This is a genomic window from Methanoculleus frigidifontis (assembly GCF_030464345.1).
In the GTDB taxonomy this organism is placed as follows: domain Archaea; phylum Halobacteriota; class Methanomicrobia; order Methanomicrobiales; family Methanoculleaceae; genus Methanoculleus_A; species Methanoculleus_A frigidifontis.
The window spans coordinates 111,677-165,887 of sequence record NZ_VCYH01000006.1 but is presented as its reverse complement, the minus strand read 5'-3'; the positions used below and the strand labels follow the sequence as shown (position 1 = coordinate 165,887).

General features: G+C 61.0%; 66 protein-coding genes (2 of these 66 cut by a window edge). 25 read left to right on the top strand and 41 right to left on the bottom strand.

Annotated features, from left to right (window positions below):
* From FGU65_RS10560 to mtrH, 18 genes are all read left to right on the top strand, one after another.
* A protein-coding gene (locus tag FGU65_RS10560) for a hydrogenase iron-sulfur subunit (protein WP_301664428.1) crosses the window boundary here: on the top strand, positions 1-132 show its end. It extends 294 nt beyond the left edge of the window; the window shows 132 of its 426 coding nt (coding positions 295-426); its start codon lies off the left edge, out of view; it ends in the stop codon at positions 130-132.
* Positions 133-170: 38 nt separating this feature from the next.
* Positions 171-581: a molybdopterin dinucleotide binding domain-containing protein gene (locus FGU65_RS10555; RefSeq protein WP_301664427.1), complete on the top strand. Its 411-nt coding sequence runs from the start codon at positions 171-173 to the stop codon at positions 579-581.
* A complete protein-coding gene (locus FGU65_RS10550; RefSeq protein ID WP_301664426.1) occupies positions 578-1,891 on the top strand; it encodes a formylmethanofuran dehydrogenase subunit B in 1,314 nt (437 codons plus the stop codon). The genes FGU65_RS10555 and FGU65_RS10550 overlap by 4 nt, the downstream gene beginning before the upstream one ends.
* Positions 1,892-1,894: 3 nt before the next feature.
* Positions 1,895-3,604 carry a formylmethanofuran dehydrogenase subunit A gene (locus FGU65_RS10545; protein WP_301664425.1) on the top strand — a complete coding sequence of 570 codons (1,710 nt, stop codon included), beginning with the start codon at positions 1,895-1,897 and terminating at the stop codon, positions 3,602-3,604.
* A 12-nt stretch (positions 3,605-3,616) separates the two neighbouring features.
* A complete protein-coding gene (locus FGU65_RS10540; RefSeq protein ID WP_301664424.1) occupies positions 3,617-4,417 on the top strand; it encodes a formylmethanofuran dehydrogenase subunit C in 801 nt (266 codons plus the stop codon).
* A gap of 342 nt (positions 4,418-4,759) precedes the next feature.
* Positions 4,760-6,064: a coenzyme-B sulfoethylthiotransferase subunit beta gene (gene mcrB / locus FGU65_RS10535; protein WP_301664423.1), complete on the top strand. Its 1,305-nt coding sequence runs from the start codon at positions 4,760-4,762 to the stop codon at positions 6,062-6,064.
* 18 nt (positions 6,065-6,082) lie between these two features.
* Positions 6,083-6,556 (top strand): methyl-coenzyme M reductase operon protein D, encoded by a 474-nt coding sequence (mcrD, locus tag FGU65_RS10530; protein ID WP_301664421.1) that lies wholly within the window; start codon positions 6,083-6,085, stop codon positions 6,554-6,556.
* Positions 6,556-7,179 carry a methyl-coenzyme M reductase I operon protein C gene (gene mcrC, locus FGU65_RS10525; RefSeq protein ID WP_301664420.1) on the top strand — a complete coding sequence of 208 codons (624 nt, stop codon included), beginning with the start codon at positions 6,556-6,558 and terminating at the stop codon, positions 7,177-7,179. The genes mcrD and mcrC overlap by 1 nt, the downstream gene beginning before the upstream one ends.
* Positions 7,180-7,192: 13 nt before the next feature.
* Positions 7,193-7,957, top strand: a complete 765-nt coding sequence (gene mcrG / locus FGU65_RS10520) for a coenzyme-B sulfoethylthiotransferase subunit gamma (RefSeq protein ID WP_301664419.1) — start codon at positions 7,193-7,195, stop codon at positions 7,955-7,957.
* Positions 7,958-7,962: 5 nt separating this feature from the next.
* A complete protein-coding gene (mcrA, locus tag FGU65_RS10515) occupies positions 7,963-9,669 on the top strand; it encodes a coenzyme-B sulfoethylthiotransferase subunit alpha (protein ID WP_301664418.1) in 1,707 nt (568 codons plus the stop codon).
* A 194-nt stretch (positions 9,670-9,863) separates the two neighbouring features.
* Entirely contained in the window at positions 9,864-10,763 is a 900-nt protein-coding gene (gene mtrE, locus FGU65_RS10510) for a tetrahydromethanopterin S-methyltransferase subunit E (protein WP_301664417.1), read from the top strand.
* Positions 10,760-11,602 carry a tetrahydromethanopterin S-methyltransferase subunit D gene (gene mtrD / locus FGU65_RS10505; protein WP_301664416.1) on the top strand — a complete coding sequence of 281 codons (843 nt, stop codon included), beginning with the start codon at positions 10,760-10,762 and terminating at the stop codon, positions 11,600-11,602. The genes mtrE and mtrD overlap by 4 nt, the downstream gene beginning before the upstream one ends.
* Positions 11,603-12,454, top strand: a complete 852-nt coding sequence (mtrC, locus tag FGU65_RS10500) for a tetrahydromethanopterin S-methyltransferase subunit MtrC (protein WP_301664415.1) — start codon at positions 11,603-11,605, stop codon at positions 12,452-12,454. It begins immediately after the preceding gene.
* The gene (gene mtrB, locus FGU65_RS10495; protein WP_301664414.1) at positions 12,455-12,739 is read left to right on the top strand and encodes a tetrahydromethanopterin S-methyltransferase subunit MtrB; all 285 of its coding nucleotides are present in this window, start codon (positions 12,455-12,457) and stop codon (positions 12,737-12,739) included.
* An 11-nt stretch (positions 12,740-12,750) separates the two neighbouring features.
* Positions 12,751-13,473, top strand: a complete 723-nt coding sequence (mtrA, locus tag FGU65_RS10490) for a tetrahydromethanopterin S-methyltransferase subunit A (RefSeq protein ID WP_301664413.1) — start codon at positions 12,751-12,753, stop codon at positions 13,471-13,473.
* Positions 13,474-13,478: 5 nt separating this feature from the next.
* Positions 13,479-13,691: a tetrahydromethanopterin S-methyltransferase subunit F gene (locus FGU65_RS10485; RefSeq protein ID WP_301664412.1), complete on the top strand. Its 213-nt coding sequence runs from the start codon at positions 13,479-13,481 to the stop codon at positions 13,689-13,691.
* 1 nt (position 13,692) lies between these two features.
* A complete protein-coding gene (gene mtrA, locus FGU65_RS10480; protein WP_301664411.1) occupies positions 13,693-14,433 on the top strand; it encodes a tetrahydromethanopterin S-methyltransferase subunit A in 741 nt (246 codons plus the stop codon).
* A gap of 14 nt (positions 14,434-14,447) precedes the next feature.
* Complete coding sequence (gene mtrH, locus FGU65_RS10475) at positions 14,448-15,470, top strand: tetrahydromethanopterin S-methyltransferase subunit H (RefSeq protein ID WP_301664410.1); 1,023 nt, start codon at positions 14,448-14,450, stop codon at positions 15,468-15,470.
* 215 nt (positions 15,471-15,685) lie between these two features.
* Here the strand turns inward: mtrH and FGU65_RS10470 are convergent, their stop codons facing one another.
* From FGU65_RS10470 to FGU65_RS10425, 9 genes are all read right to left on the bottom strand, one after another.
* Positions 15,686-16,657, bottom strand: a complete 972-nt coding sequence (locus FGU65_RS10470; RefSeq protein WP_301664409.1) for an EF-Tu/IF-2/RF-3 family GTPase — start codon at positions 16,655-16,657, stop codon at positions 15,686-15,688.
* Positions 16,658-16,708: 51 nt separating this feature from the next.
* Positions 16,709-17,134 (bottom strand): hypothetical protein, encoded by a 426-nt coding sequence (locus tag FGU65_RS10465; RefSeq protein ID WP_301664408.1) that lies wholly within the window; start codon positions 17,132-17,134, stop codon positions 16,709-16,711.
* A gap of 6 nt (positions 17,135-17,140) precedes the next feature.
* Positions 17,141-17,923 carry an energy-coupling factor transporter transmembrane component T family protein gene (locus tag FGU65_RS10460; RefSeq protein WP_301664407.1) on the bottom strand — a complete coding sequence of 261 codons (783 nt, stop codon included), beginning with the start codon at positions 17,921-17,923 and terminating at the stop codon, positions 17,141-17,143.
* Positions 17,872-19,974 carry an ABC transporter ATP-binding protein gene (locus FGU65_RS10455; RefSeq protein WP_367652381.1) on the bottom strand — a complete coding sequence of 701 codons (2,103 nt, stop codon included), beginning with the start codon at positions 19,972-19,974 and terminating at the stop codon, positions 17,872-17,874. Before FGU65_RS10455 ends, FGU65_RS10460 begins: the two co-directional genes overlap by 52 nt.
* Before the next feature lie 228 nt (positions 19,975-20,202).
* Positions 20,203-20,829: a hypothetical protein gene (locus FGU65_RS10445; RefSeq protein WP_301664406.1), complete on the bottom strand. Its 627-nt coding sequence runs from the start codon at positions 20,827-20,829 to the stop codon at positions 20,203-20,205.
* 39 nt (positions 20,830-20,868) lie between these two features.
* Positions 20,869-22,077 (bottom strand): threonine ammonia-lyase, encoded by a 1,209-nt coding sequence (gene ilvA / locus FGU65_RS10440; protein WP_301664405.1) that lies wholly within the window; start codon positions 22,075-22,077, stop codon positions 20,869-20,871.
* Positions 22,078-22,122: 45 nt separating this feature from the next.
* Complete coding sequence (locus FGU65_RS10435; protein ID WP_301664404.1) at positions 22,123-23,124, bottom strand: histone deacetylase family protein; 1,002 nt, start codon at positions 23,122-23,124, stop codon at positions 22,123-22,125.
* A gap of 148 nt (positions 23,125-23,272) precedes the next feature.
* The gene (locus FGU65_RS10430) at positions 23,273-23,806 is read right to left on the bottom strand and encodes a hypothetical protein (protein WP_301664403.1); all 534 of its coding nucleotides are present in this window, start codon (positions 23,804-23,806) and stop codon (positions 23,273-23,275) included.
* Between the two features lie 84 nt (positions 23,807-23,890).
* Complete coding sequence (locus tag FGU65_RS10425; protein ID WP_301664402.1) at positions 23,891-24,595, bottom strand: hypothetical protein; 705 nt, start codon at positions 24,593-24,595, stop codon at positions 23,891-23,893.
* Positions 24,596-24,702: 107 nt separating this feature from the next.
* Here FGU65_RS10425 and FGU65_RS10420 point away from each other — a divergent pair, with 107 nt between their 5' ends.
* Complete coding sequence (locus tag FGU65_RS10420; RefSeq protein WP_301664401.1) at positions 24,703-25,191, top strand: Holliday junction resolvase-like protein; 489 nt, start codon at positions 24,703-24,705, stop codon at positions 25,189-25,191.
* A gap of 10 nt (positions 25,192-25,201) precedes the next feature.
* On the opposite strand, the gene FGU65_RS10415 is transcribed toward FGU65_RS10420, so the two are convergent.
* The 6 genes from FGU65_RS10415 to FGU65_RS10390 all read right to left on the bottom strand — a co-directional run bounded on the left by FGU65_RS10415 (position 25,202) and on the right by FGU65_RS10390 (position 33,029).
* Positions 25,202-25,942 carry a hypothetical protein gene (locus tag FGU65_RS10415; protein ID WP_301664400.1) on the bottom strand — a complete coding sequence of 247 codons (741 nt, stop codon included), beginning with the start codon at positions 25,940-25,942 and terminating at the stop codon, positions 25,202-25,204.
* Between the two features lie 196 nt (positions 25,943-26,138).
* Positions 26,139-26,507 carry a hypothetical protein gene (locus FGU65_RS10410; protein ID WP_301664399.1) on the bottom strand — a complete coding sequence of 123 codons (369 nt, stop codon included), beginning with the start codon at positions 26,505-26,507 and terminating at the stop codon, positions 26,139-26,141.
* Positions 26,508-26,748: 241 nt separating this feature from the next.
* Positions 26,749-27,663 carry a S16 family serine protease gene (locus FGU65_RS10405; RefSeq protein WP_301664398.1) on the bottom strand — a complete coding sequence of 305 codons (915 nt, stop codon included), beginning with the start codon at positions 27,661-27,663 and terminating at the stop codon, positions 26,749-26,751.
* An 84-nt stretch (positions 27,664-27,747) separates the two neighbouring features.
* Positions 27,748-28,287 carry a flavodoxin family protein gene (locus FGU65_RS10400; RefSeq protein WP_301664397.1) on the bottom strand — a complete coding sequence of 180 codons (540 nt, stop codon included), beginning with the start codon at positions 28,285-28,287 and terminating at the stop codon, positions 27,748-27,750.
* Between the two features lie 92 nt (positions 28,288-28,379).
* Positions 28,380-29,567, bottom strand: a complete 1,188-nt coding sequence (gene egtD, locus FGU65_RS10395; protein WP_301664396.1) for an L-histidine N(alpha)-methyltransferase — start codon at positions 29,565-29,567, stop codon at positions 28,380-28,382.
* 57 nt (positions 29,568-29,624) lie between these two features.
* Positions 29,625-33,029, bottom strand: coding sequence for an IscS subfamily cysteine desulfurase (locus FGU65_RS10390; RefSeq protein WP_301664395.1), 3,405 nt, complete (start codon positions 33,027-33,029; stop codon positions 29,625-29,627).
* A 348-nt stretch (positions 33,030-33,377) separates the two neighbouring features.
* On the opposite strand from FGU65_RS10390, the gene FGU65_RS10385 reads away from it, so the two are divergent.
* Complete coding sequence (locus tag FGU65_RS10385) at positions 33,378-33,983, top strand: hypothetical protein (protein ID WP_301664394.1); 606 nt, start codon at positions 33,378-33,380, stop codon at positions 33,981-33,983.
* Here the strand turns inward: FGU65_RS10385 and FGU65_RS10380 are convergent.
* The 22 genes from FGU65_RS10380 to FGU65_RS10275 all read right to left on the bottom strand — a co-directional run bounded on the left by FGU65_RS10380 (position 33,967) and on the right by FGU65_RS10275 (position 47,473).
* Positions 33,967-34,536, bottom strand: a complete 570-nt coding sequence (locus tag FGU65_RS10380) for a HemK2/MTQ2 family protein methyltransferase (RefSeq protein WP_301664393.1) — start codon at positions 34,534-34,536, stop codon at positions 33,967-33,969. The genes FGU65_RS10385 and FGU65_RS10380 overlap by 17 nt on opposite strands.
* Before the next feature lie 15 nt (positions 34,537-34,551).
* On the bottom strand, positions 34,552-35,316 hold the full coding sequence (gene rsmA, locus FGU65_RS10375; RefSeq protein ID WP_301664392.1) for a 16S rRNA (adenine(1518)-N(6)/adenine(1519)-N(6))-dimethyltransferase RsmA: 765 nt from the start codon (positions 35,314-35,316) through the stop codon (positions 34,552-34,554).
* The gene (locus FGU65_RS10370) at positions 35,313-35,876 is read right to left on the bottom strand and encodes a DUF655 domain-containing protein (RefSeq protein ID WP_301664391.1); all 564 of its coding nucleotides are present in this window, start codon (positions 35,874-35,876) and stop codon (positions 35,313-35,315) included. Before FGU65_RS10370 ends, rsmA begins: the two co-directional genes overlap by 4 nt.
* An 11-nt stretch (positions 35,877-35,887) precedes the next feature.
* Positions 35,888-36,238, bottom strand: a complete 351-nt coding sequence (locus FGU65_RS10365; protein ID WP_301664390.1) for an RNA polymerase Rpb4 family protein — start codon at positions 36,236-36,238, stop codon at positions 35,888-35,890.
* A 19-nt stretch (positions 36,239-36,257) separates the two neighbouring features.
* Positions 36,258-36,551 carry a 50S ribosomal protein L21e gene (locus FGU65_RS10360; protein ID WP_301664389.1) on the bottom strand — a complete coding sequence of 98 codons (294 nt, stop codon included), beginning with the start codon at positions 36,549-36,551 and terminating at the stop codon, positions 36,258-36,260.
* Between the two features lie 2 nt (positions 36,552-36,553).
* A complete protein-coding gene (locus FGU65_RS10355; RefSeq protein WP_301664388.1) occupies positions 36,554-37,789 on the bottom strand; it encodes a tRNA pseudouridine(54/55) synthase Pus10 in 1,236 nt (411 codons plus the stop codon).
* Positions 37,780-38,358 (bottom strand): tRNA (pseudouridine(54)-N(1))-methyltransferase TrmY, encoded by a 579-nt coding sequence (gene trmY / locus FGU65_RS10350; protein ID WP_301664387.1) that lies wholly within the window; start codon positions 38,356-38,358, stop codon positions 37,780-37,782. Before trmY ends, FGU65_RS10355 begins: the two co-directional genes overlap by 10 nt.
* Before the next feature lies 1 nt (position 38,359).
* Positions 38,360-39,685, bottom strand: coding sequence for a signal recognition particle protein Srp54 (locus FGU65_RS10345; protein ID WP_301664386.1), 1,326 nt, complete (start codon positions 39,683-39,685; stop codon positions 38,360-38,362).
* A complete protein-coding gene (ftsY, locus tag FGU65_RS10340) occupies positions 39,685-40,797 on the bottom strand; it encodes a signal recognition particle-docking protein FtsY (protein ID WP_301664385.1) in 1,113 nt (370 codons plus the stop codon). Before ftsY ends, FGU65_RS10345 begins: the two co-directional genes overlap by 1 nt.
* A gap of 3 nt (positions 40,798-40,800) precedes the next feature.
* Entirely contained in the window at positions 40,801-41,262 is a 462-nt protein-coding gene (gene pfdA / locus FGU65_RS10335; protein WP_301664384.1) for a prefoldin subunit alpha, read from the bottom strand.
* On the bottom strand, positions 41,252-41,437 hold the full coding sequence (gene rpl18a, locus FGU65_RS10330; protein WP_367652380.1) for a 50S ribosomal protein L18Ae: 186 nt from the start codon (positions 41,435-41,437) through the stop codon (positions 41,252-41,254). Before rpl18a ends, pfdA begins: the two co-directional genes overlap by 11 nt.
* 11 nt (positions 41,438-41,448) lie before the next feature.
* Positions 41,449-42,111: a translation initiation factor IF-6 gene (locus FGU65_RS10325; RefSeq protein ID WP_301664382.1), complete on the bottom strand. Its 663-nt coding sequence runs from the start codon at positions 42,109-42,111 to the stop codon at positions 41,449-41,451.
* A gap of 1 nt (position 42,112) precedes the next feature.
* Positions 42,113-42,376 (bottom strand): 50S ribosomal protein L31e, encoded by a 264-nt coding sequence (locus tag FGU65_RS10320; RefSeq protein WP_301664381.1) that lies wholly within the window; start codon positions 42,374-42,376, stop codon positions 42,113-42,115.
* A 4-nt stretch (positions 42,377-42,380) separates the two neighbouring features.
* Positions 42,381-42,533: a 50S ribosomal protein L39e gene (locus FGU65_RS10315; protein ID WP_301664380.1), complete on the bottom strand. Its 153-nt coding sequence runs from the start codon at positions 42,531-42,533 to the stop codon at positions 42,381-42,383.
* Between the two features lie 6 nt (positions 42,534-42,539).
* The gene (locus FGU65_RS10310) at positions 42,540-43,142 is read right to left on the bottom strand and encodes a DUF7411 family protein (protein WP_301664379.1); all 603 of its coding nucleotides are present in this window, start codon (positions 43,140-43,142) and stop codon (positions 42,540-42,542) included.
* Positions 43,142-43,480, bottom strand: coding sequence for a DNA-binding protein (locus tag FGU65_RS10305; protein ID WP_301664378.1), 339 nt, complete (start codon positions 43,478-43,480; stop codon positions 43,142-43,144). Before FGU65_RS10305 ends, FGU65_RS10310 begins: the two co-directional genes overlap by 1 nt.
* A 14-nt stretch (positions 43,481-43,494) precedes the next feature.
* Positions 43,495-43,944: a 30S ribosomal protein S19e gene (locus tag FGU65_RS10300; RefSeq protein ID WP_301664377.1), complete on the bottom strand. Its 450-nt coding sequence runs from the start codon at positions 43,942-43,944 to the stop codon at positions 43,495-43,497.
* A gap of 51 nt (positions 43,945-43,995) precedes the next feature.
* Complete coding sequence (locus FGU65_RS10295; protein WP_301664376.1) at positions 43,996-44,256, bottom strand: YhbY family RNA-binding protein; 261 nt, start codon at positions 44,254-44,256, stop codon at positions 43,996-43,998.
* Positions 44,249-44,569 (bottom strand): ribonuclease P protein component 4, encoded by a 321-nt coding sequence (locus FGU65_RS10290; RefSeq protein ID WP_301664375.1) that lies wholly within the window; start codon positions 44,567-44,569, stop codon positions 44,249-44,251. The genes FGU65_RS10295 and FGU65_RS10290 overlap by 8 nt, the downstream gene beginning before the upstream one ends.
* Positions 44,570-44,647: 78 nt before the next feature.
* A complete protein-coding gene (gene purN, locus FGU65_RS10285) occupies positions 44,648-45,250 on the bottom strand; it encodes a phosphoribosylglycinamide formyltransferase (RefSeq protein WP_301664374.1) in 603 nt (200 codons plus the stop codon).
* Positions 45,251-45,303: 53 nt separating this feature from the next.
* On the bottom strand, positions 45,304-46,581 hold the full coding sequence (locus FGU65_RS10280; protein WP_301664373.1) for a hemolysin family protein: 1,278 nt from the start codon (positions 46,579-46,581) through the stop codon (positions 45,304-45,306).
* A gap of 94 nt (positions 46,582-46,675) precedes the next feature.
* Entirely contained in the window at positions 46,676-47,473 is a 798-nt protein-coding gene (locus FGU65_RS10275; protein ID WP_301664372.1) for a sugar phosphate isomerase/epimerase family protein, read from the bottom strand.
* A 63-nt stretch (positions 47,474-47,536) separates the two neighbouring features.
* On the opposite strand from FGU65_RS10275, the gene xseA reads away from it, so the two are divergent.
* Positions 47,537-48,778 carry an exodeoxyribonuclease VII large subunit gene (gene xseA / locus FGU65_RS10270; protein ID WP_301664371.1) on the top strand — a complete coding sequence of 414 codons (1,242 nt, stop codon included), beginning with the start codon at positions 47,537-47,539 and terminating at the stop codon, positions 48,776-48,778.
* Entirely contained in the window at positions 48,768-48,950 is a 183-nt protein-coding gene (gene xseB, locus FGU65_RS10265) for an exodeoxyribonuclease VII small subunit (protein ID WP_301664370.1), read from the top strand. Before xseA ends, xseB begins: the two co-directional genes overlap by 11 nt.
* 29 nt (positions 48,951-48,979) lie before the next feature.
* Here the strand turns inward: xseB and FGU65_RS10260 are convergent, their stop codons facing one another.
* Both FGU65_RS10260 and FGU65_RS10255 read right to left on the bottom strand, forming a co-directional pair.
* Positions 48,980-50,599 carry a PAS domain-containing sensor histidine kinase gene (locus tag FGU65_RS10260; RefSeq protein ID WP_301664368.1) on the bottom strand — a complete coding sequence of 540 codons (1,620 nt, stop codon included), beginning with the start codon at positions 50,597-50,599 and terminating at the stop codon, positions 48,980-48,982.
* A 155-nt stretch (positions 50,600-50,754) separates the two neighbouring features.
* Positions 50,755-51,201, bottom strand: coding sequence for a DUF371 domain-containing protein (locus FGU65_RS10255; protein WP_301664367.1), 447 nt, complete (start codon positions 51,199-51,201; stop codon positions 50,755-50,757).
* A gap of 33 nt (positions 51,202-51,234) precedes the next feature.
* On the opposite strand from FGU65_RS10255, the gene FGU65_RS10250 reads away from it, so the two are divergent.
* Positions 51,235-51,807, top strand: coding sequence for an HVO_0476 family zinc finger protein (locus FGU65_RS10250; RefSeq protein ID WP_301664366.1), 573 nt, complete (start codon positions 51,235-51,237; stop codon positions 51,805-51,807).
* Between the two features lie 32 nt (positions 51,808-51,839).
* Here FGU65_RS10250 and FGU65_RS10245 read toward each other — a convergent pair whose 3' ends face one another.
* Together FGU65_RS10245 and FGU65_RS10240 are read right to left on the bottom strand one after the other, a co-directional pair.
* Positions 51,840-52,106 carry a thioredoxin family protein gene (locus tag FGU65_RS10245; RefSeq protein WP_301664365.1) on the bottom strand — a complete coding sequence of 89 codons (267 nt, stop codon included), beginning with the start codon at positions 52,104-52,106 and terminating at the stop codon, positions 51,840-51,842.
* 55 nt (positions 52,107-52,161) lie between these two features.
* Positions 52,162-52,857 (bottom strand): hypothetical protein, encoded by a 696-nt coding sequence (locus FGU65_RS10240; protein ID WP_301664364.1) that lies wholly within the window; start codon positions 52,855-52,857, stop codon positions 52,162-52,164.
* Positions 52,858-53,006: 149 nt separating this feature from the next.
* Here FGU65_RS10240 and FGU65_RS10235 point away from each other — a divergent pair, with 149 nt between their 5' ends.
* Together FGU65_RS10235 and FGU65_RS10230 are read left to right on the top strand one after the other, a co-directional pair.
* Complete coding sequence (locus FGU65_RS10235) at positions 53,007-53,480, top strand: Hsp20/alpha crystallin family protein (protein WP_301664363.1); 474 nt, start codon at positions 53,007-53,009, stop codon at positions 53,478-53,480.
* Between the two features lie 418 nt (positions 53,481-53,898).
* A protein-coding gene (locus FGU65_RS10230; protein ID WP_301664362.1) for a CBS domain-containing ParB/RepB/Spo0J family partition protein crosses the window boundary here: on the top strand, positions 53,899-54,211 show its 5' portion. It continues 473 nt past the right edge of the window; only the first 313 of its 786 coding nucleotides appear in the window; its start codon is at positions 53,899-53,901; the stop codon falls past the right edge of the window.

Below are 54,211 nucleotides of genomic sequence, written 5' to 3'. Positions count from 1 at the left end.
ATTGACGACAAGCGTCTCCGCATGACCTTCGTCTCCGCATCCGAGGGTGCAAAGTGGGGAACGGTCATGACGGACGTCATCAAGACGGTTAAAGACCTCGGCCCGAGCCCGATCAAAGAGTTTGCCAAGTAAATATATCAATATAATCTCACCAATATATTAAACAGGGGATGAAAAAATTGGCAATCAAAGTAAATCTGATCACGGGTCGTTCGATTCAGCAGGGCGTCTCGATGGAAGGCGGGAAAGAAAAACCCGCCTATACCGCTGCCTGCGGTATCATCGAACTTGACCCTGCCGAATTCAAGCGGCTGGGTACGTACCGGAACACCAACGTCCGCGTCACCAGCGAGTACGGCAGTGTTATCGTCAAGGCAGTCGAGGCAACCCAGGGGCCGCACCCGGGGGTTGCCTATATCCCCATGGGCCCGTGGGCCAACATGGTGATCAACCCGAACACCTATTCAACCGGTATGCCGACCTTCAAGGGCACGCCCGTCGAGGTCGAGATTGCAAAGAACGGACAGGTTCTGGACTCGCTCGATCTCGTGCGGAAAGCATGCAGGGGTGAAGTAGTATGACAAAGACTGTTACCGATGTCGTCTGCCCCTTCTGCGGAACGCTCTGCGACGACCTTGAGGTTGTCGTCAGCGACGACGGCAAGCAGCTTCTCGAAGTTTACAACGCCTGCGCCATCGGCGCCGAGAAGTTCCTCCACTCCCAGGCAGAGGACCGGCTGACCCGGCCGCGCCTGCAGCAGGAAGACGGCTCCTGGAAGGACGTCACCTACGACGAGGCAATCGAGTACACCGCACAGATGCTCGCTTCGTCGACAAAACCACTCATGTACGGGTGGAGTTCCACGAACTGCGAAGCACAGGGCGTCGGTTCCGAGATCGGCGAGATCACCGGTGCTGTCATGGACAACACCGCAACCGTCTGCCACGGCACCAGCCTGATCGCCGTGCAGGATATCGGTATCCCGCACTGCACGCTCGGTGAGGTCAAGAACCGTGCCGACCGCGTTGTCTTCTGGGGCTGCAACCCGGCCCACGCCCACCCGCGGCACATGTCCCGCTACTCGATCTTCCCCCGCGGATTCTTCACCGGGAAGGGCCACAAGGGTCGGAAGGTAATCGTCATCGACCCGCGGAAGACCGACACGGCGAACGTCGCCGATGTCCACCTGCAGATCGAGCAGGGGCGCGATTACGAGCTCCTCGACGCGCTCCGTGTCGCCTTCAAAGGCCTTCCGCTGCCCGATGTCGTGGCAGGTATCCCGAAGGAGCAGATCTACGAGGCCGCCGAAGTTCTCAAGAGCGGCCGCTTTGTGATCATCTTCTTCGGTATGGGTGTCACCCAGTCACTCGGGAAGAACCACAACATCGATGAAGCAATCGCGGTCACCCGTGACTTAAACGAGTACACGAAAGCTGCCATCATGCCGATGCGCGGCCACTACAACGTGACCGGCTCCGGCGCGGTCTGGGGCTGGCAGTTCGGCTTCCCCTTCGCGGTCGATCTCTCCCGCGGGTTTGCACGCTACAACCCCGGCGAGACGACATCGAACGACCTCTTGCGCAGGGGCGAGGTAGACTCCGTCTTCGTCCTCGGCAGCGACCCGGGTGCACACTTCCCGTTCAGCTCGGTGAAGAAGATCTCGGAGCTGCCGTCGGTCTGCATCGACCCGCACCAGACGCCCACCACGGCAGTCTGCAAGTTGCACGTCCCGGTCGCCTTCGTCGGCGTCGAGATCGGCGGCTGTGCGTATCGTATGGATAACGTTCCGATCGAGACCCGCAAGGTCGTCGAGGCCCCCGAAGGCATGATGACCGATGAGGAGTTCCTCGAGAAGGTTCTCGTACGGATCAAAGAGATCAAGGGGGAGTGAACGATGGCAGAGTATATCATCAAGAATGGTTTCGTCTTCGATCCGGTTCTCGGCATCAACGGGGACAAGACGGACGTCGCCATCAAAGACGGCAAGTTCGTCGAGACGACACAGCTCGCAAACCCGAAGACGATCGACGCTACCGGCATGACCGTCATGGCCGGAGCCGTCGACATCCACGCCCACGTGGCCGGCCCGAAGGTCAACACCGGCAGAAACTTCCGGCCCGAAGACAAGCTCTTCAACTGCACCCCGCGCAGGGGTGTCGAGCGGATGCAGGGCGGATTCTCGGTTCCGACCACCTTCAAGACCGGCTACGACTACGCTCGGATGGGCTACACGACTGTCATGGAAGCGGCCATGCCGCCGCTCTATGCACGCCACACCCACGAGGAGATCCGGGACACCCCGATCATCGATCAGGCAGCCTTCCCGGTCTTCGGGAACAACTGGTTCGTGCTCGAGTACCTGAAGAACAACGAGATCGAGAACACGGCATCCTACATCGCCTGGCTGCTCCGGGCAACCAAGGGATACGCCGTCAAGGTCGTCAACCCCGGCGGCACCGAGGCATGGGGCTGGGGTCTGAACTGCGAGAACATTCACGACCCGGTGCCCTTCTTCGACATCACCCCTGCACAGATCGTGAAGGGCCTGATCGAGGCGAATGAGTACCTCGGCCTGCCGCACTCGATGCACGTTCACGCAAACAACCTCGGAAATCCGGGCAACTACACGACCACCCTGGACACCTTCAAGCTCTCCGAGGGGATCAAGCCCCGCGGCGGGTGGGGCCGCGACCAGGTGATGCACCACACGCACGTCCAGTTCCACTCCTACGGCGGCGACAACTGGGGCAACTTCGAGTCCAAGTCGCCCGAGATCATGGACTACGTGAACAGCCACGACAACATCACCATCGACATCGGCCAGGTCACCCTGGACGAGACGACGACGATGACCGCGGACGGGCCGTTCGAGCACCACCTGACCGAGCTCAACCATCTCAAGTGGGCGAACACCGATGTGGAGCTCGAGACCGGATCCGGTGTCGTTCCGTACGTCTACAGCCCCACGATCAAGGTCTGCGCCATCCAGTGGGCTATCGGTCTCGAGCTCGGACTCCTCGCAAAGGACCCGATGCGCGTCTTCATCACGACCGATCATCCGAACGCCGGACCGTTCATCCGCTACCCGCGTGTCATAAAGTGGCTGATGAGCCAGCAGTCGCGTGAGGAGATGCTGAACGGCTTCAAGCACAGTGAGAAGGTCATCGACGCCACGCACCTCATGGGCATCGACCGCGAACTCTCGCTCTACGAGATCGCCCAGATGACCCGTGCAGGAACCGCCAAGGCGCTCGGTCTCGGACACATGTACGGCAGCCTGAAGCCCGGGCTCGAGGCGGACGTCGCAGTCTACGACTTCAACCCCGAGCAGGAGCACGCGCCCGACGATATCGAGAAGGCCTTCGGCAATGCACGCCATCTCTTCAAGACGGGCATGCAGATCATCAACGAGGGCGAGATCGTCAGCAACGGCAACAAGCGCACCCTCTGGGTGAACGCCAGAGTCAACGAAAACCCCCAGGTCATGCGCGATGTGAAAGAGAAGTTCCTCCGCTACTACACCGTCACGCAGAACAACTACGAGGTTGCAGGCCACCACTACGTGCCGAACCCGTACGTCATCGAGGTAGATGCAACACAGTGAGGTGCAAAGACAATGGAGACTGTTACACTCACCATAAAAAACCAGCCCTCACTCTACCTCGAGGCTGACAACATCAGCCCCGATGCCTTTGCAGGCAAGAGCGCCGAAAATATCGCTGCTCTGCACGCATACGAGGGCAACACGCAGACGACGCTCGGCGACCACTTCGAGATCTCCGGCAAGGGCGGTGCCACCGCGACCGAGACCAGGATCATCGTCAACGGCGACGTCTCGAAGGTTAAGTACATCGGCATGAAGATGACCGGCGGCGAGATCGTCGTCAACGGAAACCCCGACATGTATGTCGGCGCCTGGATGCAGGGCGGAAAGATCACCGTCAAGGGCAATGTCGATGCCTTTGCCGGCACCGGTATGAAGGGCGGCGAGATCGTCATCGACGGCGACGCAGGCAACTACCTCGGCGCCGCCTACCGCGGCGACTGGCGTGGCATGCAGGGCGGAAAGATCACCGTCAAGGGCAACGCCGGCAGCGATATCGGCACCTTCATGAACGGCGGCGAGATCGTCATCGGCGGCGACGTCGACGTCCACGTGGCCACCCATGCCGAGGGCGGCAAGATCGTCGTCAAGGGCAATGCAAAGAGCAGGGTCGGCGGCCAGATGGTCGAGGGCGAGATCATCGTCTTCGGTGATATCGAGGTCATGATGCCCGGGTTCATCTACCGCAAGGACGTCGACCTCGAGGTCGACGGCATCTCGGCCAGGTTCGCCCTCTACGAGGGTGATATCGGCGAGCGGCACCGCAAACGAAAGGGCGAGGTCATTTACGGCAAGCTCTACCAGAAATATTAATCACTCATTTTTTTTCCACCCGCCGGGGTTTATAATGCACATGCACCAGAAATATAAAATAGTGCTACTTTTTCATACCGTTCATCACACTCCAGAGAAAGTATAAAAAAAATAATATATTGGGCGTTTACGCCGAAAAACGGGACGATTTATTATTTTCAGAATTTTATATATTCCCCGGCACATATAAATAGCAATGCTTATATGCGCGGAGAGAGTTATTACCTTTTGTCCCCATGAGGACGTGCAGTAGTGACTTCCATCCATCATCAGAATGACTTTTAGCGTTCAGTATTCAGTTACAGACCGTATGTATTAAAAGAGGGTAAATGGAGGAAAAATATGGCAAAATACTCAGAAACAATTGACCTGTACGACGATGCAGGCAAGCTGCTGAAGAGTGGTGTATCACTCGAAAAGATCAGCCCGCTGGTCAACCCGGCAACCAGGAAGCTCATCGACCTCACGAAGAGGACGATTGCGGTCAACCTCGGCGGCATCGAGGCCGGACTCAAGACCGGCAAGATCGCCAAGGGCAACATCCTCGGCCGTGAGCTCGACCTTGACATCGCCGGCAACAAGGACGCAATCGTTGCCAAGATCAAGGAGATGGTGCAGGTTGAAGACGGCGACGACACCAACATCCGTGAGTTCGGCGGCGGCAAACTGCTCCTCGTCGAAGTCCCCAAGGTTCGTCTCGACGCTGCATCCACCTACGACGCTGCCGTGACCTCGGTTGCATCCGCGACCACCTACGCCATCGTCGAGCAGTTCGGCATCGACATGTTCAACGCATCGACGGTCAAGGCGGCAGTCTGGGGCAGCTACCCGCACACCATGGACATGGTCGGCGCAAACGTCACGTCCGTTCTGTCCAACCCCCAGAACAACGAGGGTCTCGGGTATGCTCTCCGGAACATTCCGGTCAACCACGTGGTCATGATGACCAAGCGGAACGCAATGCAGGGTGCGGCACTTTCGTCCACGCTCGAGCAGGCGGGAATGTTCGAGATGGGCAACGCAATCGGCCCGTTCGAGCGCGCCCAGCTGTTGACCTACGCCTACCAGGGCTTAAACGCCAACAACATGGTCTACGACCTCGTCAAGGAGAACGGCCAGACCGGAACCATCGGTACCGTCGTCCAGAGCGTCGTCGAGAAGGCCATCGAGGACAAGGTCATCGTCCCCGGCAAGAAGGGCGGCTACTTCCAGTTCTACGACACCAAGGACCCCATGCTCTGGAACGCCTACGCTGCAGCCGGAACCATGGCAGCAACCATGGTCAACTGTGGTGCCGGACGGTTCGCCCAGGCAGTCTCCTCGACGCTGCTGTACTTCAACGACCTGCTTGAGCACGAGACCGGCCTGCCCGGCTGTGACTACGGCCGTGTGATGGGTACTGCCGTCGGGTTCTCGTTCTTCAGCCACTCGATCTACGGTGGCGGCGGTCCCGGTGTCTTCAACGGAAACCACGTCGTGACCCGGCACGCCGCCGGTGTCGCCATCCCGTGTGTGGTCGCTGCAGCTGCGCTCGACGCAGGAACCCAGATGTTCTCGCCCGAGAGCACATCCAAGGTCTACGGCGACACCTTCGGCCAGGTCGACGTGTTCAACGCACCGATCCAGCAGATCGCCAACGGTGTGTAAATATCATAGAGATTGAGAATGACTGACGCCACATACCCTCAGTATCGAATCATTTCCGCGCGGTTCCTCAAACCCGATACAGCGGAGCGCCTCCTGAACCGGATCGTCGAGATCGGCGGGATCCGACGGATGTCCATCAACGGACCGTCCATTCCCGCCACCGTCCCCTACGGCCCTGCCCGGGGGAAACCCAATCCCCATCCGGACAGGAAGGTCATCCATATCGGCGATCAGGAACTGCAGCTCAGAGTACAGGTCGGCACCATCCTCCTGGAACTTGAGGATGAAAGTCCCGCTTCCGCCATGAAAGAGGCATGCGACGAGGTCTTCGGAGACCTGGGATTTTCCTATACGTTCCAGCAGGGGCGCTACATGAAGACGCAGCCGACAATGTCTGACTACGCCAAATACGGTCCCGACGCCGACACTATGGTGCTCGGGCTCGTCGATCCGAAGCGGAAAGACAGATTCACCGTTGTTCAGGGAAGATAATGCCAATCGGAAGAGTAACCCAGGTCGTTGACTGCCGCGAGAGCATGGGGATGGGAAAAGGAGGCGGGCTTGCCCAGCGGGGCACCATCTCCGAGTCCAGAAACCCCGATGTCATCGTCATCGGCATGTCTCCCGGCCGCCGTCACGTAACCAAACCGGTCTGCGATATCACCTCCGGCCTCCGCCGTGAGGGAGCAGAGTTTTCGGTCACCACCCTGGTGCTGAACGCAGGGAGCGGCGTCCCCGCCGACTCACCGGTTGCGGGCCACGTGCTCGGCGCGTATTTCGGGCTTACTCCGAAAGAGATCGCGCAGATCGAGCAGCATAAAGTAGCGATCCTCCATCACGGGAACGTACGCTCTCACGTGGTGCAGAAGGTTCGCTTCATCCTCGAACATGCAAATATCAAGGCAATCGTCGTCTCACAGGCACCCATCGACTACGAGGACCTGGCACGAGAAGGCATCAGGACCGCATACGTCATGCCGCCGCCCGACAAGGTCACCACCCAGGGTATGGTGATGGAGATCGTCAGCGGGGTGACGCGCGGACAGACCCCTTCGCGTGAGAAACTGGCAGAGGTCATTCGTGCCGTTATGAAGGTTATTAAAAACTCAACATGAGGTGAAAAGCAATATGGCATACAAACCCCAGTATGGACCGGGAACCACGCAGGTCGCCGAGAACCGGCGCAAGCAGATGAACCCGGAGTACAAACTTGAGAAGATGCGGGACATCACCGATGAGGACGTCGTGCTGATCCTCGGCCACCGCGCCCCGGGATCCGCCTACCCGACCGCCCACCCGCCGCTCGCCGAGCAGCAGGAACCCGACTGCCCCATCCGCAAGATCGTCGCCGCGACCGAGGGCGCCAAGGCCGGCGACCGCGTCCGCTACATCCAGTTCGCGGACTCGATGTTCAACGCCCCGTCCCAGCCCTACCAGCGGACCTACACCGAGTGCTACCGGTTCCGTGGTATCGACCCCGGTACGCTCTCCGGCCGTCAGATCGTCGAGTGCCGCGAGCGTGACCTCGAGAAGTACTCCAAGGAACTCATCGAGACCGAGATGTTCGACCCTGCCCGCATCGGCATCCGTGGTGCGACCGTGCACGGCCACTCGCTCCGTCTCGCAGAGGACGGCATGATGTTCGATATGCTCCAGCGCTGTGTCCTCGGCGAGGACGGCGTCGTCCGCTACGTCAAGGACCAGATCGGTGAGCCCCTCGACCGTGCCGTCGAAGTCGGCAAGCCCCTCGACGAGAACTGGCTCAAGGCGCACAGCACCATCTACCACTCGCTCGTCGGCACCGCCTACCGTGACGATGCTGAATATGTCGAATACGTTCAGCGGATCCACTCGCTGCGTACGAAATACGGCTTCATGCCCAAGGAGGAGTGATTCACATGGCAAAGATTGAGAGATCCCAGAAACTGTTCCTGAAAGCCCTCAAGGAGAAGTTCCAGGGACAGGACGTCGAGTCCGAGACGACCGAGTTCTACAAGTTCGGCGGTCTGAAACAGTCTCCCCGCAAGATGGAGTTCATGAAGGCGAGCCGCGCCATCGAGATGGACCGTGGCATCTCCATGTATGAACCCGAGCGCTGCCACCTCGGCGGTATCCCGCTCGGCCAGCGCCAGCTGATGACCTACGAGGTCTCCGGCACCGGCGTCTTTGTGGAGGGTGACGACCTGCACTTCGTCAACAACGCTGCCATGCAGCAGTTCTGGGACGACATCCGCAGGACGGTCATCGTCGGCATGGACCTTGCCCACCAGACCCTGCAGAAGCGTCTCGGCAAGGAAGTTACCCCCGAGACGATCAACGAGTACCTCCATGTCCTGAACCACGCAATGCCCGGCGCGGCAGTCGTTCAGGAGCACATGGTCGAGACCCACCCCGGCCTCGTCGACGACTGTTACGTCAAGGTCTTCACCGGCGACGACGAGATGGCCGACGACATCGAGCCCCAGTTCCTGCTCAACATCGAGAAGCTCTTCCCGGCAAAGCAGGCGGAAGCCCTGAAGGCGGCCGTCGGCAAGTCGATGTACCAGGCAATCCACATCCCGACCTCGGTCTCCCGCACCTGCGACGGTGGAACGACCTCCCGGTGGTCCGCCATGCAGATCGGTATGTCCTTCATCGGTGCGTACCGCATGTGCGCCGGTGAGGCAGCCGTCGCCGACCTGTCGTACGCCGCAAAGCACGCAGGCGTCATCCAGATGGCATCCCACCTGCCCGCCCGCCGTGCCCGCGGCCCGAACGAGCCCGGTGGTATCATGTTCGGTCTCTTCTCCGACATCATCCAGACTGACCGCACGCACCCGCACGACCCCGCCAAGGCGTCCCTTGAGGTTGTCGGTGCCGGCACCATGCTCTTTGACCAGATCTGGCTCGGCTCCTACATGTCCGGCGGTGTCGGGTTCACCCAGTACGCGACCGCGGCATACACCGACAACATCCTGGATGAGTACACCTACTACGGTATGGACTACATCAAGGACAAGTACAACGTCGACTGGAAGAACCCGAACCCGGACGACAAGGTCAAGCCCACCCAGGAAGTCGTCAACGACATCGCAACCGAGGTCAACCTCAACGCCATGGAGCAGTACGAGCAGTTCCCGACCCTGATGGAGGACCACTTCGGCGGTTCCCAGCGTGCCGGTGTCATGGCTGCCGCCTGCGGTCTCTCCACCGCAATCGCTACCGGCAACTCCAACGCCGGTCTGAACGGATGGTACCTCTCCATGCTCCTGCACAAGGACGGCTGGTCGCGTCTCGGCTTCTTCGGCTACGACCTGCAGGACCAGTGCGGTTCCTCGAACTCGCTCTCCATGCGGCCCGACGAGGGTGCGATGGGAGAAGTGCGCGGACCGAACTACCCGAACTACGCAATGAACGTCGGACACCAGGGCGAGTACGCCGCCATCGTCGGCAGTGCCCACTACAGCCGCGGCGACGCCTGGTCGTTCAACCCGCTCGTGAAGATCTGCTTCGCGGACCCGTCCCTGAAGTTCAACTTCGCCGAGCCCCGCCGCGAGTTCGCGAAGGGAGCAATCCGCGAGTTCATGCCCGCCGGCGAGCGTTCGCTCATCATTCCGGCACGGTAAACCCAACACAACTTTTTTTTCTTTAGCGTAAACGCACATGCGAAAACGAGTGGTTTGAGCGACTTTTTGCATTTCGCAAATTTAAACGCCAAAACTTTTCGAAACCTTTAATTAAGTCATAAACAACTGTTAGATGAACCACAAAGGTTTTGTACTGAACTCTGGTGCGTAGAAGCACGCAGGGAGGATGCTAAATGGAACAGATATTGTTTGGCATCGGAATTACCGCAATGGCAGGTGCTCTTGCAACCGTTGCCGGCGCTGCGGAGGACACTGAGTCTGACATCGGATCACAGGGTGATCCGAACTCACAGGTTCAGCTTGCTCCGCAGATGGGCTATATTCACCGTATTTTCAACAAGGCTGTTGCCGGTGAACCGCCCGCCTACGGTCTCTGGGTTGCGCTGGGCGCTGGCATTGCCTGGGCATTCATGGCGATGCAGATAAACGCGATTCTTGCAATCGTAATCGGGAGCGCCCTTGCAGTCTTCGTACAGGGTGTGTACGCAACGACTGCGTATCTTGGGCGTACCGCAAGTCTCGCAAAATTCGGACAGCCGGTGTACATCGACATCATCAAGTCGGTAACCACCGTGACCATGGCGCATGCGTTCGTCGCGATCTTCACGACGGTAGCGATGTGCCACCTGATGAACGCCGCACTCGGGCACCCCTTCCCGCTGCCGCTGCTCGGCCTCGTATGGGGTATTGCGCTCGGTGCAGCCGGCTCTGCAACCGGTAACCCGTTCTACGGAAAGGAGCGGCAGTACCAGGAACAGAAGTTCGGCGCCGGTGTTCCGATCTCCGCGTCCGGCAACATCGTCCGCTACGCGGAAGCCGGTCAGAGGAGCTCCATCGACAACGGCTGGTTCACGACCAAACTCGGAGGCCCGGCATCGGGTGTCTGTTTCGGTTTGATCGTGTTCTTCGAACTCTGGCGTACCGTTGTCTTTGAAGAACTCAACGTCTGGGCACCGATCATCGTTGGTGTCGTCATTATCCTCGTCTTCATGGTCATCGACCGTTACATCGAGGTCTGGGCACGCAAGAACTTCGGACCCTACACGACTGAAACCGAGGAGGCTGCAGCATGAGCGCACTCGGCGGACCCGCACAGACCGGCGGCGTTCAGCAGCCAACCGCAATCGGTATCGTCGGCGGACTTGTTCTCATCATCATCGCCCTCGCCATCGCGTTCTTCGTCGTTCAGATGGCAGGCCTCATCGCGCTCATCGGCATCATCATCGGCGGCGTTCTGGTCGCCTTCGGTGTCCACTTCGTCCCTGTCGGCGGTGCTCCCGCTGCAATGGGTCAGGCCCCCGGTATCGCTACCGGTGTGGCGATGCTCGCAGCCGGTGCCGGCCTTGCCGGACTCTTCGGCGGCGCATGGGCAGCTGAGTTCGGCCTCGCCGTCGCACTTGCCGGCGGCGCAGTCGGTGGCGGCCTGATGATGGCGATCACCTGTCTCATGGTCAACGTCACCTACATCTTCGGCATGGGTATCCCTGCCGCATCCGGTAAGGTCGACAAAGACCCGATCACGGGCGACACATTCCCGGCATACAAGAGCCAGGGAACCGAGGGACACGGACTTCCGTTCATCTCCTATGTTGGCGGTGTTATCGGCGGTACGCTCGGCGGCCTTGGCGGAACGCTGATCTACCTCATGCTCCTCGGGGTCTATGAGGAAGTTCTCCCCGTTACCCTGAACGCATCCGTCGAGGAGATCGCACCCGTGGCAGTCTCGCTTGCCGGTATCTTCGCAGTCGGTATGTTCCTTGTAAACGCCGTTCTGGCAGCATACAACATCACCGGTACCATCGAAGGCCCGCACGACCCCAAGTTCAAGCGGTTCCCGCGTGCAGTGATTGCAGCAGCAGTCGCTTCCGCCGTAACCGGGATCGTTGCAATCATGCTGGTGGGGGTGCTCTAAATGACAGTGAAAGTAGAAGTCGGTGCAGGCGGAATCCCGCACAACCAGATTCTGATCTACGGCCTCGTGGGATCCCTGGTGCTCATCTACCTGACCTACCTGAACGTGATCTTTGACACGACGGTCTTCTCGTTCCTCGGCGGCCTTGGTGCCGTCGCAGCGCTCGTATGGGGAACCGACACGATCAAGCACCTCTGCAGCTACGGTCTCGGTACGGGTGTGCCCTCCGCAGGTATGATCGCACTCGGTTCCGGTGTCGTGGCCATGCTGCTTGCAACCACGACCGGCATCCTCGCTCCGATCGTCGCCCTGATCGTCTCGGCGATCGTCGGCGCCATCGCCGGGTTCCTGGCGAACAAGGTCGTCCGTATGGACATCCCGGTCATGATCATGTCGCTGACCGAGCTTGCAATCGTCGGTGCGCTGACGCTTCTCGGGTTCGCGGTCATGGTCGGCGGAACGTTCGACTTCCTCGGCCTCGCCGTCGGCACCACGACGTTCCTCGGGTTCACCGTTGAGTCGTACGCCGCATCGGTCATCGGCGGCAGCATCGTTGCCGTTCTCTTCATGCTCGGTGCAATCGCCATTCAGCACTCGTTCAACGCCTGTCTCGGCCCCGGCGAGCAGCAGGACCGCACACTCATGCTCGCTGCAGAGTGCGGCTTCCTCTCGATGATCGTCATCTCGGTCATGTCGTTCGCGTTCATCGGGTTCATCCCGGCGGTCATCTCGCTCGTGGTCTCCGTCGCAGGCTGGTACTACACCTATGCGAAGTACATCGAGCTCTCCAAGCGCGATGCCTACGCATGGCTCGATGCAAAGCCGATCCTTGAGCCGAAGGGAGGTGCATAAATGGGATACGTTCTTGTACTGCCCGAATTCGGTCTCGTCGCAGACCCGATCATCGGCCTTGTTACCACCGCCGGTGAATCGTATGCACCGGTGATCGACCAGGTGGCCGAGCTCGAGACGATCGCCGACGACCTCGTGGGCATGCTCTCCGGTGAAGGGAACTTCCTCGCGTCGTTCCCGAACAGAGAGGGCGTCCTCACGATCGCCGGCAGCGTGACCGCATTCTGGTACGGAATGGCAGTCGGCCTGCTGATTGCAGGTGTCATTGTATTCGGACTTGTGTGAGGTGAAAGAACATGGCAGAAAAGAAATCTCCAGCCAGCGGATGGCCGATTGTTCAGGGTGACTTCCACACGGGAGACCCACAGAGCTGCGTCGCCGTCGTCACCATGGGATCTCACCTCGACGAGCAGGGCATCTGCGATGCAGGAGCCGCAATCGCCGGCTCCTGTAAGACCGAGAACCTGGGTCTTGAGAAGATCATCGCAAACATCATCTCAAACCCCAACATCAGGTTCGTCCTGAACTGTGGAACCGAGGTCAAAGGCCACCTCTCCGGACAGAGCTTCATCGCTCTGCACGCGGGCGGTGTCTCCGGAGGAAAGATCGTCGGCGCCCAGGGCGCAATCCCCTTCATCGAGAACCTCGATGACGCAGCCATCGGCCGGTTCCAGGAACAGGTCGAGATGGTCGACATCATGGAATCCGAGGACATGGGTGCGATCTCCGCGAAGATCAAGGAACTCACGGCAAAAGACCCCGGCGCGTTCGGCGCCGAACCCATGGTTATCGAGGTCAAGGAAGCAGGTGCAGGCGAAGAGGAGGTCGGCGGTGAAGTCAGACCGCTCTCCGGTGAACTTGCTCTCATCCATGCCCGCATGAAGATCATCGAGCAGATGGTCACCGACATCGGATACCGCGACAGGTTTGCAGCCGGCGTGTATGCAGGAAAGATCGAAGGGCTCATGATCGGTCTGATCGTGTCGTTCGCCATTCTGGGGTTCATATTGCTCGGGTGATATAAGTGGCAGAAGAAGGTACTAAATCAGCAGGCCCTATCAGGATGGCCGCCATCGACAGAACGATGGGCAACATCCGCTATAAGGCTCAGATTATGGCCCGCACGAACAAGCTTGAGTCAGGCATCCAGAGCGGCGGTCTCGTCGGCTTTGCAGTCGGCATCATCGCCGCCATGTTGTTCATCCTGGTGCCGGCAGTCCTCCTGGGGGCGATCTAACATGGCAGAGAAGAAATCTCCAGCCAGCGGATGGCCGATTGTTCAGGGTGACTTCCACACGGGAGACCCACAGAGCTGCGTCGCCGTCGTCACCATGGGATCTCACCTCGACGAGCAGGGCATCTGCGATGCAGGAGCCGCAATCGCCGGCTCCTGTAAGACCGAGAACCTGGGTCTTGAGAAGATCATCGCAAACATCATCTCAAACCCCAACATCAGGTTCGTCCTGAACTGTGGAACCGAGGTCAAAGGCCACCTCTCCGGACAGAGCTTCATCGCTCTGCACGCGGGCGGTGTCTCCGGAGGAAAGATCGTCGGCGCCCAGGGCGCAATCCCCTTCATCGAGAACCTTGATGACGCAGCCATCGGCCGGTTCCAGGAACAGGTCGAGATGGTCGACATCATGGAATCCGAGGACATGGGTGCGATCTCCGCGAAGATCAAGGAACTCACGGCAAAAGACCCCGGCGCGTTCGGTGCCGAACCCATGGTCATCGAGGTCAAGGAAGCAGGCGGCGCAGAGATGGGCGGCGCGGTTGCAGGTGCAAACCCGCAGTTCCTTGAGATCGAGTCCAGGCTCGATGCAATCGAAGAGCAGATCGAATTCGTCGATGCAGAGATCGCCCAGCGGGTCGGCAGAAAAGTCGGCCGCGATATCGGCATCCTGTACGGACTGGTCGCAGGCCTGATTGTATTCATGATGTTGTTGGTATTGCTGCCGAAACTGGGTGGCATTGCGTAAGGAGGATTGAAAATATGTTCAAGTTTGAGAAAGAGCAGACGGTACTTGATTTCAACGGTACCAAGATCGGTGGGCAGCCTGGCGAATACCCGCGGGTTCTCGGTGCATCGATCTTCTATAACAAGCACGAGACAGTGCTCGACGACCACACTGGCAAGATTGACAAGGCACGCGCAGAGGCGCTCTGGAACCGCTGTCAGGAACTCTCCGACATCACCGGAATTCCCCACTTCATCCAGATCATCGCCGAGTACGGTGAGGCTTTCGAGAGCTACTTCAGCTGGTTCGACAGCATCGACAACACGACCGCGTTCCTGATGGACTCGTCGGCGCCGGCGGCACTCGCCCACGCCTGCAAGTACGTGACCGAGGTCGGTCTCGCCGACCGTGCGATCTACAACTCGATCAACGGTTCCATCACGCCGGAGAACATGCAGGCACTGAAAGAGAGCGACGTCAACGCCGCTATCGTCCTTGCATTCAATCCCGGCGACCCGTCCGTCCGCGGCCGTGAGCAGGTGCTCGCCGAAGGTGGCGTCGCCGGACAGGAAAAGAGCATGATGGGTATCGCAGAAGAGTGCGGTATCACCCGCCCGATTCTCGACACCGCGGCAACCCCGCTCGGTCTCGGTTCAGGCGGCTCCTTCCGTGAGATCCTCGCCTGCAAGGCCATCCACGGACTGCCGACCGGCGGTGCCTACCACAACATGACCGTCTCCTGGACGTGGCTCAAGCGCTGGAGAAAGAGCGTTCTCGCCGACCAGTACAAGGGCAAGGACCTTCTCCTCGAGCAGATGGCGCACCACCACTTCGGTGGATTCGAGGGTATCCGCCAGGCCGCATGGTCGAGCCCCGATATCGGGTGCAACATCATGGCAGCCACGCTCGGCGCCGACCTCATCATGTACGGGCCTATCGAGAACTGTGAAGGTGCATCCACCGCTATCGCGTTCTCCGATATCGTCCTTGCAGAGGCAGCCCGGGAGCTCGGACTCCAGCCCCAGACCGAGAACCACCCGCTCTTCAAGCTGGTCTAAACACTCCCTTTTTTTTGCAGCCGTCCGGGTGCTCCCGGCAATACGGATCTTCGGTCATTTCCGAAGGGATTTTGCTTGCGAAAGCCCACGCCAGACGGAGAAAACCGGTAGCGTCGCATCCCCAGCGCCATTTCCCGAGTCCTTCAGGAAGGCGAACGGATCGGAGATAGCGAAAAAAGATACCCGGCTCTGAAGACCTGCAATTCTGCAGTTTTTCAGGGCAGATCGATCGTTCCGGCGATACGAAGCTTCCCGCCGTCGAGGTAGTGCAGCACCGCACGTCCGCCCGGCAGGGAGACGATCTCCTTTTCAAGCGTCAGGGTCAGCCGCGGCCGTCGCCAGTCGCCGTCGTCGGTCACCGCATCGATACGCGCCGGGACAAACTGCATCCAGTGCCCGAGATGGAGCACCATCCCTTCCTTGAGCGGCGCCGGCCAGTAAGCGACGAGGGCCGCCTCCGCCTCAAGGGTATCACGGACCTGCAGCGACTCGTCGTTTGAGAGGACGAAGCCGCGGTCGAGGTCTTCCGCCTCGATGTTCTTCAGTGCAAGGCCGACCCGGTCGCCGGCACCAGCCCAATCGGCGTCGTCGTCGTGTTTCTGGATAGACCGGAGCTGTACCGGTTTTTCCCCGGGGTAGATCTTCAGGGAATCGTGCTTTTTGATGTATCCACGCTCCACGCCGCCGAGGACGACGGTGCCGATACCCCGCACATTGAAGTGATGATCGATCGAGACCGTGCCGCAGGACGGCGACTTTGCATCGGGAGGTGCGGGGGTTTTCGCCGCAGCCGCGTCGAGCAGCCGCTCCCGCATGGCGATCATGTCCTCCTCGACGAACTCGTAGCCCTCGAGCACCGTCCCCTTGGTGAGCGGCCTGACGGCGTCGGGCATCAGGTAGTTCTTCAGGATGATCGCACCCTGCACAACGCCGGTCGACTGGAGCATCAGCACCCATTCGCCGAAGGTCGGGGTTATCGCGTCGAGCACGACGATGGCGTAGTCGGCCATCGACGCCGCAAAAAAGAGCGGAGCCAGGCGGTCAGGGTAGCGGGTCGGTTCGATGAGGGTGACCGTATCCTCACCTTTCTTGAGATTATAGAACGTGATATCGGAGGTCGTGCCTTTCTTGCCGAGGTCTTTGGCATAGCCCTCCGGCGCCAGCACTGCTACATTCAGGTTTCCCATGGTGCATAGAGGTTCGCCGCGGAAAAATAAGAGGTTATGGCACCTGTAGATTTACCGGCTGCAAGCGCCGATGAACCGCCGCACTGCAGCAACAAACTCCCGGAACGGTTCGGTGGGCCCACCGGAGCCGCCGGGCGGATACGCATCCGCGCCGCACGATGCAACCACGCACCCGTCTGTCTCCAGGCGGAGATACCAGTAGGTTACATCAGAGCAGCCGTGCGGGGCGGCATACTCCGGCTCCCAGTCCCGGACACCGATCCGGTCAAGCGCATCGCAGAATGCCGCCCATGCACCGGGGTCAGGGGCGAGGGTTTGCACCTCACCGGAGAACCGGTCTCCCGACGGCTGCTCACAGTGCAGCGTGCCGTCGTGGATTTTGACGTAGAGCGGCGATGCAGCACCTCCCCCGATGTAAAACTCAAAAAACGAATCCCGGAGGGGATGGGCATTCCCGCCTTCTGTCCGGCCGGTCATGCGATCTTATGCGCTCTGCAGCAGTATAAGCGCAACGAACCCGGCGGTGCAGACCCCCATCAGGGCGAACCCGACGCCGTCCGCCGTCCCGAACCCGAGATCGCGCATCGACGTCCGCATCCCGTTCCGATATCCCCGCAGGTCGATGGTCAGGCCGAGAACGTTCGCTTTTCCAAGGGAGTTTGAGACCAGGGGGATGACCACCGGGAAAAGGCTCCGGATCTTTCCCATAAGTCCCTTGCCGGGCGCATATGCCCGGGCAAGCTGTGCTTCGTGGATCCGCTTCCCCTCGAGCTGGAGGCTCGGGATGAACCGCAGCGCGATCAGGAACATCAGGGTGTAATCGACCGGCATATGCAGCCGGTCCATCACCTGCACGAGGTCGCGGGGCTGCGTGGAGACGATGAAGAGCTGGAAAGCAAAAATCATCGCGACAAACCGCAGGGTCATCGATGCCGCAAGATCGACGGCTCCGGTGGTGATCGGGACGTACCCGCCGAAGATCGGGATCAGGTATCCCAGCACCTCGCCGCTCTGCAGGGTCAGCACCGTCAGGAGGAGCAGGCTGACCGCGAGGGATACGAGGAGGGGCGCCTGCCGCAGGAGCTCGCGGGCAAGGCCGCTCACCGCTGCTGCAAGCAGGATCAGCCCGACGAGCAGCGTGAGCGCCGCAACATCGGTCAGGATGACGGCGAGGACGACCACGACAACGGTGAACACAACCTTTGTCAGGGGGTTTACGCGGTGAAAGTAGCTGTCCCTGTTGATATACTGCATAATTTCTGGCATGCAATCTCCTCAAAGTTCCGGGTGTCCCGGAGGATGGTTCCGTGTTCCATTGCAATGATACGGTCGGCGTACTCACGCACGAGCCGCATGTTGTGAGTGACCATCAGGATGGTGCACCCCTCTCTCTGGAGCCTCTGGACGATCTCCATCACACGCTGCGTCTCCCGGGCATCGAGTCCGGTCGTCGGTTCGTCGAGGACGATCACCTTCGGGCGCATGGCGATGACGCAGGCAAGGGCAAGCCGCTGGCGTTCGCCGCGGCTGAGGGAGCGGGGGTACTGATCCCGGTAATCAGAAAGGCCAACCTCTGCGAGGACGGCATCGATCAGTTCTCCGTGGTTGGCAAGCCCGATATTCCCGAGGCCGAATGCTATCTCCTCTGCAACCGTCTCGGCAAAGAGCATGGTGTCAGGGTTCTGGAAGACGAGGCCGACGTGCCGGGCGAGCTCCGTGATGGACGTCGTGGCCGTATCGAGCCCGTCAACGAGAACGGTGCCCTCGGTCGGCCTGAGCAGCCCGTTGAAATGTTTGACGAGCGTCGTCTTCCCGGACCCGTTCTCACCGACGATGGCGACGATCTCTCCCGGGAATATCTCAAGATCGACGCCTGCAAGAGCAGCCGTCTCATCATACCGGTGGACGAGCCCGTGCACGGTTATGATCGGGGTGACGCCGGCAGAGAGGTGCACCGGAGCAGAAACCGGAGCGGCGGGGGCGGTGACGGGTTCGGGTTCGCAGGCAACCTCGATGAGACTTCTGACGCGATCGCTCTTCAGCAGCATCTCCGGGACGCCTTCATCGGCAATCCGTCCGTCTTCGATCAGGATCATGCGATCGGCGAGCCGGGAGAGCTCATCGATCTTGTGCTCGACGATCACGATCGTCTTTCCCTCCTCCTTCAGGCGCTGCAGAATCCGGAAGATGGCGTCGGTGGCGATCGTATCGAGCTCGGCGGTGGGTTCATCGAGGAAGAGGACGTCCGTCCCGAGCGCCAGTGTGGCTGCGATCGCCACCCGCTGTTTCTGGCCTCCAGAGAGGGTGTGCGGTGCACGCTCCAGAAGGTGGCCGATACCGGTCACGTCGACGACGTAGTCCATCCTCCGCTGCATCTCGGCGCGATCGAGCCCCTGGTTCTCAAGGCCAGAGGCCACCTCCTCTTCGACCGTCGTGAAGATGAGCTGGGCGTCGGCATCGTCGAAGACAACGCCGATCGTTCTCCCGATCTCCCCCATGTCGCGGTATGCTGCGACGTCCTTCCCGGCAAGGCTGAGCGTGCCGGTGAACGACCCGCCGTACTCGTGATAGAGGATGCCGGATGCAGCCAGGCAGAGCGTCGTCTTCCCGGCACCGGTCGGGCCGGTGACGAGGAGGCACTCCCCCCGTGCGACATCGAGGTCGATGCCGGCGAGGGCGGGGCGCGTCCCCTGCGGATAGGTGTAGGAAACGTCTCGCATGCTGATCGGCGCGTTCGTCGTCGTAGTCCGGGCGGCTCCGCCGGAGATCCTCGCACCGCCGTCCGGCGCGGGGCGGTGCTGCGTCCGCAGCAGAACACGGGATGCGGGCATGTAGAGAGCCTGCGCCACCACGCCGTTGACGGCAGCGGCCATCACGACGATCGGCACCGTAACGACCAGGAACGCATCGATCGTGCCGTACTTGCCGACGATGACCGGGAACTGAACCGCAATGGCAATCGCAACGAATGTGAGCCCGCTTGCCAGCGTTGCGATAAAGGTCGTCACGGCAGGTGCCACGACGATGCGGTCGCGGAGCAGGAGGGCGACGCCGAGGCAGACGACCGCGCCGACCGGTTCGCTGATCAGGTTTCCGGGCGGGAAGATCGAGTGGCTGATCAGCGCACAGACGACGCCCGAGACGATACCGATGCCGATTGCCTCCCTGACCGTCGGGAGGATGAGGATGACGGCAAGGCAGTAGAAGGCGATCACAAGGTTCGAGACGATGGGTCCCGGCACCATGAGGGAGAGATACCTCACGATCGCCCCTATGGCAAGAAGGATGCCGACAATTGCTATGTCACGTGATTTCATGTCAATCAGGTTATTTCGGTGTTCATACGGCACTGCGAGAGGGGGTGATGGGTATTGTAGAAAACGCAACGTCACCAGGTGCGCCAGCGGGGCTGCGGCAGCGGCCAGAAGAGGTATGCCCCGGGGGACGAGCGAGGTCTAACGCATTCAAACATCTATGTATATGGTTGTACATTCAAGTATAAATATTCTGGGATCCGCCGCAGCACGGAGGGCGGGCATGGCATCTCACCGCCGCCGCACTACCCGGAGAACACCGAGAGCGGCACAGGCAAGGAGGGCGGCGGCGACCGGAGCCGGCATCGGGGTCGGCGCAGGAGATGTCGGCGTGGGTGCAGCCGTCCGGGCCGTTCGGAGCGGCAGGGTGGTCGAGTCCGGTGATGCGGGGAGTGTGGTCGCGGTAGTGACGCCGCCCCCGGAGCCCGGGCCGATCAGGATCACCGGGGTGACGGCATACGCGTGCCCGGCGAGACCGGAGCGGCTGACAGGAGCATCCACGGCATAGACCAGGTACGTCCCGGCGTCGAGCCCGATACCCGTGGTATCCCAGGTCACCGTCCATCCAGTATCGGCTCCGACCTCTGCCGTGGTGAACGTACCCGGCTCTCCGGTCACGACCGGAGAGAACGGCCGGCTCAGGCTGCCGCCGTCTGCCGGGAGGTTCGGGCCGGTCACAAAGAGGTAGACCGTATCGGTTCCGGTGCCGGAGCCGGAGAGAGGTATCTCCTCCCCGAGGTACGCAGTGATCGAGGACGCGGCCGCGCAGGAAACCAGCACGGCGAGGAGGGAGATAACCATGGCGCCGATCAGTATCCGCACCGGTTCGCGCCCGCGCCTCAGATCCAAGCGGTGCATGCCGGCACCATGCTCCCGCCGGAGCATGAAGGTTCCGCTCTACCGGACCCGGATGGCGTAGCCTGCACCGGCGAGGTCGGCCCTGATCGCGGCGATATGCTCGTGCCCGCGGGTCTCCATCTCGATATCGACCCGCGACGAAAAGAGGGGAATCCCGGGGCCGTGCCGTACATGGTCGATGGCGAGGATATTTGCCCGGATATCCCGGAGGAGGGAGAGAAGGGCGACGAGCGCCCCCGGTTCGTCGGGCAGGCAGACAGAGAACCGCATAATCCTGCCCATGGCAAGGAACTGCCGGCGGAGTACGCGGTCGAGGATCAGCGGGTCAAGGTTTCCCCCGCTGACGACGAGGACGACTCTGGATCCTGCCGGCGCCCGGACGGCGCCGCTCAGGAGCGCAGCGAGCGTTACGGCGCCGGCACCCTCGGCAAGTATTTTCTTCCGTTCGAGGAGGAGGACAATGGCAGCGGCAATCTGATCTTCGGTGACGAGAACAATCTCGTCCACCAGGTCCCGGATGGTCGGAAACGTCGCGGCACCGACCTGCCTGACGGTGATGCCGTCAGCGATCGAGTGCCCGGGATCGATAGAGACCCGTGCCCCCGCCCTGCACGCTTCGCATGCGGACGGACATGCTGCTGCCTGGACGCCGACGATCCGCAGATCCGGCCTCTGATCCCTGACGGCAACGGCAAGGCCCGCAGCGAGGCCTCCGCCGCCGACGGGAACAAAGATGATATCGGGGTTCGGGCAGTCTTCCAGGACCTCAAGCCCGACGGTCCCCTGCCCGGCAATGACGTGCGGATCGTCATACGGGTGAATAAAGAAGAGATCCTTCTCTTCTGCCATCTCCCCGGCGATCAAGAGGCTTTCGGCGAGCGTCTCACCCTGCAGGAGCAGCGTCGCGCCGTATCCCCGCGTCGCCTCCTGCTTCGAGAGGGATGCATCCCTCGGCATGACGATCGTGGCCGGGATGCCGGCCTCGCGGGCGGCGAGGGCAACACCCTGCGCGTGGTTCCCGGCAGACGCCGTGACGACACCGCCGGGGCCGATCTCGGCGGACTGCGCAAGGATCGCGTTCGCAGCACCCCTGACCTTGAACGACCCGGTCTTCTGCAGGTTTTCAAGTTTCAGGAAGACCTCCGCCCCGGTCATACGGGAAAAACTCGGCGAGTAGGTGAGCGGCGTATGAATGACCCGGCCATGCAGACGCGCCGCAGCCTGCCGGACGAGCTCTGGGGAGACCATTACTCTGGTAAGGGCGCTTCCCTGCTATACATTTTCGGTTCCCTTTCAGGGAGACGGGATCGGGCGGTTCCCGGCACCGGACCAGGAGTCCACAAGCATACGGGTCGTTTCCCGGATAGCCCCCGCAGCGGGTGGAGAACGCCGGCCGGCGAGAGCCTCATAGACCCGGGAGACCGCTTCCTGCGAGGAAGGGCCGTAGCCTCCCTCCAGCATGAGCGCAATGCCGCCGTCGTAGACGGAAAGGAGCCTCTGCACCATCCGCCCGTAGTCGACCGGTTCGAGGCGCATCGAGCCGAGCGGATCGTCCGAGGAAGTATCGAACCCCGCAGAGACGAGCAGGAGGCCAGGCCGGTAGGCTTCGACGGCGGGGCAGACGACTTTCTCGAAGATTGTATCGTAGTCGGCACCCCCCGACCCCCACTCCAGGGGGAGGTTGACCGTATACCCGATCCCGGCACCGCTCCCCCGTTCTTCGGGCCAGCCGGTGCCCGGGAAGATCCCTGCCTGGTGCAGCGAGATATAGAGCACCCGGTCGGTGCCGTAGAAGACCTGCTGGGTGCCGTTGCCGTGGTGGACGTCCCAGTCGATGATGGCGATCCTGTCGGTCTTCTCCAGCGCCGTCGCGGCTGCAACGGCGATGTTATTGAAGAGACAGAATCCCATCGCCCGGCTCGGGGTAGCGTGATGCCCCGGCGGCCGCACGAGTGCAAACGCATGGCCGCCGCTCTGTGCACGGTCGGCGGCCTGGCAGGCGGCACCGACGGCGTAAAGCGCGGCCTCGAACGAGCGGGACGTGACATACGTGTCGACGTCCAGGTAGCAGACGTTTCCCGGACTGCAGCGGTTGCAGCGCTCCCTGATGCCGTCGATGTACTCCGGCGCATGGACACGCAGGAGATCCGCCACCGCTGCACGCTCCGGCGCAATGCGCCGCACGCTCTTTGGAACACCCGCAAGCGCACATTCAAGGCGGCTCTGGGACTCGGGATGGCGCGGGTCGTTGTGCCCGGCAAAGACCTCCCCGGTGATCGCAGCGCAGGCAGGCATCGGTGATCAGGGATCTGCTCCCGAGTATTTGAAGGTTTTTCCACTGGAGGAGCGCGGGCGGAAAAAGGAGGGGGGATTGTTACGCCTCGATGGTGGCCGTCCGGTTCCCGCCGGCATGAGCAAGGGTGCCGAAGGCCTCGTCACTCCATCAGACGAACCGGAACGACCCAAGCATCTCCGGTCCGTGCCCGGTATAGGGATCGTACTCGGGCGGAAACTCCGTGTACATCACGGAGTAGATGACATCGTCGTGCACGGCGTAGCGGGCGACGAAGGTATAACGCTCATCGCCCTGCAGGGGGATCGAGTAGACGCTTTCGTACGCCGGGGCGCCGTCGAGCTCTGTCTGTGTCGTCGAGACCCACTCGGTTCCGGGGATATCGCGCGCAAAGTCTTCGCTGTAACTGGCGTTCAGCAGGCTGAGAAGATCTTCAGGCGGCAGCGCCGACCGGTTCTCCGAGAGGCGGTCGGCGGTGATCCGCATCTCCTCGTGACCGTCCGGAGAGAGGAACGCAACGCTGCTGCCGGACTCGGTATACCGCCACCCATCCGGATAGGTGAGGGTATACCCGTATGCCGTGTCCGTGTAGGTGCGGCCGGAGGCCTCCGGGGCTCCTACGCATGCAGCGGTAACGGCCGCGATCAGGAGAACTACAAACAGCAGTATCCATCGGTGTTTCATGGTACTTCCCGGGAAGGTTGGACGGTGAGCAGAAAAGGGTTTTGCGGTGATCCGATCACACCGGGCTGCAGGGCGGGAGAGGGATTAGACCCGGACCTCGACCGTCCATGCCCCATCCGAGAAGATATTGAGCAGGTATGTCCCGGATTCGGGCACGGCAGCGGTCCGCATACCGTCGAACGCACCCGTGTGCCAGGAGAGGGGCTCGATATGCTCGCCGGTCGGGTCGAGGACGAGCGAACCGTCCTCGGCGTAGAGCCAGACCTCGAAGAGACCGGTGCCGTCGTTTGTCATGGCAACGGTGGCATTGCCGGCAGGGAGATCAAACAGTCCGGTCGCACCGTCACCGGTGCCGCCGAAGGTGTAGGGCAGAGCAAGGTCGGTGAGATGCTCCGGCCGCTCGAGGGAGATTGTCCAGGAACCGTTCGCGACGGCTTTGAGCGAGTAGGTGCCGTCGGCGGGCACGACGAACGCCGTTGTCCCGGTGTAGGGCTCAGGCCCGCCGTCAAACCGCCCCACGACCGTCACGAACTCACCGCCTGCGTCGGTGAGAGCGAAGGCGCCCTCTCCCGTATGCTCGATCGCTGCGAGATACAGACCCGCATCGAGCCTGGCGGCATGGGAGGCGTTCCCGGTCCCGCTGAGGGTCAGAAAGGAGACGCCCGGGCCGGGTTCGAGGGTCGGCATCGGTGAAGCGCCCGGTTCGTCGGCAGTGGGTGCGCTCCCGAAACACCCGCAGACGGCGATCGCTGCAGCGAGGAGAAGGATAAAGGGGAGAGAGGGTTTCATATTGGGGTATGGCATCAAAGAGGATATAAAAGTCGTGGATCTCCCTGAAGCGCTCTCAAGCAGGGAATTTAAAAATCCCTATATTCTCTGCCGTTTATTCGTACTATATGCTAGAACCGGTCATCATCGCCGCCCTGCTGCTCCTGCTTGCCTATCTCGCCTGGCGCTACGCCCGCCTCTCAGGGCGGGTCGAACGCCGGGCGCGATCGCTCTTTGAAGAGTGGCGGTCGACCGAGATGCAGCGCCTCGTCGACGAGAAGGCGGACGTGCTCTTCCGCGAGTGGAAGATGGCGGAGGAGAAGACCATCCGCCGCGACGCCGTCACGCGGAGCGAGGCGGTGATCCGGGGCAAGGTGACCGAACACCTCATCCCCTACTTCCCGGAGTTTGCTTACAACCCGAAGGATGCACGGTTCCTCGGCGCCCCTATCGACTTCATCGTCTTCAACGGCCTCTCTGACGGCGAGGTGACCAGCGTCGCCTTCGTCGAGGTGAAGAGCGGGCGATCGAACCTCTCCGAGCGGGAGCGTGCCGTCCGCGACTGCATTCTGCAGCAGCGGGTCACCTACGAGGTCATCCGCCAGAACGGAAAATAAAAGAGGGAGATTACTCTCCGATATCCACGGTCCAGTTCCCATTGCACTCCACGGCAAGCAGATATGCCCTGCTCTCCGGGATAGTGAGGATCACGGTCCCCTCGGACGGTGGCGCCTCCCAGGGAGAGCGAAGCGGCGCTTCCCACCCGGGATACGCGTAGATGTCATTTCCCTGCTCATCGAAGAGCCAGATATACGGGTCGTCCTGACTGTCGTGCCGGACGGCAAACGGGATCTCTCCCTCGGGCAGGTCGAAAAAGCCCGTGACCAGGCCGCCCATTCCCGCAAAGTGATAGGGCAGGCTCTGGTCGACGGTGCCTGCCGCACGGTCGATCCGGATCGTCCAGGGGCTGTCTCCCTCGTCCGTCACCTTCATCTGGTAGCGGCCGGGCATCCGTATCCCGAGAGCCTGTGTCCCGGGATACGGGCCATCCGTCCCACGAAGGCCGATATGGCAGTTTTCCTTCTCCAGCTCAACCATGAAGAACCCGGTGCCCTCGCGCACGGTGGTGAGGATATACGTGCCCGTCTCCAGATCGACGATGTGCGAGCCTTCGCCTTTCCCGGAGAACTCCAGGACCGGCACGGCCGCCTCAGGTACGGACGGTTCGGGGGTCTGAGTCTCCGGGGCTGCCGCCCCGGCGGCAGGGGTCGTGGTCGGTGCCGGATCGCCGACGGATGCGGTGTTCGTGCACCCGCATGCGAGCAGGGCGACCGCAATGAGAGCAGTAAGGATGAACGCTCTTCTCATGCCATATCGGTTGGCGAGAGACGAATATAAACCATGAAGAACCTTTCCTGACCCACTACCGCAGGAAGGAGATGACGTCGCCGATGGTATCGATGTACTCCACCCTGGTACCGATCTCCTCCTCGATGCAGGTCTCCGCATCCACAACCCCTGGTCGCTGCTGCCGGATCCAAACCCGCCGACATCCTGCAAGGCGTCACGGTACAGGATGAGCCTGCGGATCTCCCCGATGAGCAGAAAAAGGCCTTTGCCGACCCCGCGTGCCCCCCCTCACCTTCTCAACGGCGCCGGCGATCTCCCCGACGTTCCCGGAGGGATCGACCGTGCCGATCAGGATGATGGAACTGGCGACGGACCGGTTCTCGAGCACCAAGATGAGGAGTGCCGTCATCAGTGCCCCGGCCCGCTGCCCGTCGATCGCCGAGACCTCGTTCTCCGCCATACCCGAGAAGATCGCGTCGCTCTCAGAGAAGTTGACGTCCGAGCGGTTCCGGGCGGCGAGCACCCGCCCGCGCCCGAGGATGACCTCGACCGAGCTATTCACGAGCGATCCCTCCTCCGTCACCTGCTCTCGGGAGAACCTCCGGCAGGGCGGGAGTGGGCACCGCCGGGGTCGGTTGCCGCCGTGGATACCGGCAAAGCCCCTGCAGGGAGGAGAGTCGGCGAGACGATGACCGCACGAGGTAGGCGTTGGCGAAGAGTGATAGAACAAGGAGAAGGACAAGGATAGGCGCAGCCTTCATGGGTCTTCAGGCAGGAAGAGTGGGCTCTGGCATGTCTGCATATACCATCTGGGCAGCGGACGATCAGGTGATATACAGCATGACATCGTCGATTCCGTCCACATACTCCACCCGGATGCCGATCTCCTCCTCAATATACTCTTTTGTATCGATCTGCTCAGGCTGCTTGAAGGTGAGCCGCAGACCGGCGATGGTTCTGACTACATCCCGGTACTGAATATACCGGCTGTTTTCATGGGGCAGGAGAATGAGATCCTTGCCGTTCGCCTTCGCAGCCTTTGCCTTCTCGACGACACCGCCGACCTCTCCCACTCTACCCTGCTCGTCGATGGTGCCGGTCAGGGTAACGGAACCGTTCACGGGCCGGTCTTCCAGCACCGCGAGGAGGAGCGCCGTCATCAGTGCCCCGGCACTCGGCCCGTCGATCTCCGACACCGCACTGTCGGCAACGACCGAGAAGATCACATCGTTTCCGGAGAGATTGGCATCCGACTGCTCCCGGGCGACGGAGACTGCAGTATTGGCAGCGTCCTGGAAGACGACACCCATCAGGGGAGTGGTCTGGACGAGAACCCGGCCCTTCCCCGGGACGACCTCGACCGAGATGTTTACCAGAGAACCGCCTTCCGTGACCTGCTGGCGTATAAACGGATAATCACGGACGTACTCGATTTGTTGAACGATCACCGGCGCCTGCAGCGTCGCGCCCCCGTCAATCACAGAGCCCGGCTCCGTCACCGCCGGAGCACCCGCCTGCGCCGGCAGGGTCGACAGATCCGTTTCGGGAGATACCTCCTGCACGGTCATGCTGCCCTGCTGCACCCTGGCGAGGAGATCGGCGTTCTCCTGCTCGAGCGTCAGGATCCGGTTCTGGAGCTCCCGGAGATCAGTGCCCGAAGAAACAGGCGCAACGCCAAGAAAATAAACATTTACAAGCACTGAAGCCGCAAGCAGGATGATGAGAGCATGGTATTTCATCGGAGATCAGCCGATGATACTCGATTCTCTGATATAAGTCTTTGGCTGCTCGTGAAGGGAGGGACAAGGGTTCGGGGAACCGGATCACGCTGCAGCCTTCTGCCAGGTCTTCACGATATCGCGGGCGAACCCGGCGGCACGCGCAAGATCCCCGGCATCCGGTTTCCCCTGATTGATCCCACCGACAACTTCACGGACGGTATAGGTGTCCCAGCCCTTGCAGGCAAACTCTCCGATGATCCGAAACCCCTTCATCGCCAACAGATCTCTGAGAACGGCGTGATCTTTCACCATGCCCCGTCCACTTGTCGAGAAGATAAACGCCAGCTTCCCCCCGACGGGCCGGAGCTGATCGGCAAACGGAAGATCAACCCCCATGGAAGCGATCGTCTCCTGCAGATCCCTGCCGACGGGCAGGAGCCGGTCGACAAACCGCAGGAGGTTCTGGTGATGCCGGTTGTGATAGATGCCCGAGCCGAAGCCGATGAGATCGTAGCCACCGACCGCCGCGGGATCGGCATCGGATGCTCTGACCATATCGGCTTCCAGCTCCCCGGCCATGACTTCTGCCACTTTTTTCGTATTCCCGTGATGCACCGACGTGTAAACAACGAGTGTTTTCATGATCCCACGCGGGCCTGATGGAGAGGCGCAGAGTATAAAATGATGGTGTGCAGAAGAGGTGCGGGCATCCACCGGCAGCATACGCAGAGCCGTCAGCGCCGGACGAGCTCCACGAGTGAAAACCACCCATTTTCATCGGTAAACCAGCGCTGCGGTGCAAGGCCGGCATCCTCGAAGATGCGGATCGCACGCTCCCGCGAGAACTTGCGGGAGATCTCGGTGTGGATGGTCTCGCCATTCTCAAACTCCACCACCATATCGAGAGCGGCGATCTCGACGGCCATCGCCTGGCGTGCTGCGAGGTGCATCTCGATCTGGTCTGAGGTTTCATTGTAAAAGGCGACGTGATCGAAGAGGTCGAGATCGAACGTGGCACAGAGCTCGCGGTTGACAACGTTCAGGACATTCTTATTAAATGCGGCGGTGATGCCCCGTGCATCGTTGTATGCAGCCTCGAGGAGATCTGTATCCTTGACGGTATCCATCCCGATCAGGAACCGATCACCGCGCCGCATGAGGGCGGAAACTCCTTCAAGCAGCTCCGCCGCTTCAGCATCGGTAAAGTTCCCGATGGTGCCGCCGAAGAGGGTGATGAGACGATCGGCATCATCCGGGATACGATCGAGGTTCCTGGTGAAGTCTGCCACGATACCGAGCACCTCCAGCCCTCCGTACATCCTGATCAGCTCTTCGGCGGCTGCCTGAAGTGCGGATTCACTCACATCCAGCGGGACATAGCGGATACCGGCACCGTGCGGCTGCGCGGCCGCATCCAGGAGCCGGCAGATCTTCCAGTTCGCACCCGATCCCATCTCCACGAGGTCGCCGGCGGTGAACGGCTCCATGATCGCGCCGGCATGCTCCTCAAGGATTGCCATCTCCGTCCGGGTGGGATAGTATTCGGGGAGGCGGCATATCTCTTCGAAGAGCCGCGACCCCCGCTCATCATAGAAGTATTTGCTGGGGATCTGTTTCTGGCCGGACGACAGCCCTGCTCTGATATCGCGGGCGAGCTCCTCGGCGTACGACGTCATGTGGTAATTGCGGATCTCAAGCCTCGCCGAATCGAAGAGCCCGATCGGATCCGCCGCCACAGCCTCCCCGCCATACCCGGTTTCGGTGCCGCCCCTGACTCGGGGTAGGGCAGAGCGCGACGGCAGATCCAGGAGATCCGCAGTCTCCGGAAACAGACGTTTCTGCCTGGGGCAGGGAGAGGCGGAGGAGCAGTCCGGCGATCCGGTGCTGCGGAGTCTCTGCCATGCCTGGTCGAAATGCGTCATAGCCCATGTCGATCCCGATGAAGATATAAATAGATTCTGTGGAGAAGGGCCGGCACGCTACCGGCAGGTGACGAACCGGACGGTCTCTGTCCGGTTGTGCAGAACGTCGTCCATCGCTGCGAGCGTCCGGTCGATCTCCCCTTCGGTCGTCCGGGCACCGAGCGATATGCGGACGGAGCAATGGACGTCCTCTTCGGAGATGCCCATAGCGAGCAGGACGTGCGACGGCGACGGCGAACCCGAATGGCATGCCGAGCCGGAGGATATGCCGATCCCCTCCTGGTCGAGGGCGAGCACGACCGATTCGCCCCGGTATCCGGGGAGAACCATATTCAGGGTGTTCGCCAGGCGCTCGGTCGGGTGCCCGTTCAACCGCGCCTCCGGCACGATCTCGCGGATCCCAATCTCAAGACGGTCGCGCAGCCGCTGCACCTCATCCATCCGCTCAAGGTGCCGGCCGGCGAGCTCGGCGGCACGTCCGAGACCGACGATGCCGAGGACGTTCTCGGTGCCGGCACGCACCCCCCGCTCCTGCTCGCCGCCATGCAGCAGCGGATCAAGCCGGACACCGTGCCGGATGTAGAGTGCGCCGACCCCTTTCGGCCCGTAGATCTTATGCCCGGAGAGGGTGAGAAAGTCGACGTCCATCTCCTGTACATCGACCGGGATCTTTCCGATGGCCTGGGTGGCATCCGTGTGGAAGAGTGCCCCCTGCTCGTGCGCGATCCGCACGAGCTCGGGGATCGGCTGGATCGAACCGGTCTCGTTGTTCGCCGTCATGACGCTGACGAGCAGGGTATCCGGCGTGATCGCCGCCGCAAGATCCTGCGGCCTGACCCTGCCCGTCCCGTCCACACCGAGCTCCGTCACCTGGTAGCCAAACTTCGCAAGCCACCGTATCGGCTCGAGCACCGACGAGTGTTCGACTGATGAAGTGATGATCTGCTTTCGCTCACTCCCCCACGTGGCAAACGCCAGGCCTTTGATCAGGAAGTTGTTCGCCTCGGTGCAGCACCCGGTAAAGATAACCCGTCTTGCCGTGCAGTGGAGCAGCCGGGCGAGGGTGCGCCGGGCATCCTCCACCGCCCTCTTCGCCGCCTTCCCCTCCCGGTAGATGCTCGACGGGTTCCCGAAGTTCTTCTCCCCGAACGCGACCATCGCTTCCCAGACATCGGGATCGACCGGCGTCGTGGCATTGTTGTCGAGGTAGATCCGCTCCGTCTCGGACGAAGAAGGAAGAGCAGAGAGGTCTGCAGCGGCCTCGATCTCGCCCGAACCGATGGCGACCGTCCCACCTGCCGCATCGTCCGCCCGCACGACGTCGCAGAGGAGGACTTTGTAGATAGGAAAACCGGATATCGGGTCGTAGCGCTGCAGGTCGGTCAGCTCGTTGACGTTCGCCTCCTGCCACGCCTTCGGGCCGACGTGACAGCCGCCGCCCATGTTCGCCTCGACGGCGCCCGGAACGATATCGTTGGTGACGATGGCGCGCAGCGGGATCTGCCCCCGCACCGTCCTGACAACGACACGATCGCCGTGCGCGATGCCGCGGGCGGCTGCATCCCGGGTGTTGAGCGTCACCGTCGGTTCGGGTCGCTCGGCGAGGAGGCTTTTGATGCCGTGATGCTGCGCGTGGAAATCGGTCGTCACCCGGGCACCGGAGTTGAAGATCAGCGGATACTCCTTTGCACGCTCCGGCTGCGAGACCGGGCTCTCCTGCGGCTCCGTGTAGACCGGAAGCGGGTCGTAGCCGTGCTCTTCGAGGACCGTCGACCAGATCTCGAACTTGCCGGTCGGAGTGTCGAACCCCGGCCTCCCGTCCGGCCGCAGAAGCCCTTTCTCCCACTTGCGGTACTGCATCATGACCGTCGGCGACTGCACCATGCCGCCGGCCGCCCGGACGTCCTCGAGGCTGTACCCGGATCCCTTCAGGACGTGCCGGAGCATCGCCTCTTCGTCCTGCGGATAGAGATGCCCGTAGCCGAGGCGGCGGGCGAGCTCGGCCATGATGAAGACATCGTGCCGAGCTTCGCCCTGCGGCTCGATGATCCGCTCCCGGATCCGGAAGATCGGACCGTAGGTCATGTACGACTCCCGCTCGTACATCGTCGTTGCGGGAAGGACAATATCGGCATAGGCCGCGTCTGCGGTGAGATGCCGGTCGACACAGACCAGAAAATCCAGGTTCTTCAGCGTCTCCCGCCAGACGGGCGTCTGCGGCCAGGAGATCAGGAGGTGCCCGGCCTGGATGATGAGGGCACGGATTTCATAGGGCTTTCCGAGCAGAACCGACTCGGGAAGCGCGATCGGATGCGCCTCTTTGCGGTAGGCCGTATAGACCGGGAACCGGTCGACGCCGATCGCCCGGTTCAGGTCAGGGTTCTCGAGATACTCCGAGCGGTTGATCGGGAACGTATTCTCCAGCATCGTAAGACACCGGCCGCCCGGGACGTCCAGCTGGCCCGCAAGCGCCCAGAGCACCAGAGCGGCGCGGATCGCCTGCACGCCAGAATCGCTGTACTCAAGCCCGGTGTACATCGCCCATGTCGCGCCGTCCGCCTGCGCGATCCGCCGGGCGAGGGCAGTGACGGTCTCTGCAGGCACCCCGGTGATCTCCTCGACGACCTCGGGCCGGAAGTGCTGGACGTAGGTCGCAAACTCCTCAAACCCATGTGTCCAGCTGCGGACGAACTCCTCGTCGTAGAGTTCCTCCTCGATGAGGACGTTGCAGATCCCGAGAGCGAGTGCACCGTCGGTCCCGGGGCGGATCGGGACCCACTCGGCATCGGCGAGATCGACCGTCTTCGTCCGTCGCGGATCGATGACGACCACCTCGGCGCCGCGCGAGCGCGCCTCCAGGATCTTCTGGAGGTTTCGGGGCGGAAAGTCGGTGGCCGGATTCGTCCCCCAGACCAGGATGAGGTCTGCGTTCTCAAAGTCCGAGTAGGTGTTGATGTACAGCCGCCCCATCGTGACGTGCGGCGCTATCATGGCGAACGCGACATAGCAGAGCGCCCCGACACCCATCGTATTCGGCGAGCCGTAGGGAAACAGCACGCTCGATGCGGACGAGACCGCGACGTCTTTAGGCTGGAAGACATCGCAGTGCGAGAGCTCGAAACTCCCTGACCCCGTGTAGATGGCCGCCGCTTCCGGCCCATGCTGCTCCTTTATCGCGAGGAGCTGCTGCACGATGATATCGTAGGCCTCGTCCCACGATATCCGTTCGAATGCATACGTGCCCTTCGGCCCGGTTCTCTTCAGGGGGTAGAGCACCCGGTCTTTTGAGTAGACGATCTCGGGTGTCCGCTCGCCGAGTTTGCAGATGATCCCAAGCTCCGAATCCTCGTCCGCCCGCACGTCCGCAATCCGCCCTTCGTCGTCGTAGGTGACGACGACGCCGCACCCCGCGGCGCAGATGCCGCAGATGCCGCGGCATTCCCGTGGTGTCTTCTCGCTCACTCCGGTTGCCTCCTGGCGGGGCGGAACGTCCCACCCCGGCGATACTGCACCCTACTGCCGGGTGGCATCATAAAAGTTATTGCAAATCTTCCGGTGTTCCCCGGCGCACCACCTCCCGACACCTCGCGCCGCGAGCGAGCCGGTGAAACAAATCGTCCCGAACATCCGGAAATCAGGAAGAGATATTTCCTGAATGCGGCAAAACGTGAAATACCGCGATCATAACACGCCGAGAGGGAAATGATCGTTCCAGAAGAGTTTTGCCGGGTGACGAACAACACTCTATGGAACAGCGAACCAGCGGAGACCCCGATGCCCGGAACCAGGGAAACCATATTCAGACACCTGTTGCACCATGAATGGACGACCGAGTCCTTACTCAGCGAGGGCTGTCCTTCCGGCAACGGCCGGGTCGCGGAGATCCTGAAGGAACTCGGAGGCGACGGGTATCTCATAGCAACGTCCTCCGAACAGGAGGATGAACAGACACCCTGCCGGTACGGGATACGGCACACCCCGGAGACATTTTACCGGATATGGCTCGAGAACCCGGATCTCCGTGCAGAAATCCGGAACAGTCCCCGGGTGTGGGATCTTCTTGCACGGGAGCGGCTGCGGGTCGGCGACGACGGTCTGAATGCGGAGGTCTGCGGGATGCTTGAGCATTCAGAACTGTTCTTCGAACTTGCCCTGAAAAACAGGAATATTGCGAGGATAATTGCGAATTGGGACAGAATAATAAGCGACTCCGGGTTTGACGTCGCCGGTGAAGACCTTCCGGCGGAGGATGAAACCCTCCCTGCGTATACCTACCACAGTTTCTTCGGTTTTTGTGTATTCTACGACTGCCTGACAACGGAAAGCCAGAACGAACGAATCAGGCTTCTCCGTTCGGTGCAGGAGAATACACCCACGCTCATGGCAGTGACGAAGATCATCAGTCTCCTGAAGTGACCCGGCAGAGATCGCGCATTGCCCGGAGCACATACAGCGTCTCCCCTTCGCAGCCCTCCTGATCGACCACGATCGCTATGAACCCATAACTGCCGAGGAGTTCCCGTACCGCATCGAGATCCGTGAGCGAGGAGACGAGCAGCAGCAGCCGTCCGTACGGCGCCAGCACGCGATCGAGATCGCGGACAAACCGCTCGATCACCCGCCTGCCGTCAGGCCCGCCGTCGAGGGCGTACTCGAGCCAGTCGTCGAAACGGTCCTCCGGGACAGTCGGGAGGTACGGCGGGTTGAAGACGACGAGATCGAAGGGGCCGGCAAACCCGGCAGCGAGATCCGTCCTGACCGTCTCGACACCGCACGAGCGTGCGGCAAGTACGGCATACGGGTTGATGTCGGTGCCGACGACCCGGGCACCCGTCTCGAGAACGGCCGCGGCAATCCGGCCGCTCCCGGTGCCGACCTCGAGCACTCGATCGGTGGGGCGCACTTCTCTGAGCGCCGCCCGGAGGAGAAGAAAGGTATCCGCTTCCGGCTGATAGACCTGGTCGTGCATCACAGACTCCACCGTTCAGACGAGGTTTGCGATCGCCGCAAAGTCCTCGAGGGCGAGCTCTTCGGGCCGACGGTGGAGGATCTCCTCCGGCAGGCTCGCGATCACTCGTTCGATCGTCTCCGCGTCGAAGGTATCCTTCCCGCTCTTGAGACCTTTGCGCACCGTCTTGCGCCGGTGCGAGAAGAGCACCCGGACGACGTCGGCATAGGCCTTCCGGTCGTCGATGGGATAGGCGGGCTCCTGCGGCGTGATCTTCACCACCCACGACCGCACCTGTGGCCTCGGGCGGAACGCATTCGGTGAGAGTTCAAGGAGCGGTTTCACCGTTGCATAGGTCTGCACCATCACCGAGAGGCGGCCCACACCGGGCGTACCCGGCCGGGCGATCATCCGCTGCGCAAACTCCTTCTGGTACATCAGCACGGCGACCTCGAACCCCCGTTCAAGCAGCCGGAAGGTTATCTTGGAGGATGCGGAATAAGGAAGGTTGGCGACCACAAGATCGAACTCCGGGATGTCGACCCGCGTCGCATCGCCCGGGATGAGGTGGAGCCTGCCTTCAGCGATCTCATCGGCAAAAACGTACTCGAGCTCCTCGCAGAGGGCGCGATCGAGCTCGACCGCGATCACCTCCGCACCGCGGTCGAGGAGCGCCCGCGTCAGCGGCCCTTCCCCCGGCCCGACCTCGAGCACCCGGCGGCCGGAGACGTCGAGAAAGCCGGCAATCTTCTCAATCGCCCGCCTGTCGACGAGAAAATGCTGATCTCTCGGTGCGCTCATTTTGTCGTAAAGAGGTGGTATTTTTCGTCGGGGTCCTCAATCTCGTGCAGGACGCGATTGACGATCATCTTGTCGGGATGGGGCATCGACTTGATCCGCTGGCTGATGTCGGCGAAACTCTCGAACGGCTTTTTGTTCCGCTGCTCGATAACCTCCCACATCAGCTTCTTGCCGATGCCGGGCAGGAGATGCAGCATATGGAGCTTTGGGGTGATGGAGATCGACTTGTTGAAAAATTCGACGAACCGCTCCTCGTGCTCCTTGACGATGGTCTCGACCGCAAACGGCAGTTCCATCTTGGCGGTATGGGTCAGGTCATCATATCCGATGCGCCGTTTGACGCGCTCGATCGTATCCCGCTCCGCGTCTCCGATATACACCTGATCGTAGATCTGGACGTCGACACCGGCCTTCGGCACGAGCTCGAGGAGTTTGAACTGGTCCGTACCGACGGCCAGAACGACCGGTTCCCGCTTGTATACCGGCCTCGGATCGCTTGCATACCCCTTCGGCAGGAAGTCGATCACTATGGCGTTGACCTCTTTTTTATCGGTCTTCACGGGCACCCCCCCTAGAAGTGGGTCATCACCAGATCGAGAATCTCGTCCAGCTCTTCCGGCGTCAGTGTAAACCGCTCTTTTGCGTAGATCGCACGCAGCTCATCCCTTGTTTTGGGCATGAGATTGACAATGCGGTAGGCGATGTCTTCCTTCATCTTCTCGAGTTTTACGAGTTCTTCGAGAAGCGCCCGTGCCTTCGCACCCGAGATTTTTGAGAGATGATTGGCATGCTCAATACTCTTGCGAAGCTCGTAGGACATCTCCGCTCCCATAGCGAGCCTTTCCGCTTCAACCTCGAGCAATGTTTCACGCACTTCAGGAAGCAGAATACGCTCTTCGCTCACAACTCGTTTTACCTTCATGCCAATCACTTGATGGAAATTATACGTTTTGTGCTTTTAGATGTTGCGGTCTTGCGATTACCTGTTTCGTCGAGTTTCCATCCCAGATTTCAAGAACCCAGGCCCGACCTCGCTGACCGACAACCGTCCCCGTCCTGCCGTGGAACCGGCGGTGGGGCATGCCCTTCTGCACGGAGGGCTCGATCACGATATGAACTCTCTGACCGAGTTCAAAGTTCTGTATCACCGAGGTGACCGGCGGGAGCCCGCGTTTCCTCAGGTCTTTCTTGAATTTATATCTCGTCTTCTTCCGAGGTCCGTTGTGAAGTGCCATTCCTACTCACCTTGATAACCTGTTTCGACCAGCATCACATCGAGGCTGGTAACGCGTGCATCTTTTCCGAGGATCTCAGACAGGCTTGGTCGGGTCCGCCCGCCGTCACCGGATATCAGTTCTTTGATATAGAGGCCCGCCTCTCCGACAACGTCGATGAAATACGCGTCGTCCTGCGTGCCTCCGTATTCGATATCGATGACCCTGCGTTCCCGGACCTTATCCGCCCGTCTATGCGACACCCGCTTCGGTGTGCGCTGCCGTATTGTCGCACCTTTGAGCTGATCGAGGGCTGTTCTGAGCTCATCTTGCGATACAGAACCGTCGATCTCGACCAGGATCCTGTATTTTTTATGCGCTTTGTCCGATTTAAGGCTTTGCACCGTCCTGCGATCCGCCCATCCCGAGAGCGTCACGCCGACGCGATCGCGGGCGCTTGCATTGACGATCTCCTCAAGCTCTGCGAGATCGACGCACCGCCGCCGGGGCGATACAAGCTCCATGACAAACGGCCGGCCGGTGCCGAGCATCCGGGCGTCGATATCCTCCCGGCCTGCTCCGTGCAGGACGGCGTTCTCGGCATCGAACGCGGCGATCATCGGCCGGCCGATGAGCTCCTCCACCGAGTCGGGGTACTGTTTGCCGGTGAAATCGCACTCCGGACACCCCTTCCCGCGGCAGAGCCGGCAGTCCCAGTGCGTCTGCGGGATGCCCCGTTCGTACTTCTGGTATCTGCCCGCGATGAAGATCGGGTTGATCTGCACCTCGACCGTCTCTGCGGCAAGGTCCAGGATGACAACGACGTCGGGACGGCTGATATCCGCGGTCTTGCCCGTCTTCACGGCCACTGCCTTGCCCACTTCGCGGTTCATCTCCGCCTTCAGCGGTTCGGGATCGCGCAGCGAAAGATCGCTCCAGACCATCTCTTCGCTCTCGGCCATCAGCGGCGGCACTTTCGTCCCGACGAGGAGAGTGTCAAACTCAATCCCGGCGAGCGCGCCTGCCGCCCGCGCCGCCCATGCATCGACCCGTTCAAACTCTCCCGAACAGATCCAGCAGGCCTCGGATACCGGTTCGGCGTGGGGGAGGTCTGCATGGAGCTCGTGTGCTACCCTGAGCGCTCTCCCGCGCTCCGCGTTCGCAAGGCCGTGCGACCGCTTGCCGAAGAACCGCCCCAGGCAGTGATCGCAGATCTCCCCGTATTCAAGAATCGACGAAACCTTCTCCATTAGCTCCATCCGTGTTCCCTCCTATCCATCTCATTCAGAAGAACGGTGATCGTATGATCCGCGTGCAGCGAGAGCGGACCGACCGAGTGGCGCTGCCGCTCGGCGATCAGGGCAATCTCCTCCTCCGTAAAGTTGTGGTGATCGCTCAGCAGGTACCCGGTCGGGAGCGACGCTGCATGCCTGATATCATCGCCCTCCTCGTCGAGCACCGCAAAGTCGTGCTCGGCGAGGAGGCGCGCCAGATCGCCGCGCCGGACATAGACACCCGGCGTCGACTCGCGGAACTCGTCGCCACAGGGAAGAGAGAGCGCCTTTTTGATCAGCGCTCCCGCGCTCCGCTCGTCGGGGCTGAGATAGCGCAGCTCGCTGCCCACAAAGAGAACGGTCTTCTCGGGCCCGGGCTTGCCGCAGAGCACGAGGTAGCACTCAACGTCGCGGCGCAGGTCGTGCGAGAGGAAAAAGGCCGAGTTCACGGCGCGGCAGAGCACGTCCATCCTCCCGGCACTGCCGGGAAGATCGTTCAGACTGAAGGTGCCGGCGGTAGCGGCGAGATGGCCGACGATAGCAAACCGTTTCATCTCACTGTGTCCGCCCGAACTTCTTCATCATGCGCTGCATGTTGAACTTGCCGCCGCCCATACCGCGCATTCCCTTCAGGGCGCGCTGCATCGTCTTGTAGTACTTGATCAGTTCCCGGACGTCGTCGGGAGGAACGCCCGCCCCCCGCGCGATCCGCTGAATCCGCGACCCGCCAATCACCGTGGGATCATCGAGCTCGGTGGCGGTCATGGAGTCCATGATCACCCGGTACCGCTGCATCTTGGTGCTGGTGATATCGTAGGCGTCGTCCGGGATCTGCATATTGCCGAGAGGCAGCATACTCATGATCTGCTTGAGGGGCCCCATCTTGTTCAGCGCCTCGAGCTGCTTGTACATGTCCCGGAGCGTGAACTTGCCCTTGAGCATGGCGTTGACGTCGAGATCCTCCGCAGAGACCGCCTCTTCCGCGCGCTCCACAAGAGCGCGCAGATCGCCCATACCGAGCAGCCGCGAGATGAAACCGTCGGGGTCAAAGCGTTCCAGGTCCTCGATCGTCTCCCCGCTTCCGATGAAGACGATCCCGCTCTGCGTCTCCGAAACGGCGGAGAGAGCACCGCCACCCTTCGCCGTTCCGTCCATCTTGGTGACGATGACGCCGTCGATCCCGATTGCGTCGTGGAACCGGCGGGCCTGTTCGCTCGCCTGCTGACCGAGCGCCGCATCGATGACGAGCCACCGGTGGTCCGCCTTCGATATCGTATTGAGATTGATGATCTCCTCGATCAGGTGATCCTCGAGTGCGTGCCGCCCCTGGGTATCGATGATGATCACTTCGAGGTGCTTATACGCGGCGAGCCCCTCACGGGTGATCTTCTCAGCGTCGGTCTCCGCGGGGTTTCCGAAGCAGGGGACGCTGATCCGGTCGCAGAGCGTCTTGACCTGGTCGTACGCACCCGGACGGAAGGTATCGGCGCAGATGACACCGACGCGCAGGCCTTTCCGCTGGAAGTAGCGGGCGAGCTTTGCGGTCGTCGTCGTCTTACCGCTGCCCTGCAGACCTGCCATCAGGATCTTCTGCGGGCCCAGGGTGACCTCGGCCGTGCTCCCCATCAGCCGGACGAGTTCCTGGTAGACGATCCGCAGGACGTGCTCGCGCACCCCCATACCCTGCGGTGGCTCCTCTTCGAGGGCGCGCTGCTTGATCGCCTGCGAGAGCTGCATCACCAGTTTGACGTTGACATCGGCCTGGAGAAGCCCGCGCTGCAGATCGCGAACGAGTTCGTCGACCGCAGCCCGGTCGATCACAGTCTTTCCGGCGAGTTTCTTGACGGCGTCTTTGAGCGACGTGCCGAGTTTGTCCAGCATCAGGTCTCACCTCCCAGAAGTTCGTCCACCACCTTGTTCGGGGCGAACGGCATGATATCGCCGTACCCCTGCCCGGTGCCGAGGAACGCAATCGGTTTTCCGACGGTATGCGCGACCGATATCGCAGCACCACCCTTCGGGTCCATATCCGCCTTCGTCAGGACGACCGCATCGGTGCCGACCGTCCGGTTGAACTCGTCCGCCCGGATGACCGCATCATTCCCGGCGACCGCTTCGTCGACGTACAGGACGAGGTCCGGCTTCATGACCCGGCGGATCTTCTCGAGCTGGTTCATCAGGTTGGCGCGATTGTGGAACCGGCCTGCCGTGTCGGCGAGGACGACGTCGACATTATGCGCTTTTGCGTACTGGACGGCGTCGAAGAGCACCGCCGACGGGTCGGCACCCTGCTGGTGCTGGATGACCTTGATCCCGAGACGGTCGGCATGCGTCTTGATCTGCTCGATCGCCCCGGCGCGGTAGGTGTCGCCGGCGCCGATGACGACGGAGAACCCGTTCTCCGTGAGATAGTGGCCGACTTTTGCGACCGTTGTGGTCTTGCCGGTACCGTTCACCCCGGTGAAGAGGATCTTCACCGGCCGGTCGTGCTGCCGGATATACTCGCGGAGATCCAGGCCGTCGCCGAGCACGCCGCAGAGTGCACTTCGCAGCGTTGCAAGAACGAGATCGTCCACAGACGAGCCGATCCTGCGGTTCTTCCCGACAAGTTCCTTCTTCATCCGGGAGATGATCTCGTCGGTCACCGGCAGGGCGACGTCGCTCTCGAGCAGCACCATCTCAAGCTCAAAGAGCGGCTCTGCAATATCCTTCTCCTGCAGAAGCACCTCCCGTTCGGTCACCAGCACCTTGAGCTTGTTGAAAAACGTCGGGCTGGTGCGCTCCTCTTTCGGAGGGGCGGGGGCGGGCGCCGCAGGCTTCTGCTCCGGCGTATCGGCAGCCGGCGCAGGCCCGGGCTCGGGAGCCGGCACTGCCGGCTCCGCCGCTTTCTCCTCGATACGCGGCTGCTCTGCTACCGGCTCTGCAGCATCCTCGATACTGGAGCCAAACTTTGTACGAATATTTTTGAGTTTTGATCTGAGAGAATCAAACATACCTTATTGACCACCCTGGGCCGGGCGAGGGGGCTGGCCTCGCTGCCGATACACGGCTTCAAGCCTGCGGGAGATCTCGTTCACCTGGCCCCTCACCTGTTCGATAGATCCGGCCACCTTTTTCCCGAGCGCATCCAGTTCGGTGATCCGGTCCTGGAGATACTCCACTGCATCGGAGCTGGTCCGCTCGACAACCACGTCCGCACCGATGTTTACCATCACGTGCCCGGGGTCGAGAACCTTCACCCGCACAACCGCACCGCCGCCGATGGGAAGGAGGACTTCCCCATCATCGCTCTGCTCAAGCGCCTGGAGGGTCTCAACAGCCCCCAGGGATTCGAGCCTCTGCTGCTCGATCAGGTTGAGCTGCTGCGAAAGGATCTCCATCTGCTGCCCGTACTCGTTCAGATACATCTGGAGCATCTGAGCTTCGCGGGGATCTACCTGGTCCACGTTATTCACCATCTACTACGTTAACGGTCTTGACGGTGATATAATTTCTCTTAAGGCGGTGTTTGCTCCCAATCGTGCAATATGCCTGCTCCACCGCAAGACGCTCGCTCTGAGCCTCGATGACGGAGGTATACGGCTTCCACTCGTTGTTGATCTTCACCGCACCGACAACCTCAAACTTCTGCATTTCCATGATTATCACTCCAAAAGGCCAAATACTTCTTCAATTCGTCCAAGTTCGAAACCGCTTGTAAACGACCCTGCCACATACCCCTTCGAGTTGGCAAGAAGGCCGGCACCGACAAGACCGCTCCCCATATTGACCGAGCCAAGGCCGATGGGAAGATCGGTCACCCGTTCGAGCGCCGCGATCTCCGCCTCACCGGTGCGGGGGTGGATCAGCACGCCGTTGTTCGTGGCAAACCCGGCCATGCCGACGGTCTTGATACCGCCGAGGGAGAGCCGGACAACCGGAACGCCGAGGACAGAACCGATCTCTTCGGCAACCTCCACTCCCATATCGGGGTGGACGGCAGCAAAGTAATCGTTCGCAAGGATGACGTTTCCGGCGGCGTTCATGGAACCCTCCAGGAGGTAGACCTCCCGGTATTCCCCGAGCGCCGCTCGCTCCTCATCAGAGGCGAGACCGCTCACCACCATGCCGTTGCTGTTGCCGGCAAGGAGCGAACCGATGATCTCACTCCCCTGAATGGATGTTGTGAGCAGGTCGACATCCAGTTCTTCCCGGAGCACGGAACGAAAGTCTTCCGGCGCCTGCGGATGCACGACCGCTATATCCTCAAATACGCGTGCATACACACCGATATTCGGATCACCGGCAAGATCTGTCGTACCGCTCATCTCATTCCTCAGCGAGTTCCGCCTGAACCTGGCCGTCTTCGAACTTCATCGCACGGATACGGATCTTCCGCGGGGGTTTCTGGCTGCCGTTCTTCCACACGAGCTCGTTGATGCTGCTGTCGAGCTTGACGTCCTCGCTCTTCATGTGCTGCACGAGGAACGCCCGGATGTCCTTGATAGCGGTGTTGCACCGCTTCCAGCGGGGGGCACGCTTTGCCTCACGCAGAGGGACGACGTAGATATGCTCTTTGAGTTTATCAGCCATGGCATTACACCTTCAGACTGCTGCGTCTCCAGTTGCGCCGGCGCGGGTGCGCAACGACGCTCCTGCTTGTTCGAATCATCACCCATGCAGGCACGCGGCGGTTCTGCTCGCATGCCTTTGCCAGCCGGATCTTCCGGCCTTTTGTTACTTTGCTCATAGTTCATCACGTCGTTTTCAGTTTTTCGGTGGTGCCGATCACCAGTGACTGCAGATGGCCGCCGGGAAAGAGCGCTCCCGGATCGCCACCGTACGCACCGATCGCAGCCCGGAGTTCATGCTCGTAGTCTCCGTTCTCGATCGTTCCCGTCTCCCCGTACTGCACCACCAGGAACCGTCCTGCCAGGCGCTCGATCTCAGGTTTCCCATACCCAAGCAGCGGTCGGACATACGAGCAGCGGAGTCGATCTTCAATCCGCTGCACCTCCGACCGGTTCAGCAGGGGAACCCGATCGTCCCTGCGGGTGCCGTCTCCCACAACGGGATACACATCGCAGAGGAGTTCGACGGCCGTCCGATGCACCATCGTGATGGCGTCGTTCGGGTACCCGCACCGGATCAGCAGGCCGGCGGCCTCGTCGAGGACGTCCCTGCAAAAGACCCGTTTTCTGAAGGGAAGATCCAGTGCGGCTGCAGCAGCCCGGACACCGGGGACCTCCCTGTCGGGGTCGAACACGAACGTGTTCAGTTCAACGTCATAGTCGCGTGCCAGCATGATCGCCGCAAGCGCGCTGTCTTTCCCTCCGGAGAAGAGCAGACCGGCTTTCATCACTTGCGTGTGATCTTGTAGTCTCTCTTCGAGGGGACAAGCTGGCGGAGCAGCTCTTTCAGCTGGTCGTCCGTGATCCGCTTCTGGATCCGGCCACTCTGTGCGAGCATGACAAGTTGCTGTTCAACTGCCTTTGCAAACTCAGGACGGGTCAATTTGATGGTGTTGAGCCGCTCCCTCGCTTCCGGCTCGAGGATCTCCATCAGCACCATATGAATCTGCGATTCCATCTGCTTCTGGCGCTCGAGCTCCTCGTCCATTGCCTGCTGATCCGCCGTCTGCCGCTGCAACTGCTCCATTCGCCGGCGACGAAGGTCAGCGAGTTCGTCGTCTCCCATCAGATCTTCCTCCGTTAGTATTTGGCAAGCCCGGGCGCGACCTCGAGGGCCTGTGCCTTCATGCCGTTTGCAACATTGTCCAGGAACGACCTTCCGGCCGCCGTGACAACGCGCCCGTCCTTTTTCTGCGCAACATACCCTGCGGCTTCGAGCTGCTGGAGAACCTTGCGCAGGATCGAGCCGCTGCCCCTCCTGAACTGGTAGGGGTTCGAGCCCCGGTCACGCTTTCCACCGTAAAAACTCCGCATCCTCTGGATGCCGACAGGGCCGTCGACGTAGACGCGCCGCAGGACCGAAGCGGCACGCACGTACCACCAGTCGGGGTCTTCGGGGGGCATTTCTCGGTGAACTCCCGTCTTGGCGAACGCCGCCCAGTCGGGGGGCTGAACCTGCGGGGTACTCTTCAGTTCTTCTGCAACCTGCCGAATGAACATATCAGCAGGGATATCATATACGGTTGTCATTGATAATCCTCACCATCGCTAACAGTCTTTACATATTCGTTCAGTGATGTTTTATATATTTCGAGAATCTCCCTGCTGGCGCCTGCCGGTCCGCTCCGCCAGCACCATCGTTCTGCCCCGTACATTGACAAGGTCGGCGCCTGCAGCGGTTGCAATCGCTTCCGGATCGATCTCCGTATTCCGGAGCCATTTGACCTTAATCACCTTGCGGTCTTTGACCTGGCGTTTAATCTCATCGATAATATCTTCCGTGCAGCCCCGTTTGCCGATCCAGATCGTGGGCTTCAGATGGTGGATCATCGCTTTATCCATGCTGTGACCTCACTGCCGGATATCGTGACCGGTGTCCGCAGACAAGGCAGGTAACGATCACGCATCCCCGGTGTATCCGCACTCGCATATTTGCTCCCGGAACAAGGTACGCATTGCAACGGCGGCAGAACCGCCTTTTGAAACGCCGGTCTATCCTGACCCGCTGGCGCATGGCGATCTTCCGCGCACGCTCCACACACCGTCTGCTCCATTCGGGGTTTTCCGGGTAGAAGAGAGCCGCCTGCCGAAAGAGCGCCTCGATGCGTTCTCGGGCAAGTCTCCGGTGGTTGGTCTTTCGCGCCTTTGCCGCCATTGCACTGCTCCCAAGTAACCTTGAGTCCCTAAAAGTTCGCAGGGAGAGGATATATAAGAATAGGGAGACCGGGGACAATCACCGGATCCGGACGCGCCGCCCGTCAACCAGCAATCGATCTTCACAGAAGAGCCTGACCGCCTCGGGAAGAGCCCGGTGCTCTTCGCCGAGGATACGCTCCGCAAGCGTATGTTCATCGTCGCCTTCGAGCACCGGCACGCACCGCTGCAGGACGATCGGCCCGGAATCCATCCCTTCGTCCACCAGGTGCACCGTGCATCCCGACACCTTGACGCCGTACTCCACCGCCTGGCGCTGCGCGTGCAGCCCCGAGAACGCGGGGAGCAGGGCAGGATGGATATTCATCATCCGCCCGGAGAAAGCATGGACGATCCCGGCGCCCAGGATCCGCATATACCCGGCAAGGACGAAGAGGTTGGCGCCGCTCTCCTGCATAGCGGCGAGAAGGGCATCCTCATACGCCTGCTTGCCGGCAAAACTCCGAAAGTCGACGACGGTAACGGGAATACCCGCTCGTTTCGCGCGCTCGATGGCATATGCGCCAGGGTTGTCGGTGATCAGTCCGACGCAGACGGCCGGGATATACCCCGACGCGATGCCGTCGATGACAGCCTGAAAGTTCGATCCCCGCCCCGAAGCAAGCACGGCAATCCGTTTCATAGAATGTCTTTGGTCTGGATGCATAGTAACACTACCTCCGGCAGATGCATCCCTCACCGGGGTTCGCCTTGAGCCGGCGGCGAGAGGATCACCTTCACCTTCGTGATCCGCCTCCCCCGCATCTGCATGACGACGAGCGTTATGGCCGTCTCCTCGAGTGTGACCACCTCTCCGCGCCGGGGGATATGGCCGAGCCGGTCGATCACAAGGCCGCCGACACTCTCGTAGGACTCGTTCTCAGGCAGGTCGATCTCGAGGTCCTCGTTCAGCCGGTCGACCCATGCACGCGCATCCACGACATAGACACCGTCCTCGATCTGCTGCACCTCGGGCTCTTCCTCGTCGAACTCGTCCATGATCTCGCCCACGAGTTCTTCGAGCATATCCTCGACCGTGACGATGCCGGCGAACGATCCATACTCATCGAGCACGACAGCCATGTGCATCTTCTTCACCTGCAGCTCCTTAAGGAGCTCGTCGATCTTCTTGCTCTCCGGTATGAAGTACGGCTCATACATAAGGTCTTTGATGGTTACGTTCGACCGCTGCCGGAAGACCGCGGCAAAGACATCTTTGACGTTCAGCAGCCCGACCACGTTGTCCATATGATCGTGGAACACGGGAATCCGGGAAAAGCCCGTTTCGTTGAAGATGTTGATTGCTCCCTCCAGCGTGCTCGTATCGTCGATCAGCACGACGTCGAACCGGGGCGTCATCACCTCACGGACGGTCGTGTCGCCGAAACGGAGCACCGAGTAGAGCATCTCGCGCTCTTCCTGCTCGATGGTTCCTTCCTCTTCCCCGACGTCGATCCACTCCTTGATCTCCGCCTCCGTAACGGCCGGCTCGGTCAGGCCCGGGCTGAAGGCGAACCGCTGCTTTGCCAGGTCGAACAACCAGAGCAGCGGATAGAGTACCTTTGAAAGACCCTGAATCGGCCGTGCGACCCGGAGCGCAAGGCTCTCGGTATTGCGGGCGGCATACATCTTCGGCCCAATCTCACCGAAGATCAGCATCAGGAGCACAACGACGCCGGTGGCGATACCGACACCGGCATCCCCGTAGAACTCGATGGCAATCGCGGTTGCAAGCGCCGCCGCAGCTACGTTGACGATATTGTTCCCGATGAGGATGGTGATCAGGATGTGATCGGGAGATTTCTTCAGGCTGTCAAGCGCGCCCGCCCCTTTCCGGCCCTGACCGACGAGTGCACGGACCTTTGCCCGCGTGATCGATATCAGTGCCACCTCGGAACTGGAGAAAAAACCGGACAGGAGCAGACAGACAATAAAGAGAATTATTTCTACGGTTAAAATATCTACGACTACCATTCATTCCACGCCGCATAACGGCCGCATCATAACGATATTCATGTGTGTCTGTAACGACAATAAAGTCGTGGTCAGAGATTATAAAACCAGCGCTTCAGGCCATTGAATCACGTAGAACAGCCTGCTCCCGCATCAGCAGAGTGATCTTCTCTTCGCTCGTCAGCTCGTGTTCAAAATGCAGATCCTGCAGTTCGAGCGTCAGATATCCATTGTATCCCCGGTCGGCCAGCTCCCGGAGGACGACCTGTGCATTCCCGTCGTTGCTGATCGGGTAATGAGGCTTGCCGTCCCTGGTGGCACTGACGTGGACGTTGACCAGCCGGTCGCCGCAGAGGTCGATGAACCGGATCGTCTCGTCGACCGAGACCATCAGAGCATGCCCCATATCCAGGGTAAAATACAGCCACGGTTCACGCTCCAGCACCTCAGCGGCACCTTCCGGCGTGTAGAGGAGTGCGTTCACTCTCGGTTCAAGGTTCTCTATCGCGACCTTCACGCGTTTGCCCTCGGTGGTTTCCCGGACTTTCCCGATGTAACCCTCAAACCGCTCATAATCGTACGCGCTCGGCACCCTCCGTGCGGTGCGCTTCCCCGGGTGGATCGTGATCACCCCGGCACCCACCCGCTCCGCAAGCTCGATCGCCTCGATGGTATAATCGACCGAGACCTCCGCAACGCGCGGGTTGATGGAGGTGGGATTCAGGTCGAGCGAAGGCGCGTGCAGGGTTATCGGCGAAAGGGCGGGGTGGCTCTCTATACAGGCGGCGAGATCGCCCTCCGGCCTGCCGCGGAGCCAGAAATGCGGGGTCTCGACCCAGAACTCAATGCCGTCGAGACCGGCCTCTTCTGCGTAATCGAAGATGTACTCGCAGGGATACTCGTGGAAGAGCATACTCGAAACGGCAAAACGACCCATAATACACCTTGATATAAATTATCACCCTAATAGATTGTGATGGACTGCTGCGGCAACATCGGCCGTCCTGATATGCACGGCACAGAGGTTCTGCGCGTATCGGAAGTCTCGGGGCTGATCTGCGACCTTCTGGACGATCCACGTCTCCGGCACCTGTGGGTGCGGGGAGAGGTGACCAACTATAAAAACCATGGTTCCGGTCACCGCTACTTCTCGCTCAGCGAACAGAACCGCTCCGGGAGCGCCGTCATCAACTGCATCATGTGGCGGACGAGTGCACGCGCTCTGACGTTCGAGCCCGAGAACGGCATGGACGTTCTGGTGACGGGATCGGTCGAGGTCTACGAGCCGCACGGAAAATATCAGCTGATCGTCCGGGAGATGCTGCCCGCCGGCAGGGGAGAGAAGCACCTCCTCGTCGAGGAGTGGAAGAAAGAGCTCGAGCGTGAAGGGCTCTTTTCACCGGAGCGGAAGAAACCCCTTCCCCGGTTCCCCTCACGGATAGGGGTGGTTACGTCGGCCACCGGCGCCGCACTGCAGGATATCGTCAACGTCGTGCAGCGCCGGTTCCCGGCCGAGATTGTCCTCTCACCGACGGCGGTGCAGGGCGAGACGGCGCACCGCGATATCGCAGATGCGCTCCGCCGGATAGACGGCCTTGCCGATGTGATCATCGTCGGGCGCGGGGGAGGGAGCTTTGAGGACCTCTTCCCCTTCAACCATCCGGAGGTCGTCCGCGCCGTGGCGGCGTGCAGGACACCGGTGATCAGCGCGGTCGGCCACGAGGTGGACGTCGCACTCTGCGACTTCGCCGCGGATCTCCGGGCACCCACGCCGTCCGCCGCGGCGGAGTCGGCAGTCCCGGACAAAAAGGACCTTCTCGCGGATCTCGGCACGATAACCGAACGGATTCAGGTGCATCTGATCCGGCACCTGGCCGACGGGCGGCGGGAGGTCGAAGATCTCCGGTGCCGCATGCACCCGGACAGGCTCAGCCGCCGGATCAACGAACGCATGCAGCGGCTTGCCGAGCAGGAGGAGCAGCTCCGGCGGGCACTCTCCGTGCGGCTGCAGCGCGACAGGCTGCAACTTGCGGAACTCCGCGCCCGGATCGAGAGCAGGAGCCATATGACCATCCTGGACCAGGGCTACTGCATCGCTGCGAAAGACTATCGGATTGTCCGTTCCATCCAGGAGATCGCGCCCGGCGACCGGCTGATGCTGCGGATGAAGGGCGGACGGAGCAGAATCGTTGTGGAGCGTGTGGACTATGATGCATAAGTACGAAGAGATGCTCGAGGAGCTGCGGGAGATTGTACGGAAGATCGAAAACGGGGAGACGAGCCTTGATGAGAGCATTGCCCTCTACGAGCGCGGCGCACTGCTGGTCAAGCAGTGCGAGGATCTTCTCACCACCGCAGAGCTGAAACTCACCGAGCTCGGGCGGGACTAATACCCGGATGCGCACCTGCACACCGCCACTCAGCCTGCCGAAACGCAGGCATCCGTCGGCCGGTACAGCCCGCGCGGCACACTGACGGCAAAACGGGCCCCCTCCCCGGGCACGCCCTCCTCTCGGATCGCAAGACCGGTGATCGAGAGGATCTCGCGGACAAGAAAGAGCCCGAGACCTGTCTGCTTCCCGAATCCCCGCTGAAATATTCGTTTTTTATCACAGTCCTGAATGCCGACGCCGTCGTCCTCATAGATGAGAGATAAGTCTCCACGCGACTCCGTGCAGGTGAACCGGACCTTCGTGACCGTCTCACCGTGCCGCAGCGTGTTGTCCAGCAGATTGGCAAAGGCCTTCTCAACCATCGGATCGGCATAGATCTCGACCGCCGGAATATCAAGATCGACGGCGATCTCTCCGAGGGTATGCGAGGCCAGCGCTTTCCGGACGACCCGGCGCACATCCTGCCACTGCGGCTCACAGACACCGACGCTCTGGTATTCCCGGGTGAAGGCGATGTATCGCCGGATCCCCCAGGCGGCCTCCTTCGCCCGCAGGACGTACTCCTGCAGGGCGGGATCGGCCGTCTGCCCCTCCGCGATCTCAAGATATCCCAGCAGGACATTGAGGCGGTTGACGATGTCGTGCCGGGTCACGTCGGCGAGGAGGCTGAGTTTCCGGTTTGTCAGCCCGAGCGCCTCCTCCGCGCGCTTTCGGCCGGTAATATCCCTGCCGACCGACTGATACTCGGCCACCTCGCCGCGGTCGTTGAAGATTGCGCGGTCAGTCCACTGCTGCCAGCGGATCTCACCGTCCCCCATGAAAACCCGGTGCTCCACCATCGATGCCGGCTGCTCGGGGGTGAGCGAGGCGAGGTTCTGCCGGACGAGCGAACGATCTTCGGGGGGGATCGAGGGGAGCAGCCGCCCGGACAGAACGTCGTCGCTGGTCGCCCCGAGGTACCTGCAGTAGATATCGTTGACGAAGGTGATGGTGCCGCCGGGGAGCCACCGGAAGATGAACTCCGTCTGATCCTGAACGATTGCCCGGAACTTCTCTTCACGCTCCAGGATCTCCGCCTCTCGCTGCTTTTGCAGGGAGATGTCATGGAAGACCCAGAGGAATCCCGAAAAACGGTTATGATCGTCGCGGATGGCCGAGACGGAGATCACGACCGGCACCGGTGCCTGACCGGCCGGCTGGACCTGCGTCTCCCAGGCCGGAAGATCCTCCCCTCCGGCAAGGCGGTCGAGCCGGGCACGCAGCAGCCCGGGATCTTCCCCGGATAGAAACTGCACCAGCGGCATTGCTGCCAGAGAATCGGCAGCGGCACCGAAGAGCGTGGATGCCCTCCGGTTCGCTTCACGGATGATATGCGTGCGATCCGTTACGATGAGAACTACGGGAGCTGATGCAAAGAGCGTACGATACCGGCCGGGATCCTCTCCGGCAGGCGCACCCGCCGCCGCCGGCCTGCCGGACTGCTCTCCCGCAGCACCGATGCATGCCAGCACCGTTTCGAGGGCGCTTGCAAGGTCTTTCGCCGTAGCAGCAGGGATCTCCCCGCCCCTCCGATCACCGCATGCATGCTCCTCGAGCACCTGCAGTCGTCGCCGCACATCTTCTATCTCGCGCTCCAGGGGTCTCATCCCGCATCCTCATCCCGGCGACCATACAGCACGGGCATCTCTATATCCGCGCGCCGGTGCCGGAGCACCGGCCCGAAACGGCGATATGACGGAGGGAGATACGTCCGCACCAATAAATCTATCTATGGGATCCACCGGCGGGTGAGGAGTCCACTTCAGGAGGGAGAGGGCGCCGCGTCAGGAATCTCGACCGTCAGCTCCACCACCATCTCATCACCATGCCGGAGCCGATCGATGAGCGGGCGCGGGATGGTTCTGGCGACGTAATCCGAATAAATACCGACAGTTCGCCCGCAGACAAAACCGCTCCTTCTCCAGACGAGATCGGTCGGGTGATCGAGCGAAAAGCGGGAGCTTCCGCGTGACCGGATCTCGATCGATTCCCCGGCGACACGCAGCCGGGTTGTGAGATTCGCCCTGTCGTCGGCAAGGACGCGTTTGAATGTATCATCGAGGTCGGCGGCCCCCTTATCGGCGCATACGCCGATGATGCAGTCTCCGGAGAGCGTCAGTTCACAGTCGCGGGTCACTTCAAAGGTCGTTTTATGCAGACCCTGCACCAGCGGGTGTCCTCGACACCGCAGAACGTCTCTGGCCTTCATGATTTATATGGAGAGGGTGTCCATTGCTAATGAATGATCGAGATCTATTGCCCGGCCTGTGCTGAAGAGTGCGAACACCGGGTCTTGAAGGAGTCAGGGGATCTTCTGGTCGAATGCACGGAGTGCGGACATATCCACCACGTACCAAAGCCCCCCGCCATACAGATCCTCACCATCAGGACGATTGTAAGCAGGGAGAAAGAATCCGAGGTCTGCACGGTGGAGATGACGAGCGACGATCCCTGCGCGGTCGGCGATCTCGTCGTTGCCGAATGCGGGGACGAAGCCTTCGGCGTTGAGGTAACCGGCATCGAGAGCGGGGATAGACGGGTCACGCGCGCATTCGCGTCGGAGGTGACGACGCTCTGGACGCGTGCGATCGAGACGGTGGTCATCAAAGCCTCGATTCACCGCGGACGGACAACCCGGCCGATCTACCAGGCTGTCGACGGAGAGCAGGAGTACGTCGTGGGGGACGTCTACACACTGGGAGGCATCAGGCTCCGCGTCTCCCATATAAAACGCCGTGACGGCCCGGTCATGCGAAAGGAAGGGTGGAAGACGACCGCACGAAGGATCAAAAGGCTCTACGGATATCAGGTGTAGCCCGCGAGAGCGGCCATGTACACCGGGACGTATCACCCCTCCGTATATTTTCTGATTGAGGTCTCCAGGTCCTCACGATGGACGAGCCCTTCCATCCGCTCTTTGACCTCTCCGTCGACGAGAACAAGCGTGGTCGGCGTCACCCGCAGACCGAACTCTTTGATATACTGCGGCTCTTTGACGGCGTTGACCTCGTCGATATCGATACCCAGATCCTTTTTGACCTCCTGCAGGATCGGCTCCTGTTCTCCGCAGGCCATGCAACCGTCCTGGTAGAAGCTGAGTACTTTCAGTGCCATAAAAAGGAGAAGAGAGGGATGATTATAAAAAGTATCCGGTGCAGGGCGGAGGCCTTCAGGCGACGCCCTGAAGCGTGAGGTCCGCGCCTGCGTAGTGGTACCGGATGACGAGGCCTTCCGCCGTCTTCTCGACGACCTCTCCGATTCTGAGAGCGACCGATGGTGTGGAGTTTTCACCGAGCGGGATCTCCGGGGTCGTCGTCAGGCCGACCGTAAACTTATCGCCGACGGTTGCATTGGAGAACTCAATTCCAAGTGCCGCCGCGTTCTCGGCGCTTATGTTCATGGTCAGGTCGTTCTGCCCGTAATCAAACCGGACGCTCCTGGACTCGCCTGCATGCATGCCGACGAGTGCGGCAGAGATCGCATTCGTTTCAAACCCGAGAAGCCCGAAACCGTCGAATCCGGATCCCTGTGGATAGTATATCGGAACCGGTGCGATGTTCTCCCCGGAGACCGCCATACCAACCGGGATCTCGAGGCGGGATGTCAGGACGACGAGGTGGTTGTTCTGCTGCTCGTCCTGCACCAGCTGCTGGTCGGTCGTCAGCACCGGCATTCCCGCTTCGTCGCGGATGGTATAGCCGATCACCGCAAGATCGCCGGTCTGCGCAGTGCGGGGGGCAGTGAAGAGTGGCATTAAATAGGTGAACACCATTGCCACCGCGAACATAACGGCAACAACGATAAAGAGCAGTTTATTCCAGTTTTTTGTGCCGCTCTCGGAGCCGTTCTTCTGTGACTTTTTCATTATGAGTATAATCGTCCTATGGCAAAATAAAATAGTATCGTTCTCAAAGCCAATGCTAGAAAACTTAATATAGTAATACCACTACCTTAAAGTGAGGGCTTGCAAAAAGCTCGCCTCAGACAGTCAGGCACGAAAAAGGCGTGGTATCTATGGCAGGAGCAGAAAGGCAGCCATACCGTTCCGTATGGCAGGATTTTGACGACCTCATGGCAGAGATGGAGAGCAGGTTCCAGTCGATGCTCACCGGTATCGGCACCCGTGGCGAGGAGGTTCGCGGCCGGATGATGCCGGCGATTCGCAGTGACTTCCGGGTCGACGTCCGTGACCATGAAGACGAGGCCATCGTCGCTGCGGATCTCCCGGGCGTGCAGAAGGAGCATGTCGCCGTGCGCCTGCTCGACCCGCACCACCTGGAGATTTCAAGCATGCGCACCGGTGAGACTGAAGAGCGGGCAGAGGACTACTTTATGCGGGAGCGGACGTACGGCTCCATGAGCAGGGTGGTCACGCTGCCCGTCGAGGTCACCGAAGAAGGCTCGAATGCAAGCTTTAAGAACGGAGTCCTGGAGGTCCGGCTGAAGAAGGCTCCGACCGAGGTCGGAACCACGATTCCGATAGAGTAAGCACTCGCAGTGGCGGGCGGGGCATCTCACCACCGTGACGGTGGAGCCGCCCTGCAGGCACCCCTGCAAGGAGAGGAGAAACGGCCTCTCTCCTCAAGCCCGGGGTGCCGGGAGTTTGAATGACCTGAAGCCTCGCCATACACCATAGCATGGCCTCTGCCGCCGTCATACCCAGCACCCCGTCTCCCGATTCTCCAGACAAAAATAGCACTCTCGTACGCGGGGGCAGATACGTCTCCAGAGCCGCCTCCACTCCCCGTGACCGTGGGAGCAGTCGCATGGGGGAGAAAGGGCCGCTCGGAGAAAGAGCGGCGGGCACCAACGGCGCTGCGGAGCGTTGCCGCCGGAAACGTATTTGCATCGTATTTAACCGCTGTTGACCGATTAATTCATGTTCCGGCAGTCTAACATATTCATAATGGACAAGAAAAAGGTCAAGGACTACATGACCTACGACGTGGTCACCGTCGATCAGCACGGCACGGTGAGAGACGTCATTGAAGCAATCAAAAAAACCCACCACGACGGGTTTCCGGTCATCGGAAGCAACGAAGTAGTCGGATATATCTCCGCCCGGGACCTTCTTTTTGCCCACCCGTCCACGCCCGTCGAGCAGGTGATGAGCCGCCACCTCATCGTCGCCGATCCGGATATGAGCATAAACGATGCAGCCCGGGTCATTTTTCGGTCGGGCATCCAGAAACTCCCCGTCGTCAACGAGGAGAACAAAC

Excerpts from the sequence above, each read along its gene's own strand:
- FGU65_RS10555 (WP_301664427.1), top strand. The coding sequence starts at position 171 with ATGAAAAAATTGGCAATCAAAGTAAATCTGATCACGGGTCGTTCGATT.
- FGU65_RS10550 (WP_301664426.1), top strand. The coding sequence starts at position 578 with ATGACAAAGACTGTTACCGATGTCGTCTGCCCCTTCTGCGGAACGCTC.
- FGU65_RS10545 (WP_301664425.1), top strand. The coding sequence starts at position 1,895 with ATGGCAGAGTATATCATCAAGAATGGTTTCGTCTTCGATCCGGTTCTC.
- FGU65_RS10540 (WP_301664424.1), top strand. The coding sequence starts at position 3,617 with ATGGAGACTGTTACACTCACCATAAAAAACCAGCCCTCACTCTACCTC.
- mcrB (WP_301664423.1), top strand. The coding sequence starts at position 4,760 with ATGGCAAAATACTCAGAAACAATTGACCTGTACGACGATGCAGGCAAG.
- mcrD (WP_301664421.1), top strand. The coding sequence starts at position 6,083 with ATGACTGACGCCACATACCCTCAGTATCGAATCATTTCCGCGCGGTTC.
- mcrC (WP_301664420.1), top strand. The coding sequence starts at position 6,556 with ATGCCAATCGGAAGAGTAACCCAGGTCGTTGACTGCCGCGAGAGCATG.
- mcrG (WP_301664419.1), top strand. The coding sequence starts at position 7,193 with ATGGCATACAAACCCCAGTATGGACCGGGAACCACGCAGGTCGCCGAG.
- mcrA (WP_301664418.1), top strand. The coding sequence starts at position 7,963 with ATGGCAAAGATTGAGAGATCCCAGAAACTGTTCCTGAAAGCCCTCAAG.
- mtrE (WP_301664417.1), top strand. The coding sequence starts at position 9,864 with ATGGAACAGATATTGTTTGGCATCGGAATTACCGCAATGGCAGGTGCT.
- mtrD (WP_301664416.1), top strand. The coding sequence starts at position 10,760 with ATGAGCGCACTCGGCGGACCCGCACAGACCGGCGGCGTTCAGCAGCCA.
- mtrC (WP_301664415.1), top strand. The coding sequence starts at position 11,603 with ATGACAGTGAAAGTAGAAGTCGGTGCAGGCGGAATCCCGCACAACCAG.
- mtrB (WP_301664414.1), top strand. The coding sequence starts at position 12,455 with ATGGGATACGTTCTTGTACTGCCCGAATTCGGTCTCGTCGCAGACCCG.
- mtrA (WP_301664413.1), top strand. The coding sequence starts at position 12,751 with ATGGCAGAAAAGAAATCTCCAGCCAGCGGATGGCCGATTGTTCAGGGT.
- mtrA (WP_301664411.1), top strand. The coding sequence starts at position 13,693 with ATGGCAGAGAAGAAATCTCCAGCCAGCGGATGGCCGATTGTTCAGGGT.
- mtrH (WP_301664410.1), top strand. The coding sequence starts at position 14,448 with ATGTTCAAGTTTGAGAAAGAGCAGACGGTACTTGATTTCAACGGTACC.
- FGU65_RS10470 (WP_301664409.1), bottom strand. The coding sequence starts at position 16,657 with ATGGGAAACCTGAATGTAGCAGTGCTGGCGCCGGAGGGCTATGCCAAA.
- FGU65_RS10465 (WP_301664408.1), bottom strand. The coding sequence starts at position 17,134 with ATGACCGGCCGGACAGAAGGCGGGAATGCCCATCCCCTCCGGGATTCG.
- FGU65_RS10460 (WP_301664407.1), bottom strand. The coding sequence starts at position 17,923 with ATGCCAGAAATTATGCAGTATATCAACAGGGACAGCTACTTTCACCGC.
- FGU65_RS10455 (WP_367652381.1), bottom strand. The coding sequence starts at position 19,974 with ATGAAATCACGTGACATAGCAATTGTCGGCATCCTTCTTGCCATAGGG.
- FGU65_RS10445 (WP_301664406.1), bottom strand. The coding sequence starts at position 20,829 with ATGCACCGCTTGGATCTGAGGCGCGGGCGCGAACCGGTGCGGATACTG.
- ilvA (WP_301664405.1), bottom strand. The coding sequence starts at position 22,077 with ATGGTCTCCCCAGAGCTCGTCCGGCAGGCTGCGGCGCGTCTGCATGGC.
- FGU65_RS10435 (WP_301664404.1), bottom strand. The coding sequence starts at position 23,124 with ATGCCTGCCTGCGCTGCGATCACCGGGGAGGTCTTTGCCGGGCACAAC.
- FGU65_RS10430 (WP_301664403.1), bottom strand. The coding sequence starts at position 23,806 with ATGAAACACCGATGGATACTGCTGTTTGTAGTTCTCCTGATCGCGGCC.
- FGU65_RS10425 (WP_301664402.1), bottom strand. The coding sequence starts at position 24,595 with ATGAAACCCTCTCTCCCCTTTATCCTTCTCCTCGCTGCAGCGATCGCC.
- FGU65_RS10420 (WP_301664401.1), top strand. The coding sequence starts at position 24,703 with ATGCTAGAACCGGTCATCATCGCCGCCCTGCTGCTCCTGCTTGCCTAT.
- FGU65_RS10415 (WP_301664400.1), bottom strand. The coding sequence starts at position 25,942 with ATGAGAAGAGCGTTCATCCTTACTGCTCTCATTGCGGTCGCCCTGCTC.
- FGU65_RS10405 (WP_301664398.1), bottom strand. The coding sequence starts at position 27,663 with ATGAAATACCATGCTCTCATCATCCTGCTTGCGGCTTCAGTGCTTGTA.
- FGU65_RS10400 (WP_301664397.1), bottom strand. The coding sequence starts at position 28,287 with ATGAAAACACTCGTTGTTTACACGTCGGTGCATCACGGGAATACGAAA.
- egtD (WP_301664396.1), bottom strand. The coding sequence starts at position 29,567 with ATGACGCATTTCGACCAGGCATGGCAGAGACTCCGCAGCACCGGATCG.
- FGU65_RS10380 (WP_301664393.1), bottom strand. The coding sequence starts at position 34,536 with ATGCACGACCAGGTCTATCAGCCGGAAGCGGATACCTTTCTTCTCCTC.
- rsmA (WP_301664392.1), bottom strand. The coding sequence starts at position 35,316 with ATGAGCGCACCGAGAGATCAGCATTTTCTCGTCGACAGGCGGGCGATT.
- FGU65_RS10365 (WP_301664390.1), bottom strand. The coding sequence starts at position 36,238 with ATGAAGGTAAAACGAGTTGTGAGCGAAGAGCGTATTCTGCTTCCTGAA.
- FGU65_RS10360 (WP_301664389.1), bottom strand. The coding sequence starts at position 36,551 with ATGGCACTTCACAACGGACCTCGGAAGAAGACGAGATATAAATTCAAG.
- FGU65_RS10355 (WP_301664388.1), bottom strand. The coding sequence starts at position 37,789 with ATGGAGCTAATGGAGAAGGTTTCGTCGATTCTTGAATACGGGGAGATC.
- trmY (WP_301664387.1), bottom strand. The coding sequence starts at position 38,358 with ATGAAACGGTTTGCTATCGTCGGCCATCTCGCCGCTACCGCCGGCACC.
- FGU65_RS10345 (WP_301664386.1), bottom strand. The coding sequence starts at position 39,685 with ATGCTGGACAAACTCGGCACGTCGCTCAAAGACGCCGTCAAGAAACTC.
- ftsY (WP_301664385.1), bottom strand. The coding sequence starts at position 40,797 with ATGTTTGATTCTCTCAGATCAAAACTCAAAAATATTCGTACAAAGTTT.
- pfdA (WP_301664384.1), bottom strand. The coding sequence starts at position 41,262 with ATGGTGAATAACGTGGACCAGGTAGATCCCCGCGAAGCTCAGATGCTC.
- rpl18a (WP_367652380.1), bottom strand. The coding sequence starts at position 41,437 with ATGCAGAAGTTTGAGGTTGTCGGTGCGGTGAAGATCAACAACGAGTGG.
- FGU65_RS10325 (WP_301664382.1), bottom strand. The coding sequence starts at position 42,111 with ATGAGCGGTACGACAGATCTTGCCGGTGATCCGAATATCGGTGTGTAT.
- FGU65_RS10320 (WP_301664381.1), bottom strand. The coding sequence starts at position 42,376 with ATGGCTGATAAACTCAAAGAGCATATCTACGTCGTCCCTCTGCGTGAG.
- FGU65_RS10315 (WP_301664380.1), bottom strand. The coding sequence starts at position 42,533 with ATGAGCAAAGTAACAAAAGGCCGGAAGATCCGGCTGGCAAAGGCATGC.
- FGU65_RS10310 (WP_301664379.1), bottom strand. The coding sequence starts at position 43,142 with ATGAAAGCCGGTCTGCTCTTCTCCGGAGGGAAAGACAGCGCGCTTGCG.
- FGU65_RS10305 (WP_301664378.1), bottom strand. The coding sequence starts at position 43,480 with ATGGGAGACGACGAACTCGCTGACCTTCGTCGCCGGCGAATGGAGCAG.
- FGU65_RS10300 (WP_301664377.1), bottom strand. The coding sequence starts at position 43,944 with ATGACAACCGTATATGATATCCCTGCTGATATGTTCATTCGGCAGGTT.
- FGU65_RS10295 (WP_301664376.1), bottom strand. The coding sequence starts at position 44,256 with ATGGATAAAGCGATGATCCACCATCTGAAGCCCACGATCTGGATCGGC.
- FGU65_RS10290 (WP_301664375.1), bottom strand. The coding sequence starts at position 44,569 with ATGGCGGCAAAGGCGCGAAAGACCAACCACCGGAGACTTGCCCGAGAA.
- purN (WP_301664374.1), bottom strand. The coding sequence starts at position 45,250 with ATGAAACGGATTGCCGTGCTTGCTTCGGGGCGGGGATCGAACTTTCAG.
- FGU65_RS10280 (WP_301664373.1), bottom strand. The coding sequence starts at position 46,581 with ATGGTAGTCGTAGATATTTTAACCGTAGAAATAATTCTCTTTATTGTC.
- FGU65_RS10275 (WP_301664372.1), bottom strand. The coding sequence starts at position 47,473 with ATGCTCTTCCACGAGTATCCCTGCGAGTACATCTTCGATTACGCAGAA.
- xseA (WP_301664371.1), top strand. The coding sequence starts at position 47,537 with ATGGACTGCTGCGGCAACATCGGCCGTCCTGATATGCACGGCACAGAG.
- xseB (WP_301664370.1), top strand. The coding sequence starts at position 48,768 with ATGATGCATAAGTACGAAGAGATGCTCGAGGAGCTGCGGGAGATTGTA.
- FGU65_RS10260 (WP_301664368.1), bottom strand. The coding sequence starts at position 50,599 with ATGAGACCCCTGGAGCGCGAGATAGAAGATGTGCGGCGACGACTGCAG.
- FGU65_RS10255 (WP_301664367.1), bottom strand. The coding sequence starts at position 51,201 with ATGAAGGCCAGAGACGTTCTGCGGTGTCGAGGACACCCGCTGGTGCAG.
- FGU65_RS10250 (WP_301664366.1), top strand. The coding sequence starts at position 51,235 with ATGATCGAGATCTATTGCCCGGCCTGTGCTGAAGAGTGCGAACACCGG.
- FGU65_RS10245 (WP_301664365.1), bottom strand. The coding sequence starts at position 52,106 with ATGGCACTGAAAGTACTCAGCTTCTACCAGGACGGTTGCATGGCCTGC.
- FGU65_RS10240 (WP_301664364.1), bottom strand. The coding sequence starts at position 52,857 with ATGAAAAAGTCACAGAAGAACGGCTCCGAGAGCGGCACAAAAAACTGG.
- FGU65_RS10235 (WP_301664363.1), top strand. The coding sequence starts at position 53,007 with ATGGCAGGAGCAGAAAGGCAGCCATACCGTTCCGTATGGCAGGATTTT.